59 protein-coding genes (1 of these 59 cut by a window edge) are annotated in these 54,400 nt (G+C 60.6%); 23 read left to right on the top strand and 36 right to left on the bottom strand.

Annotation, left to right across the window (positions count from 1 at the left end):
- A protein-coding gene (locus tag ACTJKS_RS23740; RefSeq protein ID WP_108181264.1) for a homoserine kinase crosses the window boundary here: on the top strand, positions 1–661 show its 3' portion. It extends 293 nt beyond the left edge of the window; 661 of the gene's 954 nt are visible here — the last part of the coding sequence; its start codon lies off the left edge, out of view; it ends in the stop codon at positions 659–661.
- Between the two features lie 83 nt (positions 662–744).
- On the opposite strand, the gene ACTJKS_RS23735 is transcribed toward ACTJKS_RS23740, so the two are convergent.
- A complete protein-coding gene (locus tag ACTJKS_RS23735; protein WP_108184350.1) occupies positions 745–1,665 on the bottom strand; it encodes a zinc ABC transporter substrate-binding protein ZnuA in 921 nt (306 codons plus the stop codon).
- Positions 1,666–1,731: 66 nt separating this feature from the next.
- Between ACTJKS_RS23735 and ACTJKS_RS23730 the strand changes: the two genes are divergently transcribed.
- The 4 genes from ACTJKS_RS23730 to ACTJKS_RS23715 are packed head-to-tail and all read left to right on the top strand — an operon-like array spanning position 1,732 to position 4,531.
- Positions 1,732–2,214 carry a Fur family transcriptional regulator gene (locus tag ACTJKS_RS23730; protein ID WP_041073695.1) on the top strand — a complete coding sequence of 161 codons (483 nt, stop codon included), beginning with the start codon at positions 1,732–1,734 and terminating at the stop codon, positions 2,212–2,214.
- Complete coding sequence (gene znuC, locus ACTJKS_RS23725; RefSeq protein ID WP_041073697.1) at positions 2,214–2,999, top strand: zinc ABC transporter ATP-binding protein ZnuC; 786 nt, start codon at positions 2,214–2,216, stop codon at positions 2,997–2,999. Before ACTJKS_RS23730 ends, znuC begins: the two co-directional genes overlap by 1 nt.
- Complete coding sequence (znuB, locus tag ACTJKS_RS23720) at positions 2,992–3,780, top strand: zinc ABC transporter permease subunit ZnuB (RefSeq protein WP_042556960.1); 789 nt, start codon at positions 2,992–2,994, stop codon at positions 3,778–3,780. The genes znuC and znuB overlap by 8 nt, the downstream gene beginning before the upstream one ends.
- A 37-nt stretch (positions 3,781–3,817) precedes the next feature.
- Complete coding sequence (locus tag ACTJKS_RS23715) at positions 3,818–4,531, top strand: PA5502 family lipoprotein (RefSeq protein WP_108181265.1); 714 nt, start codon at positions 3,818–3,820, stop codon at positions 4,529–4,531.
- A gap of 76 nt (positions 4,532–4,607) precedes the next feature.
- Here ACTJKS_RS23715 and katE read toward each other — a convergent pair whose 3' ends face one another.
- Positions 4,608–6,749 (bottom strand): catalase HPII, encoded by a 2,142-nt coding sequence (gene katE, locus ACTJKS_RS23710; protein ID WP_108181266.1) that lies wholly within the window; start codon positions 6,747–6,749, stop codon positions 4,608–4,610.
- 260 nt (positions 6,750–7,009) lie between these two features.
- Between katE and ACTJKS_RS23705 the strand changes: the two genes are divergently transcribed.
- The 3 genes from ACTJKS_RS23705 (at position 7,010) to ACTJKS_RS23695 (ending at position 9,540) form a co-directional block, all read left to right on the top strand.
- Positions 7,010–8,017 (top strand): methionine ABC transporter ATP-binding protein, encoded by a 1,008-nt coding sequence (locus tag ACTJKS_RS23705; RefSeq protein ID WP_027610230.1) that lies wholly within the window; start codon positions 7,010–7,012, stop codon positions 8,015–8,017.
- On the top strand, positions 8,017–8,691 hold the full coding sequence (locus ACTJKS_RS23700) for a methionine ABC transporter permease (RefSeq protein WP_041073706.1): 675 nt from the start codon (positions 8,017–8,019) through the stop codon (positions 8,689–8,691). The genes ACTJKS_RS23705 and ACTJKS_RS23700 overlap by 1 nt, the downstream gene beginning before the upstream one ends.
- A 78-nt stretch (positions 8,692–8,769) precedes the next feature.
- On the top strand, positions 8,770–9,540 hold the full coding sequence (locus ACTJKS_RS23695; protein WP_041073708.1) for a MetQ/NlpA family ABC transporter substrate-binding protein: 771 nt from the start codon (positions 8,770–8,772) through the stop codon (positions 9,538–9,540).
- A gap of 190 nt (positions 9,541–9,730) precedes the next feature.
- Here the strand turns inward: ACTJKS_RS23695 and ACTJKS_RS23690 are convergent, their stop codons facing one another.
- The 5 genes from ACTJKS_RS23690 to ACTJKS_RS23670 are packed head-to-tail and all read right to left on the bottom strand — an operon-like array spanning position 9,731 to position 13,639.
- On the bottom strand, positions 9,731–10,366 hold the full coding sequence (locus tag ACTJKS_RS23690; RefSeq protein WP_007962772.1) for an SCO family protein: 636 nt from the start codon (positions 10,364–10,366) through the stop codon (positions 9,731–9,733).
- On the bottom strand, positions 10,363–11,262 hold the full coding sequence (gene cyoE, locus ACTJKS_RS23685) for a heme o synthase (RefSeq protein WP_047297465.1): 900 nt from the start codon (positions 11,260–11,262) through the stop codon (positions 10,363–10,365). Before cyoE ends, ACTJKS_RS23690 begins: the two co-directional genes overlap by 4 nt.
- Complete coding sequence (locus ACTJKS_RS23680) at positions 11,250–12,329, bottom strand: COX15/CtaA family protein (protein WP_108181268.1); 1,080 nt, start codon at positions 12,327–12,329, stop codon at positions 11,250–11,252. Before ACTJKS_RS23680 ends, cyoE begins: the two co-directional genes overlap by 13 nt.
- A 10-nt stretch (positions 12,330–12,339) precedes the next feature.
- Complete coding sequence (locus ACTJKS_RS23675; protein ID WP_108181269.1) at positions 12,340–12,933, bottom strand: hypothetical protein; 594 nt, start codon at positions 12,931–12,933, stop codon at positions 12,340–12,342.
- Positions 12,899–13,639 (bottom strand): SURF1 family protein, encoded by a 741-nt coding sequence (locus ACTJKS_RS23670; protein WP_108181270.1) that lies wholly within the window; start codon positions 13,637–13,639, stop codon positions 12,899–12,901. The genes ACTJKS_RS23675 and ACTJKS_RS23670 overlap by 35 nt, the downstream gene beginning before the upstream one ends.
- Positions 13,640–13,710: 71 nt before the next feature.
- Here ACTJKS_RS23670 and ACTJKS_RS23665 point away from each other — a divergent pair, with 71 nt between their 5' ends.
- Entirely contained in the window at positions 13,711–13,914 is a 204-nt protein-coding gene (locus tag ACTJKS_RS23665; RefSeq protein ID WP_041073718.1) for a twin transmembrane helix small protein, read from the top strand.
- A 7-nt stretch (positions 13,915–13,921) separates the two neighbouring features.
- Here the strand turns inward: ACTJKS_RS23665 and ACTJKS_RS23660 are convergent, their stop codons facing one another.
- From ACTJKS_RS23660 to coxB, 4 genes are all read right to left on the bottom strand, one after another.
- Positions 13,922–14,809 carry a cytochrome c oxidase subunit 3 gene (locus ACTJKS_RS23660; RefSeq protein ID WP_108181271.1) on the bottom strand — a complete coding sequence of 296 codons (888 nt, stop codon included), beginning with the start codon at positions 14,807–14,809 and terminating at the stop codon, positions 13,922–13,924.
- A gap of 25 nt (positions 14,810–14,834) precedes the next feature.
- Positions 14,835–15,386, bottom strand: coding sequence for a cytochrome c oxidase assembly protein (locus ACTJKS_RS23655; protein WP_108181272.1), 552 nt, complete (start codon positions 15,384–15,386; stop codon positions 14,835–14,837).
- 137 nt (positions 15,387–15,523) lie between these two features.
- Positions 15,524–17,110: a cytochrome c oxidase subunit I gene (gene ctaD, locus ACTJKS_RS23650; RefSeq protein ID WP_041074772.1), complete on the bottom strand. Its 1,587-nt coding sequence runs from the start codon at positions 17,108–17,110 to the stop codon at positions 15,524–15,526.
- Positions 17,111–17,192: 82 nt separating this feature from the next.
- Complete coding sequence (gene coxB, locus ACTJKS_RS23645) at positions 17,193–18,320, bottom strand: cytochrome c oxidase subunit II (RefSeq protein ID WP_041074770.1); 1,128 nt, start codon at positions 18,318–18,320, stop codon at positions 17,193–17,195.
- A 370-nt stretch (positions 18,321–18,690) separates the two neighbouring features.
- Between coxB and ACTJKS_RS23640 the strand changes: the two genes are divergently transcribed.
- A complete protein-coding gene (locus ACTJKS_RS23640) occupies positions 18,691–19,323 on the top strand; it encodes a hypothetical protein (RefSeq protein ID WP_027610219.1) in 633 nt (210 codons plus the stop codon).
- 124 nt (positions 19,324–19,447) lie between these two features.
- On the opposite strand, the gene ACTJKS_RS23635 is transcribed toward ACTJKS_RS23640, so the two are convergent.
- From ACTJKS_RS23635 to ACTJKS_RS23625, 3 genes are all read right to left on the bottom strand, one after another.
- Entirely contained in the window at positions 19,448–20,974 is a 1,527-nt protein-coding gene (locus ACTJKS_RS23635; protein ID WP_108181273.1) for a SulP family inorganic anion transporter, read from the bottom strand.
- Between the two features lie 90 nt (positions 20,975–21,064).
- Positions 21,065–21,796 (bottom strand): carbonic anhydrase, encoded by a 732-nt coding sequence (locus tag ACTJKS_RS23630; RefSeq protein ID WP_047297474.1) that lies wholly within the window; start codon positions 21,794–21,796, stop codon positions 21,065–21,067.
- Between the two features lie 238 nt (positions 21,797–22,034).
- Complete coding sequence (locus ACTJKS_RS23625) at positions 22,035–23,093, bottom strand: PA0069 family radical SAM protein (RefSeq protein WP_108181274.1); 1,059 nt, start codon at positions 23,091–23,093, stop codon at positions 22,035–22,037.
- A gap of 221 nt (positions 23,094–23,314) precedes the next feature.
- Between ACTJKS_RS23625 and ACTJKS_RS23620 the strand changes: the two genes are divergently transcribed.
- Positions 23,315–23,617 (top strand): hypothetical protein, encoded by a 303-nt coding sequence (locus ACTJKS_RS23620; protein ID WP_108181275.1) that lies wholly within the window; start codon positions 23,315–23,317, stop codon positions 23,615–23,617.
- A 73-nt stretch (positions 23,618–23,690) separates the two neighbouring features.
- On the opposite strand, the gene ACTJKS_RS23615 is transcribed toward ACTJKS_RS23620, so the two are convergent.
- From ACTJKS_RS23615 to ACTJKS_RS23605, 3 genes are read right to left on the bottom strand one after another with little or no spacing between them, the layout of a single operon-like run.
- A complete protein-coding gene (locus ACTJKS_RS23615) occupies positions 23,691–24,992 on the bottom strand; it encodes a c-type cytochrome (RefSeq protein WP_108181276.1) in 1,302 nt (433 codons plus the stop codon).
- 12 nt (positions 24,993–25,004) lie between these two features.
- Positions 25,005–26,789, bottom strand: coding sequence for a GMC family oxidoreductase (locus ACTJKS_RS23610; RefSeq protein ID WP_047597066.1), 1,785 nt, complete (start codon positions 26,787–26,789; stop codon positions 25,005–25,007).
- A gap of 2 nt (positions 26,790–26,791) precedes the next feature.
- Positions 26,792–27,538: a gluconate 2-dehydrogenase subunit 3 family protein gene (locus tag ACTJKS_RS23605; protein ID WP_262949256.1), complete on the bottom strand. Its 747-nt coding sequence runs from the start codon at positions 27,536–27,538 to the stop codon at positions 26,792–26,794.
- Positions 27,539–27,844: 306 nt separating this feature from the next.
- Here ACTJKS_RS23605 and ACTJKS_RS23600 point away from each other — a divergent pair, with 306 nt between their 5' ends.
- Positions 27,845–28,489 (top strand): dual specificity protein phosphatase family protein, encoded by a 645-nt coding sequence (locus tag ACTJKS_RS23600; RefSeq protein ID WP_041074778.1) that lies wholly within the window; start codon positions 27,845–27,847, stop codon positions 28,487–28,489.
- A gap of 45 nt (positions 28,490–28,534) precedes the next feature.
- Here ACTJKS_RS23600 and ACTJKS_RS23595 read toward each other — a convergent pair whose 3' ends face one another.
- Both ACTJKS_RS23595 and prlC read right to left on the bottom strand, forming a co-directional pair.
- Positions 28,535–28,819 (bottom strand): YheV family putative zinc ribbon protein, encoded by a 285-nt coding sequence (locus ACTJKS_RS23595; protein WP_007962808.1) that lies wholly within the window; start codon positions 28,817–28,819, stop codon positions 28,535–28,537.
- Positions 28,816–30,894 carry an oligopeptidase A gene (gene prlC, locus ACTJKS_RS23590; protein WP_198759734.1) on the bottom strand — a complete coding sequence of 693 codons (2,079 nt, stop codon included), beginning with the start codon at positions 30,892–30,894 and terminating at the stop codon, positions 28,816–28,818. The genes ACTJKS_RS23595 and prlC overlap by 4 nt, the downstream gene beginning before the upstream one ends.
- A 62-nt stretch (positions 30,895–30,956) precedes the next feature.
- Between prlC and ACTJKS_RS23585 the strand changes: the two genes are divergently transcribed.
- Positions 30,957–31,502, top strand: a complete 546-nt coding sequence (locus tag ACTJKS_RS23585) for a gamma carbonic anhydrase family protein (RefSeq protein WP_108181278.1) — start codon at positions 30,957–30,959, stop codon at positions 31,500–31,502.
- A 28-nt stretch (positions 31,503–31,530) separates the two neighbouring features.
- A complete protein-coding gene (locus ACTJKS_RS23580) occupies positions 31,531–32,181 on the top strand; it encodes an HAD family hydrolase (protein WP_108181279.1) in 651 nt (216 codons plus the stop codon).
- A gap of 115 nt (positions 32,182–32,296) precedes the next feature.
- Here ACTJKS_RS23580 and ACTJKS_RS23575 read toward each other — a convergent pair whose 3' ends face one another.
- Positions 32,297–33,373 (bottom strand): aminopeptidase, encoded by a 1,077-nt coding sequence (locus ACTJKS_RS23575; RefSeq protein ID WP_108181280.1) that lies wholly within the window; start codon positions 33,371–33,373, stop codon positions 32,297–32,299.
- 58 nt (positions 33,374–33,431) lie between these two features.
- Here ACTJKS_RS23575 and ACTJKS_RS23570 point away from each other — a divergent pair, with 58 nt between their 5' ends.
- Entirely contained in the window at positions 33,432–33,854 is a 423-nt protein-coding gene (locus ACTJKS_RS23570) for a PA0061/PA0062 family lipoprotein (protein WP_108181281.1), read from the top strand.
- 40 nt (positions 33,855–33,894) lie between these two features.
- Positions 33,895–34,314 (top strand): PA0061/PA0062 family lipoprotein, encoded by a 420-nt coding sequence (locus tag ACTJKS_RS23565; protein WP_041074745.1) that lies wholly within the window; start codon positions 33,895–33,897, stop codon positions 34,312–34,314.
- Positions 34,315–34,320: 6 nt separating this feature from the next.
- Here the strand turns inward: ACTJKS_RS23565 and ACTJKS_RS23560 are convergent, their stop codons facing one another.
- Positions 34,321–34,560, bottom strand: coding sequence for a DUF1161 domain-containing protein (locus ACTJKS_RS23560; RefSeq protein WP_007962817.1), 240 nt, complete (start codon positions 34,558–34,560; stop codon positions 34,321–34,323).
- A 214-nt stretch (positions 34,561–34,774) separates the two neighbouring features.
- The gene (locus tag ACTJKS_RS23555) at positions 34,775–35,206 is read right to left on the bottom strand and encodes an OsmC family protein (RefSeq protein WP_007962818.1); all 432 of its coding nucleotides are present in this window, start codon (positions 35,204–35,206) and stop codon (positions 34,775–34,777) included.
- Between the two features lie 240 nt (positions 35,207–35,446).
- On the opposite strand from ACTJKS_RS23555, the gene ACTJKS_RS23550 reads away from it, so the two are divergent.
- The gene (locus ACTJKS_RS23550) at positions 35,447–36,448 is read left to right on the top strand and encodes an LLM class flavin-dependent oxidoreductase (RefSeq protein ID WP_086794121.1); all 1,002 of its coding nucleotides are present in this window, start codon (positions 35,447–35,449) and stop codon (positions 36,446–36,448) included.
- A 166-nt stretch (positions 36,449–36,614) separates the two neighbouring features.
- On the opposite strand, the gene ACTJKS_RS23545 is transcribed toward ACTJKS_RS23550, so the two are convergent.
- Both ACTJKS_RS23545 and ACTJKS_RS23540 read right to left on the bottom strand, forming a co-directional pair.
- A complete protein-coding gene (locus tag ACTJKS_RS23545) occupies positions 36,615–36,839 on the bottom strand; it encodes a DUF1161 domain-containing protein (RefSeq protein ID WP_047297488.1) in 225 nt (74 codons plus the stop codon).
- Positions 36,840–36,963: 124 nt separating this feature from the next.
- A complete protein-coding gene (locus tag ACTJKS_RS23540) occupies positions 36,964–37,179 on the bottom strand; it encodes a dodecin (protein ID WP_027610201.1) in 216 nt (71 codons plus the stop codon).
- Between the two features lie 157 nt (positions 37,180–37,336).
- Between ACTJKS_RS23540 and ACTJKS_RS23535 the strand changes: the two genes are divergently transcribed.
- Complete coding sequence (locus ACTJKS_RS23535; protein WP_003220391.1) at positions 37,337–37,663, top strand: DUF883 family protein; 327 nt, start codon at positions 37,337–37,339, stop codon at positions 37,661–37,663.
- On the opposite strand, the gene ACTJKS_RS23530 is transcribed toward ACTJKS_RS23535, so the two are convergent.
- A complete protein-coding gene (locus ACTJKS_RS23530; protein ID WP_108181282.1) occupies positions 37,636–38,553 on the bottom strand; it encodes a LysR family transcriptional regulator in 918 nt (305 codons plus the stop codon). The genes ACTJKS_RS23535 and ACTJKS_RS23530 overlap by 28 nt on opposite strands.
- A gap of 113 nt (positions 38,554–38,666) precedes the next feature.
- Here ACTJKS_RS23530 and trpB point away from each other — a divergent pair, with 113 nt between their 5' ends.
- From trpB to ACTJKS_RS23515, 3 genes are all read left to right on the top strand, one after another.
- Entirely contained in the window at positions 38,667–39,899 is a 1,233-nt protein-coding gene (trpB, locus tag ACTJKS_RS23525; protein WP_041074734.1) for a tryptophan synthase subunit beta, read from the top strand.
- Positions 39,899–40,711 (top strand): tryptophan synthase subunit alpha, encoded by an 813-nt coding sequence (gene trpA, locus ACTJKS_RS23520; protein ID WP_108181283.1) that lies wholly within the window; start codon positions 39,899–39,901, stop codon positions 40,709–40,711. Before trpB ends, trpA begins: the two co-directional genes overlap by 1 nt.
- Positions 40,712–40,834: 123 nt before the next feature.
- A complete protein-coding gene (locus ACTJKS_RS23515; protein ID WP_027610197.1) occupies positions 40,835–41,275 on the top strand; it encodes an anti-virulence regulator CigR family protein in 441 nt (146 codons plus the stop codon).
- 85 nt (positions 41,276–41,360) lie between these two features.
- On the opposite strand, the gene ACTJKS_RS23510 is transcribed toward ACTJKS_RS23515, so the two are convergent.
- From ACTJKS_RS23510 to ACTJKS_RS23460, 11 genes are all read right to left on the bottom strand, one after another.
- On the bottom strand, positions 41,361–43,322 hold the full coding sequence (locus tag ACTJKS_RS23510) for a DUF7844 domain-containing protein (protein WP_108181284.1): 1,962 nt from the start codon (positions 43,320–43,322) through the stop codon (positions 41,361–41,363).
- Positions 43,319–43,639, bottom strand: a complete 321-nt coding sequence (locus tag ACTJKS_RS23505) for a DUF2388 domain-containing protein (protein WP_041074727.1) — start codon at positions 43,637–43,639, stop codon at positions 43,319–43,321. The genes ACTJKS_RS23510 and ACTJKS_RS23505 overlap by 4 nt, the downstream gene beginning before the upstream one ends.
- A gap of 43 nt (positions 43,640–43,682) precedes the next feature.
- Positions 43,683–43,991, bottom strand: a complete 309-nt coding sequence (locus ACTJKS_RS23500) for a DUF2388 domain-containing protein (RefSeq protein WP_108181285.1) — start codon at positions 43,989–43,991, stop codon at positions 43,683–43,685.
- 107 nt (positions 43,992–44,098) lie between these two features.
- Positions 44,099–44,416, bottom strand: a complete 318-nt coding sequence (locus ACTJKS_RS23495) for a DUF2388 domain-containing protein (RefSeq protein ID WP_007962831.1) — start codon at positions 44,414–44,416, stop codon at positions 44,099–44,101.
- A gap of 133 nt (positions 44,417–44,549) precedes the next feature.
- Positions 44,550–44,966 carry a DUF1127 domain-containing protein gene (locus ACTJKS_RS23490; protein ID WP_411157869.1) on the bottom strand — a complete coding sequence of 139 codons (417 nt, stop codon included), beginning with the start codon at positions 44,964–44,966 and terminating at the stop codon, positions 44,550–44,552.
- 47 nt (positions 44,967–45,013) lie between these two features.
- Positions 45,014–45,229 carry a DUF1127 domain-containing protein gene (locus ACTJKS_RS23485; protein ID WP_041074721.1) on the bottom strand — a complete coding sequence of 72 codons (216 nt, stop codon included), beginning with the start codon at positions 45,227–45,229 and terminating at the stop codon, positions 45,014–45,016.
- A gap of 320 nt (positions 45,230–45,549) precedes the next feature.
- On the bottom strand, positions 45,550–47,043 hold the full coding sequence (locus tag ACTJKS_RS23480; protein ID WP_108181287.1) for an acetyl-CoA hydrolase/transferase family protein: 1,494 nt from the start codon (positions 47,041–47,043) through the stop codon (positions 45,550–45,552).
- 214 nt (positions 47,044–47,257) lie between these two features.
- Positions 47,258–48,691: an NAD(P)(+) transhydrogenase (Re/Si-specific) subunit beta gene (locus tag ACTJKS_RS23475; protein WP_108181288.1), complete on the bottom strand. Its 1,434-nt coding sequence runs from the start codon at positions 48,689–48,691 to the stop codon at positions 47,258–47,260.
- Entirely contained in the window at positions 48,691–49,011 is a 321-nt protein-coding gene (locus ACTJKS_RS23470; RefSeq protein WP_003220416.1) for an NAD(P) transhydrogenase subunit alpha, read from the bottom strand. Before ACTJKS_RS23470 ends, ACTJKS_RS23475 begins: the two co-directional genes overlap by 1 nt.
- Before the next feature lie 15 nt (positions 49,012–49,026).
- Positions 49,027–50,148: a Re/Si-specific NAD(P)(+) transhydrogenase subunit alpha gene (locus ACTJKS_RS23465; protein ID WP_025112356.1), complete on the bottom strand. Its 1,122-nt coding sequence runs from the start codon at positions 50,146–50,148 to the stop codon at positions 49,027–49,029.
- A 434-nt stretch (positions 50,149–50,582) separates the two neighbouring features.
- Positions 50,583–51,482: a LysR family transcriptional regulator gene (locus ACTJKS_RS23460; protein ID WP_041074774.1), complete on the bottom strand. Its 900-nt coding sequence runs from the start codon at positions 51,480–51,482 to the stop codon at positions 50,583–50,585.
- Positions 51,483–51,639: 157 nt separating this feature from the next.
- Here ACTJKS_RS23460 and ACTJKS_RS23455 point away from each other — a divergent pair, with 157 nt between their 5' ends.
- Positions 51,640–52,821 carry an acyl-CoA dehydrogenase gene (locus ACTJKS_RS23455; protein WP_003220420.1) on the top strand — a complete coding sequence of 394 codons (1,182 nt, stop codon included), beginning with the start codon at positions 51,640–51,642 and terminating at the stop codon, positions 52,819–52,821.
- 13 nt (positions 52,822–52,834) lie between these two features.
- Positions 52,835–54,055: a CaiB/BaiF CoA transferase family protein gene (locus ACTJKS_RS23450; RefSeq protein WP_145593956.1), complete on the top strand. Its 1,221-nt coding sequence runs from the start codon at positions 52,835–52,837 to the stop codon at positions 54,053–54,055.
- The last annotated feature ends 345 nt before the right edge of the window (positions 54,056–54,400 follow it).

Genomic DNA, 54,400 nt, shown 5'->3' with positions numbered 1-54,400 from the left:
GCTGCTGCAACCACGGCTGTCCGGCAAACACATCAAGGTCGCCAACGCCCAGCATTGCGCGCAGGTCGGCGAGTTGCAGGCGCATCTGCACCTGGCGACCCAGGGCGAGCGCATGATCAAGCGCAAGACCGATCGTGGCCTGGACTGGATGCTGGAGGAGGGTAACGAGTTCCTCTCGCACTTGAGCGACGAGCCGCGTGCGCTGCTGCACAAGGCACTGGATGAAATCACCGTGCAGAAAGACAAAATTCTCGCGCTGCCACGGGCCAACATTCACGCCGACCTGTTCCGCGATAACGCGATGTTCGAAGGCACGCACCTGACCGGGTTGATCGATTTTTACAACGCCTGCTCGGGGCCGATGCTCTACGACGTGGCGATCGCCTTGAATGACTGGTGTTCGGACGAGGATGGCCTGATTGATGGTCCGCGTGCCCGCGCATTCCTTGGCGCCTATGCGGCGCTGCGTCCGTTCACTGCTGCTGAAGCTGAACTCTGGCCGACCATGCTGCGCGTGGCCTGTGTGCGGTTCTGGCTGTCACGGTTGATCGCCGCCGAGCAGTTTGCCGGGCAGGACGTGCTGATTCACGATCCGCGGGAGTTCGAGCAGCGACTGGCGCAGCGGCAGCAGGTTCATACGCCGTTGCCTTTCGCCCTTTAAAATCAAAAGATCGCAGCCTTCGGCAGCTCCTACACAGTAAACCCTGTAGGAGCTGCCGAAGGCTGCGATCTTTTGCTTTGGGGTTACAACGATTCCAGGCAGTCGGCCAAATCGTTGCCCAACTTCTCCAGCACCTGCTCATACCCCTGAGCGGTCGCTGGCGTATAGCCGCCCAGCGCATCCAGCTCCGCCAGCTTCACCGGCAGGCCCGCCACCAGGGTTTCCGCCAGGCGTGGACGCAGTGGCGGTTCGCTGAACACACAGGTCTTGCCCACTTCCTGCAGGCGTTTGCGCATCGCGGCGACATGTTGCGCGCCCGGTTGTACTTCGGCGGCCACGCTGAACACGCCAGTGTGTTTCAGGCCGTAAGCATCTTCGAAATAGTCGAAGGCTTCGTGGAATACGAAATACGGCTTGCGTTCAACGCTGGCCAGACGCTGCTTCAGCCGCGCGTCCAACGCATCGAGACGCTCAGCGAAGGCCTTGGCGTTGCGCTGATAGCGTTCGGCGTTGGCCGGATCGGCAGCGCTGAGGTCGGCAGCCATTTTCCCGGCAATGACTCGGGCGTTGACCGGCGATAGCCACAAATGCGCGTCCAGCGTACCCGGACGATGATCGTGATCATGCTCGTCGGCGTCTTCGGCGTGGGAGTGGCTGTCTTCGGCGAAGCGGCGCAGTTTCATACCCGGCAGATCCTGCACGGCCACGCTTGGCAGCGTTCGACCGTTGAGCACACGCGGCAGGAAACCTTCCATATCCGGGCCGATCCAGTACAGCAGGTCCACCGATTGCACCTTGCGCACGTCGGACGGGCGTAGTGCGTAGTTATGCGGCGAGGCACCCGGTGGCAGCAGCACTTCCGGGATGGCCACACCGTCCTGGACCGCTGCAGCGATCAACTGCAACGGTTTGATGCTGGTGAGAACCTTGACCTCGGCCTGAGCCGAACCGATCAGCAGAAAACTGGCGACAAAAGCCACAAAAACAGAAAAAAGTCGGGACACGATGACCACTCAAGGAGGCGAGAACGGGTAACATAATAACGTCTCTATCAAAACTCGTCGCCGCCCATGCCTATTACACCGATTGCCAGCCGTCCCCACGACCACTCTCATTGCGTGCACAGCGCACTGACCGAGGCCGATACCTTGTGCGCCCAGAAAGGCCTGCGCCTGACTGCGCTGCGCCGGCGGGTGCTGGAACTGGTGTGGCAGAGCCACAAGCCACTGGGCGCTTATGACATTCTCGCGGTACTGAGCGAGCAGGACGGCCGTCGCGCCGCGCCGCCAACCGTTTACCGCGCGCTGGATTTCCTGCTGGAAAACGGTTTGGTGCACCGCATCTCTTCACTCAACGCCTTCGTTGGCTGTGTGCATCCGGAGCATGCGCATCAGGGCCAGTTCCTGATCTGCCGCGAGTGCCACGCCGCGATCGAGCTGGAACAGAAAGCCATCAGCGACGCGATTATCCACAGCGCCAAAGATGTCGGGTTCATTGTCGAAGCGCAGACCGTCGAAGTGGTCGGCCTGTGCGCCGGTTGCCAGGGGGCTTGATGAGCAACCCGTTGATCCGTCTTCAGCACGTTGCTGTCACGTTTGCCGGGCAGACCGTGCTCGACAACATCGAGCTGAGCGTCGAGCCGGGGCAGATCGTCACCCTGATCGGCCCCAACGGCGCCGGCAAGACCACCCTGGTGCGCGCCGTACTCGGGCTGCTGAAGCCGGACAGCGGCAGCGTCTGGCGCAAGCCGAAACTGCGCGTTGGCTACATGCCGCAAAAGCTGCACGTCGACCCGACCTTGCCGCTGTCGGTGCTGCGCTTCCTGCGCCTGGTGCCCGGTGTAGACCGCCCGCGCGCGTTGGCGGCGCTGAAAGAAGTCGGCGCCGAACACGTCATCGACAGCCCGGTGCAAAGCGTTTCCGGCGGTGAAATGCAGCGCGTGCTGCTGGCCCGGGCGCTGCTGCGCGAGCCGGAGCTGTTGGTGCTGGATGAGCCGGTGCAGGGCGTCGATGTCGCCGGACAGGCCGAGCTGTACAGCCTGATCACCCGCCTGCGCGACCGTCACGGTTGCGGCGTGCTGATGGTGTCCCACGATCTGCATCTGGTGATGAGCACCACTGATCAGGTGGTGTGTCTGAATCGCCACGTCTGCTGCTCCGGGCACCCCGAGCAGGTAAGCGGCGATCCGGCGTTCGTCGAGCTGTTCGGCAAAAATGCGCCGAGCCTGGCGATCTATCACCACCATCACGACCACGCCCATGACCTGCACGGTTCGGTGGTCAAGGCGCCCGGTGCGGGCCACACCCATGTTCACGGAGACCACTGCAAGCATGGCTGATTTTCTGTTGTATGCCCTGCTTGCAGGTCTGGCACTGGCGGTGGTCGCCGGGCCGCTTGGTTCGTTTGTGGTCTGGCGGCGCATGGCCTACTTCGGCGACACCCTGTCCCACGCCGCGTTGCTGGGCGTGGCGCTGGGCTTTCTGCTGGATGTCAGCCCGACGGTCGCGGTGACCGTCGGCTGCCTGCTGCTGGCAGTGTTGCTGGTGACCTTGCAGCAGCGTCAACCGCTGGCCTCCGACACGCTGTTGGGGATTCTTGCACCGAGCACGCTCTCTCTTGGTCTGGTGGTACTAAGCTTCATGCATGAAGTGCGGATCGACCTGATGGCCTATCTGTTCGGCGACCTGCTGGCGATCAGTCCGACCGACCTGGCGTGGATCCTCGGCGGCAGCGCGGCAGTGCTGGTGTTGTTGGTGACGCTGTGGCGACCGCTGCTGGCGATCACCGTGCATGAAGAATTGGCCAGAGTCGAAGGCCTGCCAGTGGCGGGCCTGCGCATGGCGCTGATGCTGTTGATTGCGGTGGTGATCGCGGTGGCGATGAAAATCGTCGGTGTGTTGCTGATTACTTCGCTGCTGATCATCCCGGCGGCTGCGGCACAGCGTCACGCCCGTTCGCCGGAGCAGATGGCGCTGGGCGCGAGCCTGCTGGGCATGCTCGCGGTGTGTGGCGGGCTGGCGCTGTCATGGTTCAAGGACACCCCGGCGGGGCCGTCCATCGTTGTGACGGCGGCCGCACTGTTTCTGCTGAGTTTTGTTCTGCCCCGTCGAGGGGTGTAGACTTGCTCGCTTTTTGCGCAATTAGAGAGTCGCAGGAATGAAGCCGTTCGCCTCCCGTTATCTGCTCCTTGTCGCATTTTCCGTGCTGCTGGGCGCCTGCCAAAGCACGCCGCCGGTGGCCGAAGCCCCCGACGCGCGGGCCACGGCCATCGCACAGCTGGAGCAAAGCCTGGCCAGCAGCGAACTGGCCACCGCCGAAGACCAATTGGCCGCCTTGCAAATACAGAACCCCAACGATCAGTCCCTGGAGCAATACCAGCGCCAGCTGGCCGAAGCCTACTTGCGCCGCAGCCAGATCGTATTGCAGAAAGGTGATGTGAATGCGGCAGCCACCGCGCTGAGCCGCGCCCGCGCCCTGATGCCCAAAGCCCCGGCACTGACCGGTGGCGTCAATGGCGCCATCACCGAAGCGCGCAAAGCCGAGCTGGAAAAAGCCGAAGCGGCGCTGCTGGCGGCCGAGGCCAAACCGAAAGCCAAGGTCATCGACCCGACGGCGGAAAGCACGACGGTTGCACTGAACATCAACGACAGCCGCAAATTTCGCCGGCAACTGGATGCGATCGCCGCCGATGTGGTGAATTACGAGTGTGCTGTGAGCATTCAGGCGCCGCGGACCCAGGATTACCCTTGGCTGGCGACGTTGCTGAAAAAACGTGTGAAGAAATTGAATCCGGATTTCGAGCTGAAGATTGAGAAACAGATCCTGCGCACCGTGCCGGCGCAGATGGTCTTGATTCCAGCCAAACCCTAAAAGATCGCAGCCTCCGGCAGCTCCTACAGGTGCAAGTAAACCCTGTAGGAGCTGCCGAAGGCTGCGATCTTTTGCTTTAGGCTGGAATGGCCTTGGCCTTAGGCTCCCGCGCCCAAACCCGATGCTGCCCGATCGCCGCAAAGAACGGCTTGGTCAATCCCGGCACATCCTTGCCCTGCAGCAACCCTGCATCCGCCTCCAGCTTCAGCAGATCCTGCAACTGTTTGGCATCGCCGTGCAGCGCAATCGCCTTCAGGTGCTTGTACGCCTCCAGCAGGTAGTGCAGCGCCACGCCATCAGCGCTCAACGCCTTGATCGACGCCGCGCCACCCGGCACGAACACCGCATCGAAGATCACTGAAGGCATGCCTTCCATGGAGGCGTCCACTGGCAGGGCTTTGCCGTCGGCAGTCTTCACCGGTGCCGACGTCGGGCCGAGCAGCTTGGCGTGCGCACCTTGTGCAGCCAAGGCCTTCTTCATCGCATCGATCGCCGCACCATCGACGCCGTTAGCGGCAAGAATCGCCACTTTCCGAGTTTTGATGTCCTCTGGCAGCAGATTCGCCTGGCTCAGCGCCGGCGAATGATCGAACGAAGTCTTGCGCACCTCGACCGTGCCTTTGCTCGGCGCCGGTAACCCGAGGTTGGCCGCCACGCGCTTGGCCAATTCCAGGTCAATGTTGGCGAGAATCTCATTCACCTGCCGTGCACGGATGAACTCGCGTTCGACCTTGCCCAGCTCGAAGCTGTAGGCGGCAATGATGTGCTCCTTCTCGTGCTCACTCATGCTGTTGAAGAACAGCCGCGCTTGCGAGAAGTGATCGCTGAACGACTCGCTGCGCTGGCGGATCTTGTTCGCATCGATGCGTTCCGGGTAACTCTCGAAGCCGCCGTCTTTAGCCGCCGGTGGGGTTTCCTTTGGCCAGCCGCCATCAATCGAGTTCGGCTCGTAGGACGCGCGCCCCTTGTCGATCACCGTGCGGTGTTGGGCATCGCGCTGGCCGTTGTGGAACGGTGCCACCGGGCGGTTGATCGGCAACTCATGAAAGTTCGGCCCACCCAGTCGGCTGATTTGCGTGTCGGTGTAGGAAAACAGCCGGCCTTGCAGCAGTGGGTCATTGGAGAAGTCGATGCCGGGCACGATGTGGCCGGGGCAAAACGCGACCTGCTCGGTCTCGGCGAAGAAGTTGTCCGGGTTGCGGTTCAGGGTCATCTTGCCCAGCGGGGTGATCGGCACGATTTCTTCGGGGATCAGCTTGGTCGGGTCGAGAATGTCGAAATCGAAGTCGTGTTCGTTTTCCTCCTCGATGATCTGTACGCCCAGCTCCCATTCCGGGTAGTCGCCCATCTCGATGGCTTCCCACAGATCGCGACGGTGGTAGTCGGTGTCTTTACCGGCGAGCTTCTGCGCCTCGTCCCACACCAGTGAGCAGGTGCCGGCGGTCGGGCGCCAGTGGAATTTGACGAAGCGCGATTTGCCCTCGGCATTGATCAGGCGGAAGGTGTGCACGCCAAAGCCCTGCATGCTGCGCAGGCTTTTCGGAATCGCCCGGTCGGACATGGCCCAGATCACCATGTGCGCCGATTCCGGCACCAGCGAGACAAAGTCCCAGAACGTGTCGTGGGCCGAGCCGCCGGTCGGGATCTCATTGTGCGGCTCGGGTTTCACCGCGTGGACGAAGTCGGGAAACTTGATCGCGTCCTGAATGAAGAACACCGGCATGTTGTTGCCGACCAGGTCGAAGTTGCCTTCGTCGGTGAAGAATTTCACCGCGAAACCGCGCACGTCACGCACGGTATCGCCGGAACCACGCGGCCCCTGCACCGTGGAAAAGCGCACGAACACCGGAGTCTTTTTCCCCGGGTCCTGCAGGAAACCGGCCTTGGTCAGCGCCGAATGGTTCTCGTAGGCCTGAAAGAAACCGTGAGCGCCCGTACCGCGGGCATGGACGATGCGCTCCGGAATGCGTTCGTGGTCAAAGTGCGTGATTTTCTCACGCATGATGAAGTCTTCCAGCAACGACGGCCCGCGCGGTCCGGCCTTGAGGGTATTCTGGTTATCGGCGACCTTCACCCCCTGATTGGTGCGCAGGGCCTGGCCGGTAGCGTCGGAGCGAAACTTCTCCAGGCTGTCGAGTTTGGCGTTGGTGTTGGCGCGATCCTTGGTATCGGTTCCGGCCAGCTGGCTTTTGTCGGTGGTAGGTTTCTTGCTGCTCATCAGACGTAAACTCCTCGGTTGACCCCGTTTCCACGGGGACTCTTGAGCGTTTCCGGGCACGGTTACCCAGGGTTTCAAGTCGCTGAACTAGTGACCAATGAGCAGGAACGAGCGTTCCTTTTTTATGACCTTTGATCTTGTTATTGCCAAATCGAAGGTTAATTGCGAAATAAATGCTAAGAACCTCTATACGGACAGGCTAAAATGCGCGCCCGGCTAACCGCTGATCCTTTTCTAACGCGCCCCACAAGGTTCGCTACGTGATCGAGTTTCAAAACGTCCACAAAACTTACCGCGTCGCCGGTAAGGACATCCCCGCCCTGCACCCGACCAGTCTTTCGATTGAAAACGGTCAGGTCTTCGGCCTGATCGGCCATTCCGGTGCGGGAAAAAGTACCCTGCTGCGTCTGATCAATCGCCTGGAAGATTCCAGCGGCGGCAAGATCATCGTCGACGGCGAAGAAGTCACCGCGCTGGACGCCAACGGCCTGCGCCGATTCCGCCAGCAAGTCGGGATGATCTTCCAGCACTTCAACCTGCTCGCCTCCAAGACCGTGGCCGACAACGTTGCGCTGCCGCTGACCCTGGCCGGCGAACTGTCGAGCAGTGAAATCAATCAACGCGTCGCCGAGCTGCTGGCGCGGGTCGGTCTGTCTGATCACGCCAAGAAGTACCCGGCGCAGTTGTCCGGCGGCCAGAAGCAGCGCGTCGGCATCGCCCGCGCTCTGGCGACCAAGCCGAAGATTCTGCTGTGCGACGAGGCCACCAGCGCCCTCGACCCGCAGACCACCGCGTCGGTTCTGCAACTGCTGGCCGAGATCAATCGTGAACTGAAGCTGACCATCGTCCTGATCACCCACGAGATGGATGTGATCCGTCGGGTCTGCGATCAGGTGGCAGTGATGGACGCCGGGGTGATCGTCGAGCAAGGCTCGGTGGCCGATGTGTTCCTGCATCCGCAGCACCCGACCACCAAGCGTTTCGTCCAGGAAAGCGAGCAGATCGACGAAAGCGAACAGCGCGACGACTTCGCTCACGTGCCGGGTCGCATTGTGCGTCTGACCTTCCAGGGCGAAGCGACCTACGCGCCGTTGCTCGGTACCGTTGCCCGGGAAACCGGGGTCGACTACAGCATCCTCGCCGGTCGCATCGACCGCATCAAAGACATTCCTTACGGGCAATTGACCCTCGCCGTCACCGGTGGCGACATGGAAGCGGCTTTCGCCCGCTTCACCGCCGCTGACGTTCATATGGAGGTGCTGCGTTAATGGAAATGCTTAAGGCTTTCTTCGAAAACATCGATTGGCTGGAAATCTGGCTGGCCACGGGCGACACCCTGCTGATGCTCGGTGGTTCGCTGCTGTTCACCGTATTGCTCGGCCTGCCGCTGGGCGTGCTGCTGTTCCTCTGCAGCCCGCGTCAGTTGCTGGAAAACCGTGGCTTCTACGCCTTCATGTCGTTGGCGGTGAACATCCTGCGTTCGCTGCCGTTCATCATTCTGCTGATCGTGATGATTCCGTTCACCGTGCTGATCACCGGCACTTCGCTGGGCGTGGCCGGTGCGATTCCGCCGCTGGTGGTGGGTGCGACTCCGTTTTTCGCGCGTCTGGTGGAAACCGCGCTGCGTGAAGTCGATCGCGGCATCATCGAAGCCACTCAATCGATGGGGGCGACCACCCGGCAGATCATCATGAACGCCTTGCTGCCGGAGGCCCGTCCAGGCATCTTCGCCGCGATTACGGTGACCGCGATTACTCTGGTGTCCTACACGGCAATGGCCGGTGTGGTCGGCGCCGGTGGTCTGGGTGACCTGGCGATCCGTTTCGGCTACCAGCGTTTCCAGACTGACGTGATGATCGTCACCGTGGTGTTGCTGCTGATTCTGGTACAAGTGCTGCAAATGGTGGGCGACCGTCTGGTCGTGCATTTCTCGCGCAAATAACCGGTTTTTGTAATCAAGAGATGAGCCGGCCATTCGCTGGCAGGCGCCACACGGGCGCTTTGAAAAGGAGTTAGCTGAATGAAAAAACTGATCGCTGCTTTCGCTGCCGTAGCCGCTTTTTCGGCCCACGCTGAAACCCTGACCGTTGCCGCCACCCCGGTGCCGCACGCGGAAATCCTCGAATTCGTGAAGCCGGCCCTGGCCAAGGAAGGCGTGGATCTGAAGGTCAAGGTCTTCACCGACTACATTCAGCCGAACGTACAGGTGGCCGAGAAGCGCCTGGACGCCAACTTTTTCCAGCACCAGCCGTACCTCGATGAGTTCAACAAGGCCAAGGGCACCAGCCTGGTGGCGGTGACCGGCGTGCATCTGGAGCCGCTGGGCGCCTACTCGAACAAGATCAAGGATCTGAAGGACCTGCCAAGCGGCGCCAACGTGGTGATTCCGAACGACGCCACCAACGGCGGCCGCGCGCTGTTGCTGCTGGCCAAGGCCGGCCTGATCACCCTGAAGGATCCGACCAACATCCTGTCGACCCTGAAAGACATCGCGCAGAACCCGAAAGACCTGAAAATCCGTGAACTGGAAGCCGCGACCATCCCGCGCGTGCTGACCCAGGTCGATCTGGCGCTGATCAACACCAACTACGCGCTGGAAGCCAAGCTCGATCCGTCCAAGGATGCGCTGGTGATCGAAGGCAACGACTCGCCGTACGTGAACATCCTGGTGTCCCGTGCGGACAACAAAGACAGCGACGCGATGCAAAAACTGGCGGCTGCGCTGCACAGCCCGGAAGTGAAGAAATTCATCACCGAGAAGTACAAAGGCGCGGTATTGCCGGCGTTCTGATACAGGACCGGACAGGCGCAATAAAAAGGCGATCCCTCGGGATCGCCTTTTTTATGGGGCAAATTCCCCTGTAGGAGCTGTCGAGTGGAACGAGGCTGCGATCTTTTGATCTTGCTGTTGAAGATCAGAGCAAAAGATCGCAGCCTTCGGCAGCTCCTACAGAGAAATGTTTACCCCTGCAGGCACTGCATTATTTGCGGTTGAGCATTACTGGCAGCTGCGCCACCAGTTTGGCGTTGTTCAGCGGCGCCCGGATGAACCCGCGCTGGGTGCCGTCCGGGCCGATCACCGCGAGGTTGCCGCTGTGATCCACCGTGTAATTCGGCTTGCTGGTGTCGGCCGGAATGAACGGAATACTCACCGCATTCGCGACTTTCTGCAGCTCTTCGATCGACTTCGGCGTCAGCCCCACAAACTGTGGATCGAAGTAACCCAGGTACTGCTTCAGCTGCTGCGGGTTGTCGCGGTTCGGATCGACGCTGACCAGCACGATCTGCAACTTATCCACAGCATCCTTGGGTAACTCGCTCTTGATCTGGCGCAGTTGGGCGAGGGTGGTCGGGCAGATGTCCGGGCAGAAGGTGTAGCCGAAGAACAGCAGGCTCCATTTGCCTTTCAACTCGTCGATGGCGACCGGTTGGCCGTCCTGATTGGTCATGGTCACGCCCGGCAACGTGCGGCTCTGCGGCAGCAGGATAATGCCGGCGTCGATCAGCGCGGTGGGGTCGCCCTGGCCCTTGCCGCTGAGTACTTTGTTGACGGTCAGTCCCAGGATCAGCGCGATCACGGCGACGAGGATGAAGACGGTTTTCTGGGTTCGAGTCATAGGTTCAACAGTAAGTAGTGGTCTACGAGCAGGGCGATGAACAACAGGAACAAGTAATAAATAGAGTACTTGAAGGTGTTGATCGCCGCGTGCGGCCGAGTGCCACGGTACAGCACCACGGCCCATTGCAGAAACCTTGCGCCGAGGGCGAGGGCGCAGATCAGGTAGAGCACGCCGCTCATGTGGATTACGTATGGCAGCAGGCTCACCGCGAGCAGGGCAAAGGTGTACAGCAGAATATGCACCTTGGTGTAGTGCTCGCCGTGGGTGACCGGCAGCATCGGGATGTCGGCCTTGGCGTATTCCTCCTTGCGATGGATTGCCAGCGCCCAGAAGTGCGGCGGGGTCCAGGCGAAGATGATCAGCACCAGCAGCAACGGTTCGGCGCTGACATGGCCGGTAGCGGCAGTCCAGCCGAGTAGCGGTGGGGCGGCGCCAGCGAGGCCGCCGATGACGATGTTCTGTGGCGTCGCGCGTTTGAGAAAACCGGTGTAGATCACCGCGTAACCCAGCAGCGAAGCCAGTGTCAGCCATGCCGTCAGCGGATTGGTGAACGTCAGCAGCATCGCCTGCCCGAGCAGCGCCAGCACCAGCGCAAAGGTCAGCGCCGCCGCCGGTGAAACCCGGCCCTCGGCCAACGGTCGTTTGTGCGTGCGTGCCATCACCGCGTCGATGCGCCGGTCCACCACATGGTTGACCGCTGCTGCTCCGCCGGCACACAGCGCGATCCCCAGGTTGCCGAACACCAGCACCGTCCATGGCACCCCGGCGCGGGTCGCGAGGAACATGCCGACCAGCGAGGTGATCAGCATCAGCACCACCACTTTCGGCTTGGTCAGCTCCAGATAGTCACGCCACAGCGCTTGCGCGGGACGTTCGCCGATCAGAAGCGCCATGGCGTTTCTCCTTTTATCGTGATGGGCGCAGCCGAATGTTTACGCGGGCTCAGACGCCAGCGCGCCAACATCGGCTGTTTGACCCGAACCAGACTGGTGCGCGCGTGGTAGTTGACCAGCACCATGGTCAGCAGCAGCGCGGCGCCACCGGCGTTGTGCGCCACGGCCACCGGCAGCGGCAGATGGAACAACACGTTGCTGATGCCAAGGGTGATCTGTGCGCCGAGGGCGACCAGCACCAGCCCGGCGAGCCGGGTCATGCCGACGGCCCTGAGTTGCCAGGCCAGACCGAGCAGCACCAAGGTCACCAACAGCGCGCCGATACGGTGAGTCAGGTGAATCGCCGTGCGCGCATCGCTGTCGAGTTGCCCGCCGAGGTAGTTCGGGCCGATGTGCTGGGTCAGGTGAAAGCCGTTGGCAAAGTCCGCCGGCGGCAGCCATTGGCCGTGGCAGGTCGGGAAGTCGATGCAGGCCACCGCCGCGTAGTTGGAGCTGACCCAGCCGCCGAGGGCAATCTGGCCGATCACCAGCAACAACCCCGCCGTCGCCCAATACTGCAAGCGCTTGGGCACGGTCAGCGCCGGCAGCACGCCGGACAGCCTCAACGTCAGCAGGAACAGCAGACTCAAGGTCGCAAAACCGCCGAGCAAATGCCCGGTGACCACTTGCGGCCAGAGCTTGAGCGTCACCGTCCACATGCCGAATGCCGCTTGCGCGAACACCACTGCCAGCAGAAACAGCGGCAGCTTCAGCGGCTGTCCCGGATGGCGGCGATTGACCCAGGCGCGCCCGGCCAATACCGAAATCAGCAGGCCGAGGGTCCCGGCGAAGTAACGGTGGATCATTTCGTTCCAGCCCTTGTGCGCCACCACCGGCGAGTCGGGGTAATGCAGTTCGGCATGGGCCAGTTGGGCTTCGCTTTTCGGCACGCTGATAAAGCCGTAGCAGCCCGGCCAGTCCGGACAGCCCAGGCCGGCGTGGGTCAGGCGGGTGTAGGCGCCGAGCAGCACGACGATCAGTGCCAGCAGGGTGGCAAACAGCGCGAGGCGAAATCCAGGTTTGGCCATGACGATGCCCTTATCCGATGTTCGACAGTTTCAGCAGGTGGCGCAGGTCGTTGAGCAGATCCTTGCCCTTCACGCTCGGGTCGTAGCGCAGCACCAGGTTGCCGTGCGGGTCGATGATCCACAGCTGCGGTACGGCCTTGTCGCCAGTGGCTTTGCTCAACGCTGCAGTGTCCAGCGGGTAGCGTTGCAGTTGCGGGTATTCGCGGCTCAGCTTGGCTTCGTAGTCGCTGCTCAACGGTTGGGCAGCGGCGAGGGCATGGCTGGCACGTCCGGCATCGCGACCAAGACCGATCTGAATCTGCCGGGCGAGGTACACCAGTTGCTGACAGTCCACTGCGCAATCTTTCGGCGCGGTCACTAACATCTGCCAGCGTTGCTCATCGGCCTGCACGCCGAGGTCGGCGCGGGTCTGGCCGTTGCCGATCAGTTCGCCGTGATAGCTGCGACCTTCCGGCACCCAGAACTGCAATTTGTACATGCCGGTGGCGAGAATCATCGGGCCGACCACGCCGAGCACAATCAGCAACAGCTGGATCCGTCCACGGCGGCGGGTGGCCGGGGTTTTCGCCTCAGACATGCTGGGTGGATTCATGGCCGTTCCCATGGTGGTTCTCCTTTGCGTTGTGCAATCCAAGGTAGAGGTAGAGACCGAGCAGGGCGGTGGCCATGGCGAACCACTGCACGGCGTATCCAAGGTGTTTTTCCGGACCCATGGCCACCACCGGCCAGTCGGCCTCGTAACTGGCAGGACCAGGTTCGGCGCGAAGTTCGTAGGCGAAGCCGTCGCGTTCGAGGGTTTTCCACAGCTTGGCCGGCTCGACGGCGGTGACGGTTTGCGGCCAGGTGCTGCTGGCGGGGTCGGCGTGCAACTGGAAGGTCGCGCCGGGGGCGACGTACACCCAGGCATCGATATTCACGGCATCGGCCGGGGTTTTGAATTGCGGGGTAATGCGGCGGTCCGGCCAAGCCAGCCAGCCGCGATTGACCAGCAGCCACAGGCCGCTGGCCCGATCCTGAAACGGTTGCAGCAACTCGATGCCAACCTTGCCGTTACGCTGACGGTTGTCCAGCAGCAGGCTGTGAGCGCTATCGAACTGACCATATAGATGAACGCGGCGAAAGGCCGGGTCGGCGCTGTGCAGCAATTCGCTGCTGGCCATCGGCTCGGCCGCACGGCGTTCGGCGTAACTGGCGAGCAGGGCGGTTTTCTCCGCGCCCCTACCGAGCTGCCAGAAACCCAGCGACACCAGCAACGGCAGCAACAGCGCCACCACCACGGTCGGTATCACGCCCGGGCGAAAGCGCTTCATGGCCGCGCCACAAAGTCAGTCGTCGCGCTCGCTATACTCAACTGCATCGCCTGTCCCCCGGAGTTCTTCCCATGCTCAAAGCAGCCATTGTCGTGCTGCTGATTGCCACGGTGATCAGCCTGTTCAGCGGCCTGTTTTTCCTGGTCAAGGACGACAGCAGCTCCAATCGTCTGGTAATCGCCTTGAGTGTTCGGGTGGCCCTGGCCGCTGCCACCGTCGGCTTGATTGCCTGGGGCTTCTACAGCGGCCAACTGGTGTCGCACGCGCCTTGGTGATCAGTGCTCAAAGCACATAAACGAAGATGAACAAGCCGATCCACACCACATCGACGAAGTGCCAGTACCAGCTCGCCGCCTCGAAGCCGAACTGATGCTCGGCATCGAAATGGCCCTTCATGATGCGCATCAGCATCACGAACAGAATGATCGTGCCGATGGTCACGTGGGCACCGTGGAAACCGGTGAGCATGAAGAACGTCGCGCCGTAGATGCCCGAACCCAGGGTCAGGCCCAGTTCGTGGTAGGCGTGCATGTATTCCTCGGCCTGCAAGGCAAGGAAGCCGCAGCCCAGCAGCACGGTGATCGCCAGCCAGATTTTCAGCGCGCCGCGATGGCCCTTCTTCAAGGCATGGTGGGCGATGGTGATGGTCACACTGGAGCTGACCAGCAGAATCGTGTTGATCAGCGGCAGGCCCCACGGGCTGATGACTTCTTTGGGCGGCGGGAACAGTTTCGGGTCAGGCGTGTGCAGTAGCGGCCAGGTGAACTGGAAGTTCGGCCAGAGCATGTGGGCGATGCCTTTCGGCCCTTCGCCCCCCAGCGCCGGGCCGGAAATATGCCGCACGTAGAACAGCGCACCGAAGAAGGCGATGAAGAACATCGCCTCGGAAAAGATGAACCAACTCATGCCCCAGCGGAACGAGCGATCGAGCTGCGGGCTGTACAGCCCGGCGCGACTTTCCTTGATCACCGCGCCGAACCAGCCGAACAGCATGTACGCCAGCAACAGTCCGCCGACGAAAAAGATCAGTGGCCCGTGGGATTCAGGGCGCGCGGCCTTCAGATCGTTGAACCAGGTCGCCAGACCGTACACGGTGACGAACATCCCCACCGTGGCGACGATCGGCCATTTGCTCTGGGCCGGGACGTAATAGTGCTCATGAGTTGCCATTTATTGTTCTCCTTATCGGGCACGCTTAACCGCCAGTGTTTGCAGCCACCGGAGGATGTCGGGCGGTGATATCGAACAGCGTGTAGGACAGCGTCAGGTGCTTCACGTCCTTGGGCATGTCGCGGTCAACGATGAAACGCACCGGCATTTCGATCTGCTGACCGGGCTGCAGCACCTGCTGGGTAAAGCAAAAGCATTCGGTCTTGTGGAAATACGCCGCCGCATTGCTCGGCGCGATGCTCGGCACGGCTTGCGCACTCATCGGTTTGTCGGTGGGATTGCGCGCGACGAAAATCATCTCGTTGACCGCACCGGGGTTGGCGGTCAACTCATCGTGTTTGGGGTAGAACTCCCACGGCATGTCGATGTTGTTGGTCGACAGAAACTGCACGCGCACCTGGCGTGACTGATCCACCACCTGCTCGCCCTCGTACTGCCCGGCGGTCTTGCCGTTGATGCCGAAGGCCTTGCACATCACGTCGTAGATCGGCACCAGGGCAAAGCCGAAGACAAACATCGCCACCACCACGCCGAGCAGGCGGGTGACCAGTTTTTTCATCGAGATCGAGTCAGCCATGAGTCATGCCTCCCTCGAAGGTGCGGGTGAGCCTTTGTGGCGAGGGAGCTTGCTCCCGCTGGGTTGCGCAGCAGCCCCANGCACCCAAGCGGGAGCAAGCTCCCTCGCCACAGGGGTCGCGTTAACAGAGGAGCGTTTCATTTCACTTCCGGCGGCGTGGTAAAGGTGTGATACGGCGCCGGCGACGGCACGCTCCACTCCAGGCCTTCGGCGCCGTCCCACGGTTTGGCCGGGGCTGGCGCGCCGCCACGAATGGTCTTGATCACGATGAACAGGAAGAAGATCTGCGTGGCACCGAACATGAACGCGCCGATCGACGAGACCATGTTGAAGTCGGCGAACTGCAGGTTGTAGTCCGGAATCCGTCGCGGCATTCCCGCCAGTCCCACGAAGTGCATCGGGAAGAAGGTCAGGTTCATGCCGACGAATGACAGCCAGAAATGCAGCTTGCCGAGGGTTTCGTCGTACATGTGCCCGGTCCACTTCGGCAGCCAGTAATAGGCCGAGGCGAAGATGCCGAAAATCGCCCCCGGCACCAGCACGTAGTGGAAGTGCGCGACCACGAAGTAGGTGTCCTGGTACTGGAAGTCCGCCGGGGCGATAGCGAGCATCAGCCCGGAGAAACCGCCGATCGAGAACAGGATCACGAACGCCACGGCGAACAGCATCGGTGTCTCGAAGGTCAGCGAGCCTTGCCACATGGTGCTGGCCCAGTTGAACACCTTCACCCCTGTCGGGACGGCGATGAGCATGGTCGCGTACATGAAGAACAGTTCGCCCACCAGCGGGATGCCGACCACGAACATGTGGTGCGCCCAGACGATGAACGACAGGAACGCGATGCTCGCCGTGGCGTAGACCATCGAGGTGTAGCCGAACAGCGGCTTGCGCGAGAAGGTCGGGATGATCTGGCTGACGGCACCGAAGGCCGGCAGGATCATGATGTACACCTCGGGATGCCCGAAGAACCAGAACACGTGCTGGAACAGCACCGGGTCACCGCCACCGGCGGCACTGAAGAAACTGGTGCCGAAGTGGATGTCCATCAGCATCATCGTCACGCACCCGGCCAGCACCGGCATCACCGCGATCAGCAGGAACGCGGTGATCAGCCAGGTCCAGACGAACAACGGCATTTTCATCAGGGTCATGCCGGGGGCGCGCAGGTTGAGGATGGTGGCGATCACGTTGATCGCGCCCATGATCGAACTGATCCCCATCAAGTGGATGGCGAAGATGAAGTAGGTGACGCTTTCCGGCGCGTAGGTGGTGGACAGCGGCGCATAGAACGTCCAGCCGAAGTTCGGCCCGCCACCGGCGGTAAACAGGGTCGAGACCAGCAGCAGGAACGCCGCCGGCAGCAGCCAGAAGCTGAAGTTGTTCATCCGTGGCAGGGCCATGTCCGGCGCGCCGATCATCAACGGGATCATCCAGTTGGCGAGGCCGACGAACGCTGGCATCACCGCGCCGAAGACCATCACCAGACCGTGCATGGTGGTCATCTGGTTGAAGAACGCCGGTTCGACGATCTGCAGCCCGGGCTGGAACAGCTCGGCGCGGATCACCATGGCGAACGTGCCGCCGAGCAGGAACATGCAGAAGGCAAACCACAGATACAGCGTGCCGATGTCCTTGTGGTTGGTGGTCAGCACCCAGCGCATCAGGCCTTTGGCGGGGCCGTGGGCGTGGTCGGCGTGACCGTGGTCATCGATGACAGCGCTCATGGCCGGTCTCCTTTACGTGAGTGGACTGGGCGGGCCGGGGCGCGCTGCCCCGACCGATTGACGAAGTACGCAATGGACCGACTCATTTGCTTTCCGCCTGTTTGAGCTCAAGCACTTCTTTTGGTGTGACCATGTCGCCTTTGTTGTTGCCCCAGGCGTTACGTTCGTAGGTCACGACCGCTGCGATATCGACTTCCGACAACTGCTTGCCGAATGCGGCCATGGCGGTGCCCGGCTTGCCGAAGTACACGCGGTGCAGGTGATCGGCTTTGGGCCCGGTGGCAATCGGCGAGCCCTTGAGCGCCGGGAACATCGGCGGCAGGCCCTGGCCTTCGGCCTGGTGACAGGCGACGCAGGTGGTGTGATAGATCTTGTCGCCACGTTCCTTGAGTTCGTCCAGCGTCCATTCCTTGCTGGTCAGCTCCTTGAGCTGCGCGGCTTCGGCTTTGCGCTCGGCGAGCCACTTGTCGTAGTCGGCCTTCTCCTTGACGTCGACCACGATCGGCATGAAGCCGTGGTCCTTGCCGCACAACTCGGCGCACTGGCCACGGTAGAGGCCGGGCTTGTCGATGCGCGTCCAGGCCTCGTTGACGAACCCCGGAATCGCATCGCGCTTGACCGCGAACGCCGGCACCCACCACGAGTGGATGACGTCGGCGGAAGTCACGAGGAAGCGCACCTTGGCGCCGACCGGCAACACCAGCGGCTTGTCGACTTCGAGCAGGTAGTGCTCGCCCTTGGCTTCCTTGTTGTGAATCTGTTCGGCGGGGGTGGCCAGGTTGCTGAAGAATTCGACGTCCTGACCCAGGTATTTGTAGTGCCACTTCCATTGATAACCGGTGATCTGTATATCGATATCCGGCTCACTGGTGTCGTACATGCGGATCAGGGTGGCGGTCGCCGGAACGGCCATCGCCACCAGGATCAGCAGCGGCACGACAGTCCAGAGAATTTCAACGGTGGTGCTTTCGTGGAATTTTGCGGCGACCTGCCCGGTCGAGCGGCGATGCACGATCATCGACCAGAACATGGCACCGAAGACGATGATCCCGATCACCACACAGATCCAGAAAATGGTCATGTGCAGGTCGAATACTGCGTGACTGATTTCAGTCGCTCCAGGCGCCATATTCACAGTCCAGGCCGCCTGGGCCGGGCTGAAAATCGACCACAACAGGAGGCCCATCCAGACGTGTGGATGTCGCATCATTGCGGGTTCCCCTTATCGTTCTTGTTATCCCGTAGGCGCAACGCCTTCGGCAAGGGAGCGGCTGCATCAGACTACGAACTTGAATCGCCGGGCCTTGCTGCGTGGGCAGTCGGGCGTCATCAGCTAACTCCATTCAATGGCGAGTATAGACAGCCGCCGGAAATTGCAATGTCGTGGCGTTAATGTTCTGAAACAGCCGGGACTTGCGCTAAAGGGCACGAATGGAGAAGGATGCAGACGAGTGGTGGCGAACCGATATAACGCTGCTGCATCAAGGATGAAATAATTATGACAAATGCGTCTTAGCATTTTTCGTAAGCCAGCTAAGTTATGTCTTCCCTATTTCATTGCCTTGTTCCCTGGAGTTTTCATGAACACCGCCGCATTGCGCGAGCAGATCCAAAAAGCCCGACAGACCGAAAACGAAACCGGACGGCTCAAGCGTCAGCTGGAAGCCAAGTTGCCTCATCTGCATTCGGCCATTCAGTTGCCGGACGCTAACCGCGAAGACGCGTTGACGAGTTTTGTCACCGCCTATATCGATGAAGTACCAGACATGCTGGACGCAGCCAATGAAGTTGCCAGGGAAGCGGGAATCGAGTCGCAGATCAAACCGGTGCTGAAAATCGCCGAGCAGTACTTCCTCCAGCCGCCGGTCGGTCTGGACAGCCTGCTGGACGAAGCCTATCTGGCGCACCGCTTTGTCGAAGAGGTCAACGACCTGTACATCAAACACCTCGGCCAGCCACTGATCCCCTTGGACATGACGGTCGCCAACCTGATTGCTCACCAGCTGCTCGGTGAGGAATTTGCCAATCAACTGGATGAAGTCGTGCATCACACCATCGACGAGATGCTCGACGACGAGAGTTTTGCGCTGGAATCGGTAGAAGCCTACCGCGACAAACTGAGCAGCCCGGACACCGGTGCCGCATGGAAGCGCTGGCCGTGCATGGGCCGCCGCCTGGGCGTTGGCCTGGAGCTCGACCAGCCCGCTGCCTGAGTTACACACAATCCCATGTAGGAGCTGCCGCAGGCTGCGATCTTTTGATGTTGTTTTTAACAATCAAGAGCAAAAGATCGCAGCCTGCGGCAGCTCCTACAGGGGTTGAGTTCACCCCGCAGATTTAACCGGCCGCACCGATCCCGGTATTGGTCCGAACCCGCCCCTCCAATCGTCGCTTCAACCCACGCGACTCGATCAACAGCTTCGACCCCTTTGCCGCATTCGCCCGGCCCCACTCCTCCAGCAATTCCAGACACGAATGGTCGATGTAGCTCAGATGATTGAGCGGCACATGCACCGTTGTGCCCGCTGGAATGCTGCCCAGTACCTGGGTCAGTGCCGGTACCTTGAGAAAGGTCGCCGCGCCCACCAGACGCAATTCCATCTCACCGTCCTGCGGCAGGTCGATCAGGCTGATCTTCAGGCGCGACGCCTTGAACGCCAGTTTCAACATCGTCAGACCGAAACCGATCAACACACCGGTCAGCAGGTCGGTGAAGATGATCGCCAGCGCCGTGGCGGCGTAGGTGAACATCGGCATCCGCCCGTAACGGCCCAGACCGCGAAAGGCCTTGAGGTCCACCAGTTTGAAACCGGTGTACACCAGCACGCCTGCCAGACTCGCCACCGGAATGCTTTGCAGCACGCTCGACAACAACAGCACGAACGCCAGCAGCCACAAACCATGGAAGATCGTCGAATAGCGGGTGGTTGCGCCAGCCTGGACGTTGGCCGAACTGCGCACGATCACCCCGGTCATCGGCAGCGCACCGACCAGTCCGCAAAGCATGTTGCCGACGCCCTGCGCTGAGAGTTCACGGTCGAAGTCCGAGCGCACACCGCTGTGCATGCGATCCACCGCCGCCGCCGACAACAGGGTTTCGGCGCTGGCGATGAATGCCACGGCAAAAGCCGCAATCAGCAGGGTTGGATCAGCAAGGCTGAGCAAATCCGCCGGTTTCAGCCAGTCGATGGCATCGGCCAGATTCTCCGGCACCTCGACCCGTTTCACCTGCAACGCCAGCAGCAGGCTGGCACCCGTGGCCAGGCCAACGCCGAGCAGCGCACCGGGAATGAAGCGCAGCGAATGCGGACGCAATTTCTCCCACAGCCACATCACCGCAATGGTCGCCAGCCCGAGCAGTCCGGCCTGCCAGCCGAACGACGGCAAGGCTTGCGCCACCGCGCCGGGGAAGGCCGTGAGGTTATCCAGCCCCGAGGGCTGCGGCTTGGCATCCAGCATCACATGCACCTGCGACAGAACGATCAGCACACCGATCCCCGCAAGCATGCCGTACACCACCGCGGGCGCCGTCACCCGAAACCAGCACCCAAGCTTCAAACGCCCGGCCACCAGTTGCAGGAAACCGGCGAGCAGCAGAATCGGCCCGAGCATCTCGATCCCGTGCTGGCGCACCAGCTCGAACACCAACACCGCCAGACCGGCCGCCGGCCCGCTGACCTGCAACGGCGAGCCTGCCAGCCAACCCACCACCAGACCACCAATGATCCCGGTGATCAGGCCTTTGGCCGGTGGCAACCCGGAAGCAATCGCAATACCCATGCACAGCGGCAGGGCGACCAGAAATACAACCACCGAAGCCAGCAACTCCCGTGGCAGAACCGCTTTCAATTGAGCAGCACGCATGGTGACTCTCCCGAAGTTTTCTTCAGGCGTGGCTTCGCCGCACCGCTGAAACAGCGGCCGGCGTCAAACCACACAGATTTTTAGGAAGATTTAGAAGCGCGCTTTGGGCGTCGCCACCGGAATCGGATGGCTGCCGTCGAGCGGCAGGAAGCGTCCCTGATCCGCGTCGTAAGCTTTGATTTCGCTGGTTTCGATGTTGTAGACCCAGCCATGGATGAACAGATGACCGTTCGCCATGCGTGAGGCTACCGAAGGATGGGTACGCAAGTGCTGCAGTTGGGCGATGACGTTTTCCTCGGTGAGGATCGGCATGCTTTCTTTTTCGTCGGTGCAGTTGCAGTTGTCATGCACCATGGTCTTCGCCACTTCCGCATGACGCAGCCAGGCTTTGACTGTCGGCATTTTTTCCAGGCTGTCCGGATTGAGCACTGCGCGCATGGCGCCGCAGTCGGAGTGGCCGCAGATGATGATGTGTTGCACGCCCAGCGCCAGTACCGCGTATTCAATGGCGGTGGAAACGCCGCCGTTCATCTGGCCATAAGGCGGTACGACGTTGCCGACGTTACGGGTCACGAACAGATCGCCTGGCGAGCTCTGGGTGATCAGCTCGGGCACGATGCGCGAGTCGGCGCAGGTGATGAACATCGCCCGTGGCGATTGCGCCGTGGCGAGTTTCTTGAAGAGTTCTTCCTGTTGCGGGAAGACCTCATGATGAAAATGCAAAAAGCCGTCAACGATCGTTCGCAGCGCTGCATCGGCGGATTGCGCCCCAGGGACGGCTTGCGCCGACGCAGCCAACGGCTGTTTATCCTTGTCACTCATGATTCATCCTCTTTGGCGGATTCGGGGAGTCATTCCCGTGTATTCCGGTATGAAGCCAGTGGCTGTTTAAAACATCCGGGCCATCCCGACCCGTCAGTCACTCGATGAACAAGGTAGCCGCCGAAACTTAACTCAAACTGAATCAAGCGCTCTAGAACGTGTGTTCCAGGTCACAAAAAACGTGACTGAGGGTTACGACGGAAGGATTCCAGCCCCTCAACCATAGGGCCAATTGTCGCTAAATCAACGACATCTGGCGACCCGGTGGACAGAAGGCGGTGCAGTCGAGGTCATAGCCCTCGCGATGATTGAGATCGAGACGCTTGATCGTTTTGGCAAAGCGTTGCGCGAGCAAGTCGGCGAACGGCCCTTCGCCGCGCATCCGTGCACCGAAACGGCTGTCGTAGAGCTCGCCGCCACGGCTCTGGCGGATCAGGCTCAGGACATGGGCCGCGCGCTGCGGATAGTGCGCGTGCAGCCACTCCTCGAACAGCGGTGCCACCTCCAGCGGCAGGCGCAGCATCATGTAGGCGGCACTTTGCGCACCCGCCGCATGCGCCTCGGCCAGCAGGCTTTCGATTTCGCTGTCGTTGATCATCGGAATCATCGGCGAACACAGCACCCCCACCGGAATGCCTGCTTCGCGCATCACCCGGATCGCCCGCAACCGGGCCTTGGGTGCCGCGGCACGCGGTTCGAGGATGCGTTTGAGTTCATCGTCCAGCGTCGTCAGGCTGATCATCACCGCCACCAGCCGTTGTTGCGCCAGCTCCGTGAGCAGATCGAGGTCACGCAAGATCAGCGAGCCTTTGGTGACGATGGTCACCGGGTGCCGGTAGCGCAGCAGCACCTCGAGGGTCTGGCGGGTGATCCGGTGTTCACGTTCGATGGGTTGGTACGGGTCGGTATTGGAGCCGAGGTTGATCGGCGCGCACTGATAACCTTTTTTCCCAAGCTGTTCTTCCAGCACCTGGGCGGCGTTGGTCTTGGCGATCAGTCGGGTTTCGAAATCCAGCCCCGGCGACATGTCCCAATAGGCATGGCTCGGTCGCGCATAGCAATAGATGCAACCGTGCTCGCAGCCACGATAGGGGTTGATTGAGCGATCAAAGGGCAGGTCCGGCGAGGTGTTGCGAGTGATGATGGTTTTCGCGGTCTCGATCATCACTTCGGTGTTCTGCGTTTCGGGCACTTCCTGATACCAGCCGTCGTCCTCGGCCACCGAACGGTTCGGCGCGAAGCGGTTGTGCGGATTGGTCGCAGTGCCGCGACCACGAGGAGGCAAGGGCGTGTGCATCGCAAGTGTCCTGATTGCTGTATGTGCATACAGTATCGCTGGCGCGGGGAAACAGCCAGTGCCGTTCGGCGCAAGAACACAGGTCCTGTGGTTCATGGATTGATATATATATATATTTATCGCAAACCGAAGACACATCTTTCAACTGGCAGTACAACTTGCAATGTCGTTAGTATCCGCCTTGTTGTTATCTGTTATTCAATATTTAAAAGGAATTAAACGTGTCTTACTTTAACCATCGCGGCATCTTTTTGCAGAAACTTGGTCCGACTCCAGTTGATCCGGATGAAGTACTGGTGTCCATGCAGTTTGCGCTGAAGCAATCCGGCTGGGACGCAGAAAACGCCGTGCCGACCGACTCTCTGCTGGATTCGCGGATCATCATTGCGTCGTCCTATGACGGTGGCGAAACGTTCGATGTAAGCAATGAAAAAGATGTCGATGGGGATGGTGATATTGATGCAGATGATAAAGCCAAGTTGCTGGCACTGGCCAAGGCTTATGTAAGTATCATGAATCCATAATCTGGTCAGACGTCAGCTTAGTTGTGAGCTGAACAAAAAGCCCTGCCCGTATTAAATACGGGCAGGGCTTTTTTTAGTTGCTGCGGGTTACCTGACCAAGATCATCAGCCGAGGTGGTGGTCATGTCGCTGGTGCGTAGATGACTGACCTCGTCTGCGCTCACCGGTGCGCCTTTGTTGCCCCAACTGCCACGGATAAAACTCACCACGTCCGCCACTTCCTGATCCGACAAGCGCCAGGCGAAGCCCGGCATGGTGAAGGTCGATGGCGCGGTGTGGGTGGCCGGCAGGGTGCCGCCCTTGAGCACAATATGGATCAGCGAGGTCGGGTCTTCCGATTGCAGCACCGGATTGCCCGCCAGCGCCGGGAACACCCGGGTGTAGCCGTGGCCGTCGGTACGGTGGCAGGCCGCGCAGTTGTCGATGTACACCGCTGCGCCGCGTTGACTGTCGTCGCCGTTCCACAGGGCTTTGGCGGCTTTCTCGTCGTACTGGTGCGGCTGATCGTTCGGATCAACTGCTGGCAGTGACTTGAGGTAGCGGGCAATCGCAGTGAGGTCGGCGTCGGTCATGTATTGCATGCTGTGAGTCACCACATCGCTCATGCCGCCGAACACTGCGCTGCGGTCGCTGCGTCCGGTCTTGAGGAACTGCACCAGTTGCGCTTCGCTCCAGCTGCCCAGGCCATCCTTGTGATCACCGCGCAGACTTTTGGCGATCCAGCCTTCCAGCGGTGCGCTGCCGGCGAGGAAGCTCTTGCCATCTGCCGCGCTCAGGGATTTTTCCTGCATGGTCAGCGCCCGTGGCGTATGGCAGGCGCCGCAATGGCCGAGACCTTCGACCAGATAGGCGCCGCGATCGATCACCGGATCATCCGAGGTGGCCTTGTAGTCCTCGACCTTCGGCGCAAACAGCCAGCGCCAGCCCATCAGCGGCCAGCGCATGCTCAGCGGCCATGGAATGTCGCTGGCCTCGTTCTCCTGCGCCACCGGTTCGACGCCGTGCATGAAGTAGGCGTACAGCGCCTGCATGTCGGTTTCGCTGACACGGGCGTAGGACGGATACGGCATCGCCGGGTACAACGTACTACCGTTTTTGGCGACGCCGTGGCGCACCGCTTGGTCGAAGTCCTCGAAGCTGTAATCACCGATGCCGGTTTTGTCCGGGGTGATGTTGGTCGAGTAGATCGTGCCGATCGGCGTTTCCATCGGCAGGCCGCCGGCGAACGGTTTGCCGCCCTTGGCGGTGTGGCAGGCCACGCAGTCGCCGGCGCGGGCGAGGTATTCGCCTTGTTTGATCAACGCCTGATCGACGTCGGCGGCGTGCACGGCAGCACTGCCGAGCAGGGCCAGGGTGGCGATAACGAGATTGTTCATGGTCATCGCTCCTTAAGCCTGAACCAGCGGGCCGGGGTTTTTCAGGTACTGCTCGCGGATCGCCTTGGCCGACCAGTAGGTCAACGCCGCCACCAATCCGGTCGGGTTGTAACCCAGTCCTTGCGGGAATGCCGAAGCCCCCGGCACGAACACGTTGTGCACGTCCCAGCTCTGCAGGTAACGGTTCAGGGCACTCTTTTTCGGATCGGTGCCCATGATCGCGCCACCGTTGAGGTGGGTGGTCTGGTAGGCCGCAGTGTTGAAGTGATCACCGACCTGCTTGCCGATCACCGCAATGGCTTTCGGGCCCATGGCTTGGGCGACCTTGCCCATTTTCTCGACCATGAAGCGGTTCATCTTGATGTCGTTTTCCTGCCAGTCGAAGGTCATGCGCAGCAGCGGCAAACCGTAGGCATCGCGGTACACCGGATCCAGATCAAGGTAGTTGCCACGGTAGGACTGGTGCGCGCCGTGGGCGTCCATCGACACTTGGTGGGTGTAGTAATCGGCGGTCGCGCGTTTCCACTGGCTACCCCAGGCTGGCGTGCCGGGCGGGTTCGAGGTACCGGCAATCGGACGGCTGCCGGCCTGGTTGACCCACATCGGCGAGCCGCCGACGAAGCCGTGCGGGCCGTGGTCGAAGTTGTCGGCGTTGAAGTCATCCAGCGCCACACCGTTGCCGCCCGCCCCGATGAAGTTGTTGGTGTGGGTGTCCTTGTCGAAGAACGCCTTGATGGTCGCCATGTTCTGGTAGGCGAAGTTACGCCCGACCACGCCTTCGCCGCTGATCGGGTCGTACGGTTTGCCGATGCCCGAGAGCAGCATCAGGCGCACGTTGTGCAGCTGGAAGGCGCCGAGGATCACCAGATCCGCCGGTTGCTCGATCTCGCGGCCCTGGCCATCGATGTAAGTCACGCCGGTGGCCTTGGACTTGGTGCTGTCGAGATTGACCCGCAGCACATGCGAGTTGGGCCGCAATTCGAAATTCGGCAGCGGCTTGAGCGCTGGCAGAATGTTCACGTTCGGCGACGCCTTGGAATACATGTAGCACACGTAACCGCTGCAGAATCCGCAGAAATTGCACGGGCCCATCTGTGCGCCGTAGGGATTGGTGTACGGGCCTGAAGTATTTGCCGACGGCAGGTTGTAGGGTTTGTAACCGACCTCTGTCGCCGCTTTGCCGAACAGTTGTGCGGAAACGGTGTTTTTCTGCGCTTCCAGCGGGAACGGATTGGAGCGATCCGGTGCGTAAGGGTTGCCGCCCTTGCCCTGACCGACCAGTTGGCCCTTCACGGTCCAGGCCTGGCCGGAGGTGCCGAAGACCTTTTCGGCGAAATCGAAGAACGGCTCCAGCTCTTCATAGCTGACGCCGAAGTCCTGGATGGTCATGTCCTTGGGGATAAAACTTTTGCCGTAACGCTCTTCGTAGTGGCTGCGCATGCGTAGCTCGATCGGATCGACGCGAAAGTGCACGCCCGACCAGTGCAAACCGGCGCCGCCGACGCCATTGCCCGGCAGAAACGCACCCAACTGGCGATTCGGCAGGGCGATGTCGTTGACGCTGTGGCGGATGGTGACGGTTTCTTTCGAGATGTCCTGAAAGAGTTTTTTGCGCACGCTGTAGGTGAGTTCGTCGATGACCTGCGGATAGTTGCCGTCAGGGTAGGTGTCCTGCATCGGCCCGCGCTCCAGCGCCAGCACGTTGAGCCCGGCTTCGGTCAGCTCCTTGGCCATGATCGCGCCAGTCCAGCCGAAACCGACGATCACCGCGTCGACCTTCTTCATTACGGTTGCCATGCTCAAGCCCTCTCGCCGCGAATTGAAACTGCCGGGAAGGGGTACTGCTCGTTGCGTTCCACCCAATCCATGAAATCGGCGCGGGCGCCGGGGAAGCCGATCATGGTCCAGCCGACCATGCCTTTATTGCCGCCGTGGATCGGGTCGCAGAAGAACCCTTCCTTGGTGTTTTGCAGCAGCAGGTTGAAGAAAATCTTCGCCGGAACCGCATCGAACTGCGGTTTGCCCGCTTCGAGTTGCTTGAGCAAATCCTCTCGGGTAGCGCTGTCTTGCTCGGCAAATGTTTTACCGTTGAGGGATTTTGCCCACTGATCCGTGGCAGCGATGCCCAGACGATAGATCTCTTTGGGCACCAGTTTGCTCTGCCAGCCCATCTCCGGCGCAGCGTCGGCGTTGAACGGACCCTGCATGTACCACAGGGCACCGGCGGCGTACGGGGTGTTCATCTGGCGGTCGATGTATTCCGGCACGCCGGCTTCCAGAGCCCCCGGGCCTTGCTCGTCATTGGGGATGAGGTGCGCCACGGCGGCGTTGATGAAGGCCCATTCCTCGGCGGTGAAATAGCTCGGCAGATAAGCGCTGGCGTCAGCCTGGGCCGGTGTGGCTGCGGGCGCCGTCGGGGTGGCTTCAGGGGCAGCTTGCAACACGCTGCTGCCCAAGCCGGTGCCGGCGAGGGTAACCACGGGAATCAGGGTCAGGGATTTGCGCAAAAACTCACGCCGCGGGTTGTCTCGATCTGCATCAGACATGGGGTGCACCTCATCAGGCATTGATGGTTGTCCGTTTCTGCGAACGGCTTGAGCATTTTTTCGTCGCGGCGCGCGGCCCGTTTGACCGGGAAAAAGGGGACGCCTGCAACATCGTGTGACAAATGGTAGCAGGCTAATCATCGGGATGAACCGATTCAGTGGGAAAAAGCCTCGGTTTTTTACCCGGCGCTGAATGAAATCGCCCGGATTCACAATTCTTTGACAAGAGCCTCACAGGGCTTTGACCGTCAGACGTGGAAGCTGCGAGGCCTTTCATTGATGAATTCCGATTACGGTCAGCCCAGCATGTCTCGAGTGCGTCTTTTTCCTGTTTTGTGTTTGTCGCTTGTCGCTCTGCTGCACTTGATGCCGGCCCAGGCTGATGCCGCTGTCACATCGCGCCCGCCGGAGTGGGCGCAACCGGTGGAAGTGCAGTACAACCTGTTCCAGATGTCGCCAACTCTGTACCGCAGTGCCTTGCCGGATGGCGGCGCGGTGCCGTTGCTGAAAAATCTCAAAGTGGCGACGGTGATCAACTTCCTGCCGGAAGCCGACAGCAGCTGGCTGTCCGAGCCGGGCATCAATCAAGTGCAACTGCCTTATCGCACCAACCACGTCGATGACGCCGATGTGCTCAAGACGCTGCGCGCGATTCAGGCTGCCGAAGCCAACGGCCCGGTGCTGATGCACTGCAAACACGGTTCCGACCGCACCGGCCTGATGGCGGCGATGTACCGAATCGTGGTGCAGGGCTGGAGCAAGGAAGACGCGCTGAATGAAATGACTCAGGGCGGTTTTGGTGAAAGCGGCCATTTCAAGGATGGCGTGCGCTACGTGATGCAGGCCGATGTCGACAAACTGCGCACCGCGCTGGCCAACGGCGACTGCAGCACCAGTGCCTTTGCCACTTGCTCGATGAAGAGCTGGTTCCAGTCAGTCAACCTCAAGTAAGCCGCACCCTCCACGGCATTGCACCGTGGAGGGTTATTTGCCGGCTCAGTCTTCGGACTTTTTCTTCAGCTTCGGATTCGGAAAGAACTGCACGGCCTGGACCGTCTTGTCCGGCGCCGGCTTGAGCGCGCTGGTATTGACCCGCGTGCCCAGTTCCTTGGGAACCGACAGCCCTTGCTCGTTCAGCGTATCCGAGTAACCGCAGGCCACGCACTCGCGGTGCGGCACGCTGTCCTCGTTCCACATCATCAGTTTGTCCGGCTCGCTGCACGCCGGGCAGACAGCCCCGGCGATAAAGCGCTTCTTGGTAATCACAGGTGCCTCACTCATGCTGCTGCGTCCTCACTCAGGCCGCTATGGCGCAAGAGTGCGTCAATCGATGGCTCACGGCCACGGAAGTCGACGAACAGCACCATGGGGGCCTGCGAACCGCCACGCGCCAGAATCGCTTCGCGGAAGGCGCGACCGGTGTCGGCGTTGAGCACGCCATCCTCTTCGAATTTGGAGAAGGCATCCGCCGACAGCACTTCCGCCCACTTGTAGCTGTAATAGCCCGCCGCGTAACCGCCGGCGAAGATGTGCGCGAAGCTGTTGGGGAAGCGGTTGTACGCCGGTGGACGCATCACCGACACCTCGTCGCGCACGCCTTCCAGCACTTGCGCCACGCTGCGGTCGTCACCGTGAGTGGCGTGCAGTTCGAAGTCGAACAGCGAGAATTCCAGCTGACGGACCATCATCAGCCCGGACTGGAAGTTCTTCGCCGCGAGCATTTTCTCCAGCAGGTCTTGCGGCAGCGGCTCGCCGGTTTCGTAATGACCGGAAATCAGCGCGAGGCCTTCCGGCTCCCAGCACCAGTTTTCCATGAACTGGCTTGGCAGCTCGACCGCATCCCACGCCACGCCGTTGATCCCGGAAACACCGGCGTGATCAACGCGGGTCAGCAGGTGATGCAGGCCGTGGCCGAATTCGTGGAACAGGGTGGTCACTTCATCGTGGGTCAGCAGCGCAGGCTTGCCGCTGTCGGCCGGGGTGAAGTTGCACACCAGGTTGGCCACCGGGCTTTGCAGCACGCCGTCAACGGTGCGGCGACGGTCGCGGGCGCCGTCCATCCACGCGCCGCCACGCTTGTTGGCGCGGGCGTAGAGGTCGAAGAAGAAGCGCCCGACGTGCTGGCCGTTTTCCTTGATTTCGAACAGGCGCACGTCCGGGTGCCAGGTGTCGAAGCCTTTCAATTCGGCGATTTCGATGCCGTACAGACGCTGGACGATAGCGAACAGACCGCCGAGGACTTTATCGATCGGGAAGTAGGCGCGCAGGGTTTCCTGAGCGACGCTGTAGCGCTGCTCGCGGAGTTTTTCCCCGTAGAAACCGCTGTCCCAGCTCTGCAGATCGGCGCAGCCCTGTTCGGCGGCGAAGGCGCGCAGCTGCTGCAGATCCTGCGCGGCAAACGGTTTGCTGCGCTTGGCCAGGTCGCGCAGGAAGTTCAGCACCTGATCGCTGGACTCGGCCATCTTCGTGGCCAGGCTCAGCTCGGAGAAGCTGGCGAAGCCCAAGAGTTTTGCCAGTTCCTGACGCAGGTCGAGGATCTCTTCCATCACCGGGCCGTTGTCGTTCTGCCCGGCGTTCGGGCCTTGATCCGACGCACGGGTGCAGTAGGCGGCGTAGACTTCTTCCCGCAGCGCACGGTCCTGGGCGTAGGTCATCACCGCGTAGTAGCTCGGGAATTCCAGGGTGATCAGCCAGCCGTCAAGGCCTTTGGCCTGGGCGGCAGCGGCCATTTGCGCCTTGGCCGAGTCGGTCAGGCCGGCGAGGGCGGCTTCGTCGGTGATGTGCTTGGTCCAGGCTTGCGTGGCGTCGAGCAACTGGTTGGAGAAGCGGCTGCCCAGCTCGGACAGTTTGCTCTGCACTTCGGCGTAACGCTTCTGTTCGGCTTCCGGCAGGTCGATACCCGACAAACGGAAATCGCGCAGGGCGTGTTCCAGAATGGTTTTTTGCGCCACGTCGAAATTGGCGGCTTCCGGGCTGTTGGCCAGCGCTTCATAAGCCTGGAACAGCTCGCGGTTCTGACCCATCTCGGTGGAGTAGGCGCTCAGGGCCGGCAGGCAGGACTCGTAGGCCTCGCGCAGTTCAGCGCTGTTGCACACGGCGTTGAGGTGGCTGACCGGGCTCCACGCAGCGCCGAGGCGATCGTTGAGTTCGTCCATTGCCAATACCAGGCCGGCCCAGGTCGGGTTTTCGACTTGAGTCTTGAGGATTTCGGCGATGGCGGCGCGGTTGTCGGCCAGGATGGTTTCAATGGCTGGCAGCACGTGTTCGGCACGGATCGTGGAGAACGGCGGCAGGTCGTAGGACTGCAGAAGAGGGTTGTTCACGCTCACGGTTGGCACCTTGGCTGGGAGAAACATGCGCCCATCTTAATTACAATCGGCACTCACCGCAGCTATCGGCGACAGAGAGAGAAATTATCGTGTCCGTTCGCAAGTACCAGAATCACACCCCGCAGCTCGGTAAAGGCGCGTTTGTCGACGCCTCCGCGGTGGTGATCGGCGACGTCGAAATCGGCGAAGACAGCTCCGTGTGGCCGCTGACCGTGATCCGTGGCGACATGCACCGCATCCGCATCGGTGCGCGCACCAGCGTGCAGGACGGTTGCGTGTTGCACATCACCCACGCCGGTCCATTCAACCCGGACGGTTTTCCGCTGCTGATCGGCGATGACGTGACCATCGCCCACAAGGTCATGCTGCATGGCTGCAGCGTTGGCAGCCGCGTATTGATCGGCATGGGCAGCATTGTCATGGACGGCGCGCAGGTCGAGGATGATGTGATCATCGGCGCCGGCAGCCTGGTACCACCGGGCAAGCGCCTGGAAAGCGGCTTCCTGTACGTGGGCAGCCCGGTGAAACAGGTCCGTCCGTTGACTGACAAGGAACGCGCCTTCTTCACCTACAGCGCGGCGAACTACGTGAAGCTCAAGGACCTGCATCTGGCCGAAGGCTACGACCAGCTCTGAATCGACCTACACCTGCTCAGGATTTCTCATGCATTACCAGACCGTACTGTTCGACCTCGATGGCACCCTGACCGACCCGCGAGAGGGCATCACCCGATCCATCCAGTTCGCTTTGAGCAAACTCGGCATCGACGAGCCGGACCTGAGCAAACTCGAACACTTCATCGGCCCGCCGCTGTTGCAGGCGTTCATGCAGTTCTATGGCTTCGACGAGGCCAAGGCCTGGGAGGCGGTGAATTTCTATCGCGAACGCTTCAAAGTCACCGGCCTGTACGAAAACCGTGTGTTCGATGGCGTCACACCGTTGCTCGAGACCCTGAGCGGGCAAGGGCGACAGCTGTACATCGCGACCTCCAAACCTTGGGAGTTCGCCCGGGAAATCGCCCGGCACTTCGACTTCGCCAAACACTTCAAGGTGATCTACGGCAGTGAGCTGGATGGCACGCGGACCAACAAGGTCGAGCTGATTGCGCATCTGATCGCTGAAGAAGGGCTGGATCCGCGCAACACGCTGATGATCGGCGATCGCAAGCACGACCTGATCGGCGCGCACAGCAACGGCGTGGACGCGGCGGCGGTGGGGTATGGGTTTGGCAGTTTTGAAGAGTTGAGCGCTGAGGCGCCGGCTTATCACTTTGAAACGCTGGCCGAGTTGCATCAGGCGTTTTTGCGGCGCTGATGAGTCAGTCTTCGCCAGCAAGCCCGCTCCCACAGGTGAGCAGTGTGCGCAGGTTCACCCGAATCCATGTGGGAGCTGGCTTGCCAGCGATGAGGCCGGATCAGCCGACATCAGTTCAAGATCCGGCCAAAGCTTTCAAGGCCGCTTTACGCTCCGCGACAGGTAACCCGCCTAGCTTCTCGACCTCAACATAAAACCGCTCCCAATCCCCGCCAACCTGCCTGAACAACGCCGCAAACGCGGGCACCCACTGGTCATACAGCCCAAACGGCAACAACCGCGCATTGTTCAGCGGCAGATTCACCCACGCGTCATAACGCTTGTCCCCAGCCCACTGGCTGTCGCGCATGACCCGGTAATCGCGCCGAAACTGCTCGAACGCCGCCGCTTTACGCTCGCGCATCTGCTCGGCCGGCAGCGGCTGGGCGTAGAGTGCTTCAAGCCGCGACCGCGTTTCGAGTACCCGTTCGATAAATTGATCACGCTGTTTGAGCCGCGAGTCGGTATCCGCCGGTAGACCACGAAACGCCCGCCACTGTCGGGTTCCTTCCTGCTCGACAAATGTGGCGAAGGACTCGTTGAACTCGGTGTCGTCCTTTACATAAAAGCGCTGATGCGCCAGTTCATGAAAGATCAGCGTAGCCAGACGCTCATCGCCCCAGCCCATCATCGAATTGAGGATCGGGTCATTGAACCAGCCGAGGGTCGAATAGGCCTCGACGCCGCCAATCGACACATCCATGCCTTGCAGACGCTGGATCGCCGCTTCGCCGCGCGCGGCGCTCTGGCTGTAGTAGCCGCGATAGGCCACGCAACCGGCGATCGGGAAGCAATGGTTCTGCGGCTTCAGGGAAAACTCCGGGGTGGCGAACACGTTCCACACCACATAGGGCCGGCCAATGTCGGCGTATAGCCGATAGCTCTGGTTGTCCGGCAGGTGCAGGTGTTCGCTGGCAAAGTTCCGGGCCTTCTGTGACTGGCGCAGGTGCGTGCGCAGCTTGGCGTCGCGGCTCGGGTCGGCGATCACCTTGGCCACTGGCTCGCGCGCGCGCAGCAACTGCAATTGGCCGCTCGCCAACTGGCTGTAATAGCTGACGCTGGAACAACCGTTGAGCAACAAAAACATCACACCCGGAAACAAAATCCGAAAAACGCGATCAAGTAACCCATGGCTTGGAAGCGGCCTGCTCAAAATAAAAATCCTTTGGAAAGTCTGCCCGCAAGACTATCCCGCCATTTGGAGCTTCGCTATGCGCATGTTGTTGCTGACAGGAGGCCTGCTGACGCTGGCCGGATGTGCCGGATTCGGAATGCCCGACCCTGACCCCTCGCAAGCCTGGATCGATCTCGATGCCCGGCAACAGGACACGGCGCTGCAAGCGCTGAAGGTCGATGACAAGGCGACCGTCGACAAACGTTATTTTGAGGTCGAGCCCGGCAGCCACCAATTACAGGTGCGCTACCAATTCCCGGTCGAAGCCACCAACATCGGCCCCGATGCCGAACCGCTATGGCGCGACTGCCAGTTGAATTTGAAATTCAAGGACTTCAACGCCGGTCAGCGCTATCAGCTGCAAGCTGGCAGCATCGGTTTCCGGCCATGGGCGAAGCTCTATGACGAGCAGCACAATGTGGTCGGCCAAGGTACGCCGGCAGGCTGTCAGCGCACGTGATCAGCGCTATGCTGGAAGTCTGAATCCTTGGACATCCATCATGCGCAAGTTGATGTTGTTGCTCGCAGTCGGCGCTATCGCCGGCTGCCAGACGCCACTGCCGCCGGTCGATCCGCAAATGGCCTGGGTCGACTTCTCAACCCCGACCCCCGGCGGAAAACTGCTCATGGCCGAGCGCCTGGACAATCAACGGCTGACTGATGGGCGTTTCTTTCAGGTCACGCCTGGTAGCCACGAGCTGCGGGTGCGGTTTGACTTCGAGGTGTTTGGTGGCGGCGGTGCGCTGATGACCGGCCCGATCGAGCGGCTGTGCTACCTGTACATCCGCTACGACCATTTCGAAGCCGGCCAGCGTTATCTGCTGGAAGGTCGCTCGCTAGGGTTCACCCCGAGCGCCCGCCTGTACAACGCCAAGCATGAGATCGTAGCTGAGGATCACGACATGGACTGCCTCAGCTGAGACGGATCAGTTGTCGTTCTTCTGATAAATAATTGCCTTGCTGCCGTTTTCACAGGTGCCCACGACCATGGCCACGTCGTGCTTGTCGGCCTCTTCCTTGCTGACGATTTCCAGCGTGTAGGACGGCACGGCGTTCGCCTGGATCTTTACTTCGATTTCTTTTCTGAGTTCTTCACAGTCTTTCGGTGCGGCAAGAACCGTTGTGGCCAATGCACTGCAGAGGATCGCCAAGCCAATACGTTTCATATCCTGAAGCTCCATGGGGCAGCGCGCACGGGCGTGCGCTGAAGCTGCTGTCACTTATTCGACCATATTCTTGCAGCGCAGGTTCTGATGTCGCTCACATCTTCAGCAATTGCGGTGCTATTCAGTCCACCTTCGCGAGCAGGCTCGCTCCCACTTTGAAATGCATTCCAAAGTGGGAGCGAGCCTGCTCGCGAATGGGTCAGTCAGCGCCGACTTAGCTGACCAGCGAAGCCTCAAGGGTAATCTTCGCATTCAATACCTTGGATACCGGGCACCCTTCCTTGGCCTTGTTGCTCAGTTCTTCAAACTGCGCCTGAGTAGCGCCCGGGATTTTCGCCTTGAGGATCAACTTGATCGCGGTGATGGCAAAGCCACCCTCGACCTGATCCAGCGTGACCTCTGCCTGAGTATCGATGCTCTCGGCCTTCAGACCCGCATCACCGAGAATCATCGAAAACGCCATGGAAAAACAGCCGGCATGCGCGGCGCCGATCAGTTCTTCCGGGTTGGTGCCCTTACCGCCCTCGAAGCGGGCCTTGAAGCCGTAAGGCGCTTCTCTGAGGACGCCGGTCTCGGTAGAGATCGAGCCGATGCCGGTTTTCAGATCGCCTGCCCAATGCGCGGATGCTTTCTTCACGATAGCCATGTCTGCCTCCTCAAGATCTGGCGCGAAACGCCGCGCCGTCGTGGTTTTTGCTTGCAAGGCTTCTGAGGATAGACGCCGGGACAAAGTTCAGCTCAGGTGAATCGTTGACTTTTTTAGTAGGATTTTTCCCTCAGCTATTGAAACTCGGGTATATGCCCTCATTGCACAGAACACGCTTATGAATTCGGCAGGTTTTCGTTCGCAAGAAAAAACCTGCACCCCACTCGGAGACGCAGGTTTATGAAGCAACTGTCCGACGTAAAGTTTTCCACCCTCGATCTGGTGCCGGTGCGCGAGAACGGTAGCCCGGCGCAATCGCTGCGCAACTCGCTGGATCTGGCGCAGCACGTCGAGAAATTCGGCTACACCCGCTTCTGGGTGGCCGAGCACCACAACATGGACGGCATCGCCAGCTCCGCCACCTCGGTGCTGCTGGGTTATCTGGCCGGGGGGACTTCGACGATTCGCGTCGGCTCCGGCGGGGTAATGCTGCCCAACCACGCACCGCTGGTGATCGCCGAGCAGTTCGGCACTCTTGAAAGCCTGTACCCGGGACGCATCGATCTGGGGCTGGGCCGCGCGCCCGGGTCCGACCAGATGACGGCCCGCGCTCTGCGCCGCGAACGCTCCGGCAGTGCCGACGATTTCCCGGAAGACGTCGCCGAGCTGGCGCGCTTCCTCGGCCCGCGCACTCCGGATCAACGGGTGATCGCCATGCCCGGCACCGGCACCCATGTGCCGATCTGGCTGCTCGGCTCCAGCCTGTTCAGCGCGCAACTGGCCGGTGAGCGCGGCTTGCCTTACGCCTTCGCCTCGCACTTCGCTCCACGTTTCATGCATGAGGCGATTCGCGTCTATCGCAACCACTTCAAGCCCTCGGCGGTGCTCGATAAACCGTACGTGATGCTCGGGGTACCGCTGGTGGCGGCGGATACCGATGAGCAGGCCGATTACTTGGCGACCTCGGTGTATCAGCGAATTCTGGCGCTGATGCGTGGGCAGAGTCTGGTGCAGCGTCCGCCGGTGAAAACCATGGACGGCCTGTGGCTGCCTCATGAGCGCGAGGCGGTGGGGGATTTCCTCGGCCTGGCGATGGTCGGCAGCCCGCAGAAGATCCGCGCGAAACTGGAAGTGCTGGTCGAGCAGACTCAGGCCGACGAGCTGATTTTCACTTGCGACCTGTATGAACACGCCGATCGCCTGCATTCCTACGAACTGCTGGCGCAGGTCATGAAAGGATAAACGCGGCGCCCTGTAGGAGCTGTCGAGTGAAACGAGGCTGCGATCTTTTGATCTGATTTTTCAAAGCCACGATCAAAAGATCGCAGCGTGCCGCAGCTCCTGCATGTAAATCATCGCCCACAAAAAAGCCGACGCCTTCGCGTCGGCTTTTGCATTTCAGGCGCAATCAACCGCGTTTGTAGACGATTTCCTTGGCGCCGCCTTCACAGGTGCCGACGACTTTGCCGTCAGCGGCCGCACCCTTGTCGACAACCTCCAGTGAATACCCGGAAACGTGCTTGGCATCCAGCTTCGCCGCAATTTCGCTTTTCAACTCTTCACAAGGCTTGCCAGCAGCCAACGCGCCACCCGCAAGGCTCAACAAACCTACTGCCAATATGAACTTCTTCATCGGTCGCACTCCCTGGTCGGATTAAAAGAGGCGGGCACCGGCTCTGCCGATGCGCTCACCTTGTAGCGCTTTGCCATTCCTATGGCACTCGGCCAGCGCGCAAGTTCAGAAGCGTAGCCCAAACTCAGCTGCTGGCAATGCGGAAGCCGACTTTGAGGGTTACCTGGAAATGCGCAGCCTTGCCGTCCTTGATGTGGCCACGCGTCTCGACCACTTCAAACCACTCCAGATGCTTGATGCTCTTGTTGGCTTCGGCCAGCGCGTTGTTGATGGCGTCTTCGATGCTGCTGGTGGACGAGCCGACCAGCTCGACTTTCTTGTAGGTGTGATGGTCACTCATGGCGATCTCCTTGACGTGTGGATTTGAGACTAGCAGTGAATCTGCACTGTTGATTTCGGCGGCTCGATGCAAGCGAAGTTCAGATTTTCTGCACTTTCTCAAACCGCTGAAGTCCCAACCAACACACGCCACTCATCACCAATGCAGGAGAGCCACCATGGCCAACACCTCTTTACGTAAAGCCTCGTTGCAAAGCATGGAAGCCGAGATCGAGAGTCTGCTCAAATCGTTGGAAAGCCTGAAGGACGACGCGTCCGACGAGTCGCGCAAGACCCTCAAGGCGCTCAAGAGCAACGCTGAAAGCGCGCTGAAACATTCGCGCAGCCTGCTCAGCGATGCCTATGAAGAAGTCAAAGTCAAAACCCGCGAGACCGGCATCGCCACCCGCGATTACGCTCAGGAACATCCTTGGACCACTGCCGGTGTGGCCGTCGGTGCAATCGGTCTGCTGGCCGCTTACCTGCTGTTCAAGCGCGGCGAGTGATCCGTCTGGCGCAGCTCGTTCTTGAGCCATTGCGCCAGTTGCCGGGCGCGCCCGTCTGCGGCGCGCTTGGGTAGCCACAACGCCAGTTGCGCCGGGGTTTCGCAGAAGCCCCACGGTGCAACCAGGCGACCGGCCTTCAGGTCTTCGGCCACCAGCGGCTCGGGCGCGATTGCCACGCCAAGTCCGGCCACTGCGGCTTCCAGCAGATAATACAAATGCTCAAAACCTTGCCCCAACTTCAACGCCTTGGCGTCGAGGTGATTTTGCTGTGCCCAGCTCGGCCAGGCTTGCGGACGCGACGTGGTGTGCAGCAGCGGCTCGCTGAGCAAGGCTGACGCCGGCGCTGCCTGCAGGCGTTGATGACCGCTGAACAGCGGGCTCAGCACCGGGCCGATACGTTCTGCGGCCAGTTCGTAGACCTGCATGTCTACCGGCCATGGTGGCTCGGCGAAGAGCAGCAAGGCATCGAGACCTGGGCGCCGTGGATCGAGATCACCTTCGCCAGCTGACAGGTGCAGACGCAAGTCCGGCAAGTCCGCGTTGAGTCGTCCCAGGCGTGGAATAAACCAGCGCGCCAACAGACTGCCGGAGCAGCCGAGCACGAACGGCGCGTCAGCGGTGTTTTGCGTCAGCTCGGCACACACACTGCGCAACCGATCAAAGGCCTCAGCACTGGCGTCTCGCAGACGGACCCCGGCATCTGTGAGTTTCAAGCCGCGACCATCCTTGACGAACAGGCTCACGCCCAGATGCTCTTCGAGCACTTTGAGCTGACGGCTGACTGCACCATGAGTGACGTGCAGTTGCTCGGCAGCCTGACTGACGCTGTTCAGTCGGGCGGTGGCTTCGAATGCGCGCAAGGCGTTCAGCGGGGGAAGGTCATGGCTCATGATATCTGTGAGTTTTCCTGACAGGTTGTGGCGATCTTATCGGTTTTCAGCCTGGAAGGTCAGGGGTAGAGTGGCGTCATTGTCTTCTGACCCGAATTCACCTGGAGCACATCATGACCCAGACTTCGAACACCTCCAACCTGCGCAGCGGCCCTGACGATAACGGCCTGTTCGGCGCGTTCGGCGGCCGCTACGTGGCGGAAACCCTGATGCCGTTGATCCTCGATCTGGCCCGTGAATACGAAGCGGCCAAGGAAGATCCAGCGTTTAAAGAAGAGCTGGCCTACTTCCAGCGTGACTATGTCGGGCGTCCGAGCCCGCTGTACTTCGCCGAGCGTCTGACCGAGTTCTGCGGCGGCGCGAAGATTTACCTCAAGCGCGAAGAGCTGAACCACACCGGCGCGCACAAGATCAACAACTGCATCGGCCAGATCCTGCTGGCGCGGCGCATGGGCAAGAAACGCATCATCGCCGAGACCGGTGCCGGCATGCACGGCGTGGCGACTGCTACCGTGGCCGCACGTTTCGGTCTGGATTGCGTGATCTACATGGGCACCACCGACATCGAACGCCAGCAGGCCAACGTGTTCCGCATGAAGCTGCTGGGCGCCGAAGTGATCCCGGTGGTGGCCGGCACCGGCACTCTGAAAGACGCGATGAACGAAGCGCTGCGTGACTGGGTGACCAATGTCGACAGTACCTTCTACCTGATCGGCACCGTGGCCGGCCCGCACCCGTACCCAGCCATGGTGCGCGACTTCCAGGCGGTGATCGGCAAGGAAACCCGCGAGCAGCTGCAAGCCCAGGAAGGTCGTCTGCCGGACAGCCTGGTGGCGTGCATTGGTGGCGGTTCCAACGCCATGGGCCTGTTCCACCCGTTCCTCGATGATCAAAGCGTCGAAATCATCGGCGTCGAAGCGGCCGGTTACGGCATCGAAACCGGCAAGCATGCGGCCAGTCTGAACGGCGGCGTGCCGGGTGTGCTGCACGGCAACCGTACCTTCCTGTTGCAGGACGACGATGGCCAGATCATCGACGCCCACTCGATTTCCGCCGGTCTCGATTATCCGGGCATTGGCCCTGAGCACGCCTGGTTGCATGACATCGGCCGCGTTCAGTACACCTCGGTCACCGACGACGAAGCCCTCGCTGCGTTCCACCAGTGCTGCCGCCTCGAAGGCATCATCCCGGCACTGGAAAGCGCTCATGCGTTGGCTGAAGTGTTCAAACGCGCGCCGAAACTGCCGAAGGATCACCTGATGGTGGTCAACCTCTCCGGCCGTGGCGACAAAGACATGCAGACCGTCATGCACCATATGGAACAGTCGAAGCAGGAGAAACACTGATGAGCCGCCTGCAAACCCGTTTTGCCGACCTCAAGCAACAGAATCGCGCCGCGCTGGTGACCTTCGTCACCGCCGGTGATCCGGACTACGACACCTCGCTGGCGATCCTCAAAGGCCTGCCGGGCGCTGGCGCCGACGTGATCGAGCTGGGCATGCCGTTCACCGATCCGATGGCCGACGGTCCGGCCATTCAACTGGCGAATATCCGTGCCTTGGACGCCAAGCAGAATCTGGCGAAAACCCTGCAAATGGTTCGCGAGTTCCGTGAAGGCAACAGCGACACGCCGCTGGTGCTGATGGGCTATTTCAACCCGATCCACATGTACGGCGTTGAACGTTTCATCGCTGATGCCAAGGAAGCGGGTGTCGACGGTTTGATCGTGGTCGACATGCCGCCAGAGCACAACAATGAACTGTGCGACCCGGCACAGGCTGCGGGTCTGGACTTCATCCGCCTGACCACCCCGACCACTGATGATGCGCGTCTGCCGAAAGTGCTCAATGGCAGCTCGGGCTTCGTTTACTACGTGTCGGTGGCCGGCGTGACCGGTGCCGGTGCAGCAACTCTGGAGCATGTCGAAGAGGCGGTCACCCGTTTGCGTCGCCACACTGACCTGCCGATCAGCATCGGTTTCGGTATCCGTACTCCGGAGCAGGCGGCGTCCATCGCTCGTTTGGCGGACGGGGTGGTGGTGGGTTCGGCACTGATCGATCACATCGCCAATGCGACCACGCCGGCCCAGGCTGTCGATGGCGTGCTGGGTCTGTGCAAGGCGCTGTCCGAGGGCGTGCGTCAGGCCCGCGTCAGCTGAAGGTAAAGTTCCTGATACAGAGGAATTAGCGCCTCACATCACGGCCTAATTGAGCAAGACCGAGGGATTCAGAACCACGTTCTGAATCCCTTTTTTGCTGTTGGTGCCGTGAGGAAAGACCCGATGAAAATGCCGAAACGTCTGATTGCCGGACTGGGCGTGCTGATGCTCAGCGCGACGCCGCTGCTGGCCAGCGCCGATCCACGCGATGATCATGACCACGGCGGCCCGCAGCAGGGCCACTACGATAACCGTGGTGACGATCACCGTGGCCCGCAGAACGACCACCGTGGCGGCCCGCCACACGACTTCGGCCCGGTGCGGCAGACCATTCGCGACAACCACGGCTACTTCGTACGTGGCGCACCGCCGCCACCGGGCATTCATCTGGAACGCGGCCGGCCGTTGCCGCACGGTTACTACGGCGAGCGGCTGGACGGGCGGGCGCTGAGCCGTCTGCCGGTGTATCCGGGTTATGAGTGGCGCCGGGCCGGTGGGGACATTGTGCTGATCGCGGTGGGTACCGGGATCGTTTACGAAATTCTGGACGGTGTTTTGTACTGATTTACAGGCAGTAAAAAGATCGCAGCCTGCGGCAGCTCCTACATTTATCTCTGNAGGAGCTGCCGCAGGCTGCGATCTTTTGCTTTTAAGGCAACTCCAGCCCGCCGGAGGCCTTGTGCAGTTTGCGCAGGTGCTCGCCGATCTGCTTCACGTTGGCTTCGCTGGCGGCAATCTCGGCCGCTCGCTTGGGCTCCAGCAACTTGCGCACTTCCTTGTCCAGATCGCCACTCAGCGCCAGCAGTTGTTTCTGGCGTTGGCTGCTTTCGTCTTGCAGGCGCTTGAACTCGCTCGGTTGCGGCAAACCGTAACCGCGGCTGTCGAGCAGTTCCGCCGGACGACTGAGGAAGCCGCTGTTGGCGAGAATTTCCTGCAGGGTCGCGTTGGCCTTGTCCATGCCACCGTTATCCAGCTCCCGGGCACCGAGGTAGCGTTGCTTGACCTCATCCTGGGCCAGCAGCAACTGGCGGCGATAACTCGCCTGTTCCAGCAGCAACAACGCTGCACTGGTGCGCAGGTCTGCGCGCTCGAACCACTGCCGGCGTTCTTCGGCAGACAGCGATAGCCAGTCCTCGACGGTGGTCTGTTTGATCGGCAGCTGCTTTTTCAACACATCGAACATCGCCTGATAGCGATCGCGGAACGAGTCGAAGCGATAACCCAGGCGCAAGGCTTCCTTGGGGTCGTCCAGTACGCTGGTGTCGGCCAGGCCACGACCTTTCAATACTTCCAGCAAGCCATTGGGCATGATGCTGTCCAGACCGACCAATTGCTTGTTGTTGCTGCCGCTGCGCAACAACTTGAGACTTTCCACGGCGCAGTTGTTGGACAGGAAGAAGTAGTTGCCGTCGTAACTCCAGTGCATCTCGGCGGCGTGTTCGACCACCTCTTCAATTTCCTTGCGCGACAGGTTCAGCGGTACCGAAGCGAGGCTGCGCAGTTCGGTCTTGGTGTATTCGTCGATGACCTGTGCGAGTGGCAGCACGAACAGCCGTGACGGGTACTTGCCGACCAGTCCATCCCAGCTCGACAGCTGCACGTCACCGACAAAGGCGCGGTACGACAACACCAGATGCTGGTCGAGGTCGAGCCGGCAATCCGGGCCCCGTGGTCGCCCCGGCGCACAGATCACCAGGCGCAGCATGCTGTGGCCCCAGCGGCTGACCCAGTTCTGGTTGGCTTCGGCGAGCAGGTAGTCGACGGCATACACCCGCTCCGGATCGACCTGTCCCAGTGGCTGTTTGGCGAAGTCGTTACCGGCATTGAGGAAGGCGAAGGTGTTGCTGCAGGTGTCCCTGGCCGGTGGTGCCCAGCCGAAGCGCTCTTTGTAGTAGCGATAGAGCGCAGGACGTCGGCAGGCGTAGCTCGGGTCGAGGAGGAAATACTCCATGTTGACCGCGACAAACTCTTTCGGACTGGAAATCTCGTACAGATCCGGGCTGCGGGCCACCTGGCGGTTGTGCTGTTCACGCTCGCCGCGCCGCCCGACGTACTGTTGCCAGCCGGCGAGGTCGAGCAGGCGCGGGTCATCGCTGAGGGTGAAGCGGCGTTCAGTCTGGCCGCGACACTCGTCGGGAATGCCGATCAGGCCGGCGCTGTTGCTGCGGCGAGTGCAGCGCTGGATCAGCGTGCGCTCGGCGGCGGGCCACAGGCGCGCGCGGTCATAAATGTGGGTGAGCTCGTGCAACACGGTTGCCAGCAGCTCCTGGCGCACGGTGCCGTGAGGGCGATTGGTCTTTTCTTTGGCCGCGCTGCCGTCGGTGAGGCCGGCGAGCAGTTTGCGGTTCAGGTCGAGTTCGGCAACCAGGGTCGCCTGGCCGTAGGCGTTGCCGGGCATGTCGTCGGACCAGCCGACGTCGATGCGCCGGTCCAGCTGTTCGACGAAGCTGGGCGGCAGCTTCTGCATCGCTTCATCGAGCAGCGCCTGACTGGCCTGTTGCTGGGCGGGGCTCAGACCGTCGGTCTTGAGCCGCAATTGCAGGCTGGCGTGGGCGCTGTTGCCAAGCAGCAACAACGCCCCGGCCAGTAGCCAGGCGCCGAGTGACTTCACAGGGCAAGAATGGCTTCGGCGAGCACCTGATCGCTGGCGTCGCGGGCTTCCGGCACGCGGGTGCGCAAGGTGTTGAGGGCGGCTTCCAGGTGAGCACCACGGATATCGCCGTTGGTGGCAACAAAGCTGGCGGCATCGTCATGGGCTTCGCGGATGATTTTCGAATCGCGAATCGACGTGGTGGTATCGGAGGTGAAATCGATGGTGCGCTGGGAGGCACGAACGATGATGTTACTGGTGGCTACCAGGGTGTGCGCCTGGGCCACGTCGGCCAATACAAACAGGCCAAGGGCGGCAGCAATCAGCGGGCTACGCATGGAACGACTCCGGAAGGGCAATGATAACGAAGGACTGAGATAACTATTGGACGAGAATTGCCTGTGCCAGTTCAAGGTCGCTGACATGAAGTTTCGGTCGGGATTTGCGCAAGTAATGCAGGGCGGATTCGAGCTGCGCGCCGCGCAATTCACCGTCACTGGCAACAAACGCCGCCGCGTCATCATGAGCGGCGATGATCAGTTTACGGTCGAATGGCGCGGAAGACACCATTCCGGTGGCCCAGACCGTCACCACTGTATTTTGCGTGGAGATATCAAAGGCATCGACCGACGTCGCCCAGCAGGCGCTGAACAAGGCACAGGGAATAAGCAGGTTGGTCAGAAAACGCATGGGACTCGATAACGGCTAGCGAATCTCAAGGCTAGCGTAATGCCCGGGCCAGAGCCAGTGGCGAAACATCGGGACACGACTGGCGTGTCCCGTCCGGCAACGTCCGATCAGATCGCCAGAATGGCTTGCGCCAGTTGGAAGTCGGTCGCGTTCAGTTGTGGTGCCTGGTGGCGGATCAGGTCCAGGGCGCTTTCCAGTTTGACGCCGCGGATCTGGCCTTCGCTGGCGACGAAGCTGGCAGCGTCATCACGCGCGGCGATCACGACCTTGTTGTCACGCAGCGAAGAGCTGACGTCGGACGTGGCGTCCGAGGAGGACTTCAGCGCGCCAACCACGGCGTCGGTGGTGACGATGAAGCTGGAGGCGCTGGCGTTGGCAGCCACGGCCAGCAAGGCGGCAGCGCTGAGCAGGCGAAGACGGGACATGGTGTATCTCCTGATAGTAAACCGTATTGAGAGGTGGCTTGTGTCTGAGACTCAGACGCGGGTTACGGAAGATTCGCCACGTTCTGGCATGGATATTAGGCCTGCGCGCAAGGTTCGGACAGTGGGCAGAATGCTAGCGCCAGAAGGGTTTCTCCAGCTCGTTGAGCCGATCGGCGTGGCTCATACCCAGATCCGCGAGGTCGCGCTGCCCCAGCTGGGCCAACAGACGCCGCGTCCTGGCGCGCTCCAATCCCTGCCATAGGCTACGAACCAGGCGCCGCAGCAGGTGCGAGTGAATGAGGGGTTGAATCGACGCTGTCGAAACATCCTGTAAGTCTTTCATGGCATTTTCCTTAAGCCGAGGAGGGTTAAGGACAGGCTGCGCCCGATGCAGTTTTGCCGGCAGATACACCGATGAAGAATTGTACTGGTTCAGATTTTGATTATTTAGAACTGTACCTGTTGTTTGAACAACCTGCTGTACGGGCCTTTCGAACCCTGAAACGACAAGACCCGTCGCGGTTTCCCGCGACGGGTCTTGTGTGTTCAATTCGGGTTGCTGGCGGTGGGTCTAACGACCAGAGCCAGCGACGCTACTTAGCGCCAGAACGGCTTGCTCAGCTCTTCGTAGCGTTGTGCTTCGCTGATACCGGCGTCAGCCAGCAGACGCGAATCCAGACGAGCCAGTTGGTGGCGGCTGGAAATGCGGCGCTGCCACAACATCAGGTTGGCGATAACGCGCAGAGGCAGGGAAGCCTGGGATTTTGCAGCTTTGTCTTCGAAGAACAGTTCGGAACTGAGTGTACGTTCCATGGTTGACATCCTTCCGCTTGTGGCGGGATCAGGTAGTGGTTTAACTGGTGCCCATGATCCTCTCGTTTGCCTAGTCTCTCTAGATACAGTTCAACTGTATTGTGAGTGACCAGTTAACTGTTTATAGGTGGTGTATGGGTCAAAATTGAGCAAACTGTACCTTTACGCACTTTTGTGGTGCGTTTTTGCTCAAATGGAGGGAGGGAGTAGGCAAAAGCCGTAGGAAACAACCAGTACAGCAGTACAGTTTTTGTCGAGTGGGAGGGATTAAAAAACCGCTGACACAAACTGTGTTTGCATCAGCGGTTTGACTGTACGAATTACACCGCGAGCATGCGACCGGTTTCTTCCAGATTCATGTGCCAGCTCAACGCTTCGCGGAGGATGTGCGGGGTATGACCGCCGATGGCGCAGGCGGCGGTGAAGTAGTCATTCAGCGCCTCGCGGTAATCGGGGTGCACGCAGTTATCGATAATCACCCGGGCACGTTCGCGCGGGGCCAGGCCGCGCAGGTCGGCCAGACCGATTTCGGTCACCAGGATGTCGACGTCATGCTCGGTGTGGTCGACGTGGCTGACCATCGGCACCACGCTGGAAATCGCCCCGCCCTTGGCGATCGATTTGGTCACGAACACCGCGAGGTGCGCGTTGCGCGCGAAATCACCCGAGCCACCGATGCCGTTCATCATCCGTGTGCCGCAGACGTGGGTAGAGTTGACGTTACCGTAGATGTCGAACTCCAGCGCGGTGTTGATGCCGATGATGCCCAGACGACGCACCACTTCCGGGTGATTGGAGATCTCTTGCGGGCGCAGCACCAGTTTGTCCTTGTACTTCTCCAGATTGCCGAACACGTCGCTGTTGCGCCGCTCCGACAACGTGATCGAGCTGCCCGAAGCGAAGCTCAGCTTGCCGGCGTCGATCAGGTCGAAGGTCGAGTCCTGCAGTACTTCGGAATACATGGTCAGTTCTTCGAACGGCGAATCGATCAGGCCGCACATCACTGCGTTGGCGATGTTGCCGATCCCGGCCTGCAACGGGCCGAGCCTGTTGGTCATGCGACCGGCGTCGACTTCCTGCTTGAAGAAGGTGATCAGATGCTCGGCGATGGCGTTGGTGTCGACATCCGGGGTCGACACCGTGGACGGCGAATCTGCCTGCTGGGTGATGACGATGGCGACAATCTTTTCCGGCGGGATCGGGATTGCGGTGTTGCCGATGCGATCGTCGACTTTCACCAGTGGGATCGGCGTGCGCGTCGGGCGATAGGTCGGGATATAGATGTCATGCAGGCCTTCGAGGTTGGCGTTGTGCGCCAGGTTGATCTCGACGATTACCTGTTTGGCAAAAATCGCGAAGCTTGCCGAGTTGCCCACCGAAGTGGTCGGCACGATGTGGCCCTGCTCGGTGATGGCCACGGCTTCGATCACGGCGATGTCCGGCAGCTTCAGTTGCTGATTGCGCAGTTGCTCGACGGTTTCCGACAGGTGCTGGTCGATGAACATCACTTCGCCGGCGTTGATTGCCTTGCGCAAGGTGCTGTCGACCTGAAATGGCATGCGCCGCGACAGCACGCCGGCCTCGGTCAGCTGTTTGTCGAGGTCGTTGCCCAGGCTGGCGCCGGTCATCAGGCTGATCTTCAGCGGCGTGACCTTGGCTCGCTCGGCCAATGCGTGAGGGACAGCTTTGGCTTCGCCCGCGCGGGTGAAGCCGCTCATGCCGACGGTCATGCCGTCTTCAATCAGCGCGGCGGCGTCGGCGGCGCTCATCACTTTATCCAACAACGAAGGCAGGCGAATACGGTCACGGTACATGGATTATTTTCTCGGGAAGCGAGTATCAGGATGCGCAGTCTAGTGAATTTCGCGGGCGCCTGTCCCGCTACCAAGGTCGCAAACGAGGCGTCTATTTAGCGGGTTTGAAGTAAAACACCGTTACCGGATCTGCAACAACGCGGCAAATTGTCCGACGCTTTGCGCAAACGAAAACGCCCCGATAAGTCGGGGCGTCCGGTGCTACTGCGGAGGATTATTCGACCGCTTTGACCATGTCTTCGATGACTTTTTTCGCGTCGCCGAAGACCATCATGGTTTTGTCCAGGTAGAACAGTTCGTTGTCCAGACCGGCATAGCCGCTGGCCATCGAGCGCTTGTTGACGATGATGGTCTTGGCCTTGAACGCTTCGAGAATCGGCATGCCGGCAATCGGCGATTTCGGATCGTTCTTGGCGGCCGGGTTGACCACGTCGTTGGCGCCGAGCACCAGCACCACGTCGGCTTGGCCGAACTCGGAGTTGATGTCTTCCATCTCGAACACCTGGTCGTAAGGCACTTCGGCCTCGGCGAGCAGGACGTTCATGTGCCCAGGCATGCGACCGGCCACCGGGTGGATCGCGTATTTCACGGTTACGCCACGGTGTGTCAGCTTCTCGGTCAGCTCTTTCAACGCATGCTGCGCGCGGGCCACCGCCAGGCCGTAGCCCGGGACGATGATCACGGTGTCGGCGTTGGTCAGCAGGAAGGTCGCGTCATCCGCCGAACCGGATTTCACCGGACGGGCTTCTTTCGCACCGGCGGGTCCTGCGTCGGCCGTATTGCCGAAACCACCGAGCAGTACATTAAAGAAGGAACGGTTCATCGCCTTGCACATGATGTACGAGAGGATTGCGCCGCTCGAACCCACCAGCGAGCCGGCGATGATCAGCATCGAGTTGTTCAGCGAGAAGCCGATACCCGCTGCAGCCCAGCCCGAATAGCTGTTGAGCATCGACACCACCACCGGCATGTCGGCACCGCCGATCGGGATGATGATCAGCACGCCCATCACGAACGCCAGCGCCAGCATCAGCGCGAACGCGGCGAGGTTACCGGTGAGCATGAAGGTTATGCCGAGCACCAGCGTTGCCAGGCCCAGAACCGCGTTCAGCTTGTGCTGACCGCTGAACTGTACCGGTGCACCCTGAAACAGGCGGAACTTGTACTTGCCCGACAGCTTGCCGAAGGCGATCACCGAACCGGAGAAGGTGATCGCACCGATCGCCGCACCGAGGAACAGTTCCAGACGATTACCCGCCGGGATCGAATCACCCAGATGTTTGACGATGCCCAGCGATTGCGGCTCAACCACCGCAGCAATGGCGATGAACACCGCCGCCAGACCGATCATGCTGTGCATGAAGGCGACCAGTTCCGGCATCTTGGTCATTTCGACGCGTTTGGCCATGATCGAGCCGGCAGTGCCGCCGATCAGCAGGCCAACGATCACATAGCCGATACCGGCAGTCGCCAGCTCGGCACCCAGCTTATAGATGAGGCCGATGGTGGTGAGAATGGCCAGCGCCATGCCGAGCATGCCGAACAGATTGCCGCGCCGCGAGGTGGTCGGGTGCGAGAGGCCTTTGAGGGCCTGGATGAAGCAGATCGACGCGATCAGGTAGAGCGTCGTGACGAGATTCATGCTCATTACTTCGGCGCCTCTTCTTTTGCTTTCGGGGCTTTCTTCTTGAACATCTCAAGCATGCGGCGGGTAACCAGGAAGCCACCGAACACATTGACCGCAGCCAGTGCCACGGCGAGGGTGCCCATGGTCTTGCCCAGTGGCGTGACGGTCAGCGCAGCAGCGAGCATGGCGCCGACGATCACAATCGCCGAAATGGCGTTGGTCACCGCCATCAGTGGCGTGTGCAGCGCAGGTGTAACGTTCCAGACCACGTGGTAACCGACATAAATCGCCAGCACGAAGATGATCAGGTTGTAGATACCGGGGGAGATAAGCTCTTCCATCGTCTGAATCCCTGCTTAGGCGTTTTTGCGGATGACTTGGCCGTCGCGGCACATCAGGCACGCGGCGACGATGTCGTCTTCGAGGTTGACGTCGAACTGGCCTTCTTTGGTGAACACCAGCTTGAGGAAGTCCAGCAGGTTGCGGGCGTACAGCGCCGAAGCATCTGCGGCGACTTCACCGGCGAGGTTGGTCGGGCCGACGATGGTCACGCCGTTCTCGACCACCACTTGATCGGCGACGGTCAGCGGGCAGTTGCCGCCCTGGGCTGCCGCGAGGTCGATGACCACCGAGCCCGGCTTCATCTGCGCCACGGTGTCTGCGCTCAACAGTGTCGGCGCCTTGCGGCCCGGGATCAGTGCGGTGGTGATGACGATGTCGGCCTGCTTGGCGCGCTCGTGCACAGCCTGGGCCTGACGCTGCATCCAGCTTGCCGGCATTGGTCGCGCGTAACCGCCGACACCGACCGCGCATTCGCGCTCTTCGTCAGTTTCGTAAGGGACGTCAACGAACTTGGCGCCGAGGGATTCGATCTGTTCCTTCACCGCCGGACGCACATCAGACGCTTCAATCACCGCGCCCAGACGTTTCGCCGTGGCAATCGCCTGCAGCCCGGCCACGCCGGCACCCAGAATCAGCACGCGCGCCGCTTTCACGGTACCCGCAGCGGTCATCAGCATCGGCATGAAGCGCGGATAGTAGTGCGCGGCCAGCAGCACTGCCTTGTAGCCGGCAATGTTCGCCTGCGACGACAGCACATCGAGGCTCTGTGCGCGAGAGGTGCGCGGCGCCGCTTCCAGGGCGAACGCGGTAATCCCGCACTCGGCCATTTTGGCGATGGTTTCGTTATTGAAGGGGTTGAGCATGCCAACCAGCACCGTGCCACGCTTGATCAGCGCCAGTTCGGCGTCGCTGGGGGCGACCACTTTGAGAATCAGCTCGGCACCGAACGCATCGTTGGCACTGCCAATGGTTGCGCCCGCCGCTTCATAGGCACTGTCGACAACGCTGGCTTTGACGCCAGCGCCGGTTTGCACAGTGACCTTATGTCCTTGGCTGATCAGCTTTTTAATGGTTTCCGGGGTTGCAGCAACCCGTGTTTCACCGGTCTGGGTTTCGAGAGGAACACCAATGTGCACGTCAAATCTCCTGCGTGATCTTATTGAGTAAACCCAGGCACTGCGGATGGTGCGACTGGGGCGGCCGATCAGCACGATCCCGCCAAATCAGGGCGGGGCGCGGCATTTTGCAGGCGAACTTTATGCCCTTCAAGGGATTATGACGGGTGACGGAAAATTAACTACAAGTCATCCCGTGACCGAATGTCGCAGATGGCCAGTTGAATCCCTTGCAGGCCGTGCCTTGCAAGGATTCTGGCTGAATCTGAAAAAAATTCTCATCGGCGGCGTGAATAGGACGTAATGAGTCGCCAATAGAGGCTCAAAGCCACGTCCACAGGCGCTTGTGGGACGTCTGTACGACTTTCGGATACAGTCTGCGATTTTGCGACAAATACTTATATCTGTAGGGCTTTGAATTTCCTGACTACCGGGTTAGTAATTGTTGTAAGCCTTTATCCTTCTAGGCTGTAGCTGTTTGCCTGATTGACCAGCCAATCGCGAAATGCCTTGAGTGACGCCGATTCGACCTTGCGCTCCGGAATCATCAGGTAATACGCCTTGATGCTGGAGAGTGCATCCGGGTTGGCGATCACCAAGCGTTTCTCGGCCAGTTCGCGTTGAATCAGGAACGGCGGAATCAGTGCGATCCCCATGTCGTGCATGGCCGCCTGGGCCAGCATGGAGAATAGCTCGTAGCGTGGGCCTGTCATGTCGCGGGGGATGTTCAACTGCTGTGAGTTAAACCATTGGCGCCAGGCATAAGGGCGAGTGGTTTGTTGCAGCAACGGCAGCTCGGCGATCTCGTCAGCCGTCAGATGCGTTCTATTGCCGAGTAGGGCTGGGCTGCACACTGGCATCGGATTTTCGCCCATCAGTCTGTGGGACTCGGTACCCGACCAATCGGCGTCTCCGAAGTAGATCGCTGCGTCGAAATCGGTGTCGGCAAACAGGAACGGACGGGTGCGGTTGGTCAGGTTAACCGTCACTTCCGGGTGCTTGAGCTGGAAATCCTTGAGCCGCGGCAGCAGCCATTGCGTGCCGAAGGTCGGCACCACCGCCAGTTCGATCACGTTGGTGCCCTGTTGGCCCATGACCGAGAGCGTGTCGCGCTCGACGGCATCGAGTTGCGTGGCCACCCGACGGCTGTAGGACAGCCCCGCTTCCGTCAGCTTCACACCGCGTCGCGAGCGTCGGAACAGTTCCACACTGAGGAACTCCTCAAGGCTGGCAATCTGTCGGCAAATGGCGCCTTGGGTGAGGGAAAGTTCTTCGGCGGCCTTGGTAAAGCTTTCGTGGCGAGCGGCGGCCTCGAAGCTGATCAGGGCTGTGGTGCTGGGAATCTTCCTGCGCATGTACGTCAACCTCACTAATGCGCCGCTTAAAAGGCATTCAGCGACGTTTCGGAGTGAGAAATTAGCACAACAGGATGCGAAATCCTCGTTTGCCGCGCTGGCGAACCGGGCCTAGGATCAATGCCACGTTAATTCACCGATTTACGAGGACACACTCATGGGCGGTAAAGCTAGCTTCAACTGGATCGATCCCCTGCTGCTGGATCAACAGCTCACCGAAGAAGAGCGCATGATTCGCGACACTGCCGCCCAGTTTGCTCAGCAAAGCCTGGCGCCACGTGTCCTCGAAGCGTTCCGCCATGAGAAAACCGACCCGGCGATCTTTCGCGAAATGGGCGAAGTCGGCCTGCTCGGCGCGACGATCCCTGAGCAATACGGTGGCAGCGGTTTGAACTACGTCAGCTACGGTCTGATTGCACGTGAAGTGGAGCGCGTCGACTCCGGCTACCGTTCGATGATGAGCGTACAGTCCTCGCTGGTGATGGTGCCAATCAACGAATTCGGCACTGAAGCGCAGAAACAGAAATACCTGCCGAAACTGGCGTCCGGCGAATGGATCGGCTGCTTCGGTCTGACCGAACCCAACCACGGTTCCGATCCGGGTGCGATGATCACCCGTGCGCGCAAAGTCGACGGCGGTTACAGCCTGACCGGCGCCAAGATGTGGATCACCAACAGCCCGATCGCCGACGTATTTGTAGTCTGGGCCAAAGACGATGCCGGCGACATCCGTGGCTTTGTCCTGGAGAAAGGCTGGAAGGGCCTGAGCGCACCGGCGATTCACGGCAAGGTTGGCCTGCGCGCATCGATCACCGGCGAAATTGTCATGGACAACGTTTTCGTACCGGAAGAGAACATCTTCCCGGACGTGCGTGGTCTGAAAGGTCCGTTCACTTGCCTCAACTCGGCGCGCTACGGCATCTCTTGGGGCGCGTTGGGCGCTGCCGAATTCTGCTGGCACACCGCTCGCCAATACACCCTTGATCGTCAGCAGTTCGGTCGCCCATTGGCCGCGACTCAGCTGATCCAGAAGAAGCTGGCCGACATGCAGACCGAGATCACCTTGGCACTGCAAGGTTGCCTGCGTCTGGGGCGCATGAAGGATGAAGGTACTGCGGCGGTCGAAATCACCTCGATCATGAAGCGCAACTCCTGCGGCAAGTCGCTGGATATTGCCCGGATGGCCCGTGACATGTTGGGGGGCAACGGTATTTCCGACGAGTTCGGTGTGGCCCGTCACCTGGTCAACCTGGAAGTGGTGAATACCTATGAAGGTACTCACGACGTTCACGCGTTGATCCTGGGGCGCGCGCAAACCGGTCTGCAGGCGTTCTATTAACAGGAGAGCGACCATGGGCGCGCTGTCGCATCTGCGAGTACTGGATTTATCGCGCGTGCTGGCCGGGCCGTGGGCCGGGCAGATACTTGCCGACCTTGGCGCCGAGGTAATCAAGGTCGAGCGTCCGGGCAATGGCGATGACACGCGCGCCTGGGGGCCGCCCTTCCTCAAGGACGCATACGGGGAAAACACCAGCGAGGCGGCTTACTACTTGTCGGCCAACCGCAACAAGCAATCGGTGACGATCGACTTCACTCGGCCTGAAGGTCAGAGCCTCGTGCGGGAGCTGGCGGCGAAGTCGGACATTCTCATCGAGAACTTCAAGGTCGGGGGGCTGGCCGCCTATGGGCTGGACTACGAGTCGCTGAAGGCGATCAATCCGGATCTGATCTATTGCTCGATCACCGGCTTCGGTCAAACCGGGCCGTATGCCAAGCGCGCCGGTTATGACTTCATGATCCAGGGGTTGGGCGGGCTGATGAGCCTGACCGGTCGCCCTGAAGGTGATGAAGGCGCCGGGCCGGTGAAGGTGGGTGTGGCGCTGACGGACATCCTTACTGGTTTGTATTCGACCGTGGCGATTCTGGCAGCGCTGGCTCATCGTGATCACGATGGCGGCGGGCAACACATCGATATGGCTTTGCTGGATGTGCAGGTCGCCTGTCTGGCCAATCAGGCGATGAATTACCTGACTACGGGCAATGCGCCCAAGCGTCTGGGCAATGCGCATCCGAACATCGTGCCTTATCAGGACTTCCCCACGGCTGATGGTGATTTCATTCTTACCGTTGGCAATGACGGCCAGTTCCGCAAGTTCGCCGAGGTGGCTGGGCAGCCGCAGTGGGCGGACGATCCGCGTTTCGCAACTAACAAGCTGCGGGTGGCTAACCGCGCGGTGTTGATTCCGCTGATTCGTCAGGCAACGGTATTCAAGACCACCGCCGAATGGGTGGCGCAGTTGGAGCAGGCGGGCGTGCCGTGTGGGCCGATCAATGATCTGTCCCAGGTGTTTGACGATCCGCAGGTGAAAGCACGTGGGTTGGCGATAGAGCTGCCGCATGCCCTGGCAGGAATGGTCCCGCAGGTGGCGAGTCCGATCCGGCTGTCGCAAACGCCTGTCGAATACCGTCGCGCGCCTCCTTTATTGGGCGAGCATACGTTGGAGGTTTTGCAGCGGGTGTTGGGTATGGGCGCTGGCGCCGTGGAGGCACTCAAGGCTGATGGGGTGCTTTGAAATACTCCTCTATATAGAAGGAGTGGTTTTTCCGGCTTATGTATAGACGCAGCTGTGTGTTTTTTAACCGGTCCGTAAGTTGTTGAAAGAAAACTGAAATTAACGGTTGACGGCAGATTCTGGAGGTCTATAATTCGCCCCACTTCCGGCGCGGTCGAAACGGAAAACTCCTTGAGATTCAATGAGTTACGCGGTTTTCGACAGCGGGTCGCTTCAGTTCATCGAAGCCTGGAAGGGGTTGAAAGAGCGGTGATGTTTGGCTCTTTTGACGGTTCGATCTTCTCGGTCGAAAGCGGAGAAAAAGAGGTGTTGACAGCAGCGTGTAACGCTGTAGAATTCGCCTCC

Origin of the sequence: Pseudomonas sp. 22189, assembly GCF_052045635.1 — a bacterium.
Classification (GTDB): domain Bacteria; phylum Pseudomonadota; class Gammaproteobacteria; order Pseudomonadales; family Pseudomonadaceae; genus Aquipseudomonas; species Aquipseudomonas parakoreensis.
Note: the sequence above shows the minus strand (reverse complement) of the source record. Positions and strands in the feature narration are given on the sequence as shown.

Excerpts from the sequence above, each read along its gene's own strand:
- ACTJKS_RS23730 (WP_041073695.1), top strand. The coding sequence starts at position 1,732 with ATGCCTATTACACCGATTGCCAGCCGTCCCCACGACCACTCTCATTGC.
- znuC (WP_041073697.1), top strand. The coding sequence starts at position 2,214 with ATGAGCAACCCGTTGATCCGTCTTCAGCACGTTGCTGTCACGTTTGCC.
- znuB (WP_042556960.1), top strand. The coding sequence starts at position 2,992 with ATGGCTGATTTTCTGTTGTATGCCCTGCTTGCAGGTCTGGCACTGGCG.
- ACTJKS_RS23715 (WP_108181265.1), top strand. The coding sequence starts at position 3,818 with ATGAAGCCGTTCGCCTCCCGTTATCTGCTCCTTGTCGCATTTTCCGTG.
- katE (WP_108181266.1), bottom strand. The coding sequence starts at position 6,749 with ATGAGCAGCAAGAAACCTACCACCGACAAAAGCCAGCTGGCCGGAACC.
- ACTJKS_RS23700 (WP_041073706.1), top strand. The coding sequence starts at position 8,017 with ATGGAAATGCTTAAGGCTTTCTTCGAAAACATCGATTGGCTGGAAATC.
- ACTJKS_RS23695 (WP_041073708.1), top strand. The coding sequence starts at position 8,770 with ATGAAAAAACTGATCGCTGCTTTCGCTGCCGTAGCCGCTTTTTCGGCC.
- ACTJKS_RS23690 (WP_007962772.1), bottom strand. The coding sequence starts at position 10,366 with ATGACTCGAACCCAGAAAACCGTCTTCATCCTCGTCGCCGTGATCGCG.
- cyoE (WP_047297465.1), bottom strand. The coding sequence starts at position 11,262 with ATGGCGCTTCTGATCGGCGAACGTCCCGCGCAAGCGCTGTGGCGTGAC.
- ACTJKS_RS23680 (WP_108181268.1), bottom strand. The coding sequence starts at position 12,329 with ATGGCCAAACCTGGATTTCGCCTCGCGCTGTTTGCCACCCTGCTGGCA.
- ACTJKS_RS23675 (WP_108181269.1), bottom strand. The coding sequence starts at position 12,933 with ATGGGAACGGCCATGAATCCACCCAGCATGTCTGAGGCGAAAACCCCG.
- ACTJKS_RS23670 (WP_108181270.1), bottom strand. The coding sequence starts at position 13,639 with ATGAAGCGCTTTCGCCCGGGCGTGATACCGACCGTGGTGGTGGCGCTG.
- ACTJKS_RS23665 (WP_041073718.1), top strand. The coding sequence starts at position 13,711 with ATGCTCAAAGCAGCCATTGTCGTGCTGCTGATTGCCACGGTGATCAGC.
- ACTJKS_RS23660 (WP_108181271.1), bottom strand. The coding sequence starts at position 14,809 with ATGGCAACTCATGAGCACTATTACGTCCCGGCCCAGAGCAAATGGCCG.
- ACTJKS_RS23655 (WP_108181272.1), bottom strand. The coding sequence starts at position 15,386 with ATGGCTGACTCGATCTCGATGAAAAAACTGGTCACCCGCCTGCTCGGC.
- ctaD (WP_041074772.1), bottom strand. The coding sequence starts at position 17,110 with ATGAGCGCTGTCATCGATGACCACGGTCACGCCGACCACGCCCACGGC.
- coxB (WP_041074770.1), bottom strand. The coding sequence starts at position 18,320 with ATGATGCGACATCCACACGTCTGGATGGGCCTCCTGTTGTGGTCGATT.
- ACTJKS_RS23640 (WP_027610219.1), top strand. The coding sequence starts at position 18,691 with ATGAACACCGCCGCATTGCGCGAGCAGATCCAAAAAGCCCGACAGACC.
- ACTJKS_RS23635 (WP_108181273.1), bottom strand. The coding sequence starts at position 20,974 with ATGCGTGCTGCTCAATTGAAAGCGGTTCTGCCACGGGAGTTGCTGGCT.
- ACTJKS_RS23630 (WP_047297474.1), bottom strand. The coding sequence starts at position 21,796 with ATGAGTGACAAGGATAAACAGCCGTTGGCTGCGTCGGCGCAAGCCGTC.
- ACTJKS_RS23625 (WP_108181274.1), bottom strand. The coding sequence starts at position 23,093 with ATGCACACGCCCTTGCCTCCTCGTGGTCGCGGCACTGCGACCAATCCG.
- ACTJKS_RS23615 (WP_108181276.1), bottom strand. The coding sequence starts at position 24,992 with ATGAACAATCTCGTTATCGCCACCCTGGCCCTGCTCGGCAGTGCTGCC.
- ACTJKS_RS23610 (WP_047597066.1), bottom strand. The coding sequence starts at position 26,789 with ATGGCAACCGTAATGAAGAAGGTCGACGCGGTGATCGTCGGTTTCGGC.
- ACTJKS_RS23605 (WP_262949256.1), bottom strand. The coding sequence starts at position 27,538 with ATGTCTGATGCAGATCGAGACAACCCGCGGCGTGAGTTTTTGCGCAAA.
- ACTJKS_RS23600 (WP_041074778.1), top strand. The coding sequence starts at position 27,845 with ATGTCTCGAGTGCGTCTTTTTCCTGTTTTGTGTTTGTCGCTTGTCGCT.
- ACTJKS_RS23595 (WP_007962808.1), bottom strand. The coding sequence starts at position 28,819 with ATGAGTGAGGCACCTGTGATTACCAAGAAGCGCTTTATCGCCGGGGCT.
- prlC (WP_198759734.1), bottom strand. The coding sequence starts at position 30,894 with ATGTTTCTCCCAGCCAAGGTGCCAACCGTGAGCGTGAACAACCCTCTT.
- ACTJKS_RS23580 (WP_108181279.1), top strand. The coding sequence starts at position 31,531 with ATGCATTACCAGACCGTACTGTTCGACCTCGATGGCACCCTGACCGAC.
- ACTJKS_RS23570 (WP_108181281.1), top strand. The coding sequence starts at position 33,432 with ATGCGCATGTTGTTGCTGACAGGAGGCCTGCTGACGCTGGCCGGATGT.
- ACTJKS_RS23565 (WP_041074745.1), top strand. The coding sequence starts at position 33,895 with ATGCGCAAGTTGATGTTGTTGCTCGCAGTCGGCGCTATCGCCGGCTGC.
- ACTJKS_RS23560 (WP_007962817.1), bottom strand. The coding sequence starts at position 34,560 with ATGAAACGTATTGGCTTGGCGATCCTCTGCAGTGCATTGGCCACAACG.
- ACTJKS_RS23555 (WP_007962818.1), bottom strand. The coding sequence starts at position 35,206 with ATGGCTATCGTGAAGAAAGCATCCGCGCATTGGGCAGGCGATCTGAAA.
- ACTJKS_RS23550 (WP_086794121.1), top strand. The coding sequence starts at position 35,447 with ATGAAGCAACTGTCCGACGTAAAGTTTTCCACCCTCGATCTGGTGCCG.
- ACTJKS_RS23545 (WP_047297488.1), bottom strand. The coding sequence starts at position 36,839 with ATGAAGAAGTTCATATTGGCAGTAGGTTTGTTGAGCCTTGCGGGTGGC.
- ACTJKS_RS23540 (WP_027610201.1), bottom strand. The coding sequence starts at position 37,179 with ATGAGTGACCATCACACCTACAAGAAAGTCGAGCTGGTCGGCTCGTCC.
- ACTJKS_RS23535 (WP_003220391.1), top strand. The coding sequence starts at position 37,337 with ATGGCCAACACCTCTTTACGTAAAGCCTCGTTGCAAAGCATGGAAGCC.
- ACTJKS_RS23530 (WP_108181282.1), bottom strand. The coding sequence starts at position 38,553 with ATGAGCCATGACCTTCCCCCGCTGAACGCCTTGCGCGCATTCGAAGCC.
- trpB (WP_041074734.1), top strand. The coding sequence starts at position 38,667 with ATGACCCAGACTTCGAACACCTCCAACCTGCGCAGCGGCCCTGACGAT.
- trpA (WP_108181283.1), top strand. The coding sequence starts at position 39,899 with ATGAGCCGCCTGCAAACCCGTTTTGCCGACCTCAAGCAACAGAATCGC.
- ACTJKS_RS23515 (WP_027610197.1), top strand. The coding sequence starts at position 40,835 with ATGAAAATGCCGAAACGTCTGATTGCCGGACTGGGCGTGCTGATGCTC.
- ACTJKS_RS23505 (WP_041074727.1), bottom strand. The coding sequence starts at position 43,639 with ATGCGTAGCCCGCTGATTGCTGCCGCCCTTGGCCTGTTTGTATTGGCC.
- ACTJKS_RS23500 (WP_108181285.1), bottom strand. The coding sequence starts at position 43,991 with ATGCGTTTTCTGACCAACCTGCTTATTCCCTGTGCCTTGTTCAGCGCC.
- ACTJKS_RS23495 (WP_007962831.1), bottom strand. The coding sequence starts at position 44,416 with ATGTCCCGTCTTCGCCTGCTCAGCGCTGCCGCCTTGCTGGCCGTGGCT.
- ACTJKS_RS23485 (WP_041074721.1), bottom strand. The coding sequence starts at position 45,229 with ATGGAACGTACACTCAGTTCCGAACTGTTCTTCGAAGACAAAGCTGCA.
- ACTJKS_RS23480 (WP_108181287.1), bottom strand. The coding sequence starts at position 47,043 with ATGTACCGTGACCGTATTCGCCTGCCTTCGTTGTTGGATAAAGTGATG.
- ACTJKS_RS23475 (WP_108181288.1), bottom strand. The coding sequence starts at position 48,691 with ATGAGCATGAATCTCGTCACGACGCTCTACCTGATCGCGTCGATCTGC.
- ACTJKS_RS23470 (WP_003220416.1), bottom strand. The coding sequence starts at position 49,011 with ATGGAAGAGCTTATCTCCCCCGGTATCTACAACCTGATCATCTTCGTG.
- ACTJKS_RS23460 (WP_041074774.1), bottom strand. The coding sequence starts at position 51,482 with ATGCGCAGGAAGATTCCCAGCACCACAGCCCTGATCAGCTTCGAGGCC.
- ACTJKS_RS23455 (WP_003220420.1), top strand. The coding sequence starts at position 51,640 with ATGGGCGGTAAAGCTAGCTTCAACTGGATCGATCCCCTGCTGCTGGAT.
- ACTJKS_RS23450 (WP_145593956.1), top strand. The coding sequence starts at position 52,835 with ATGGGCGCGCTGTCGCATCTGCGAGTACTGGATTTATCGCGCGTGCTG.